This window comes from Amycolatopsis samaneae (genome assembly GCF_039541975.1).
GTDB classification, from domain to species: domain Bacteria; phylum Actinomycetota; class Actinomycetes; order Mycobacteriales; family Pseudonocardiaceae; genus Amycolatopsis; species Amycolatopsis samaneae.
On the sequence record NZ_BAABHG010000005.1, the window covers coordinates 397,905 to 452,083 of the forward strand.

54 protein-coding genes and 1 pseudogene (2 of these 55 cut by a window edge) are annotated in these 54,179 nt (G+C 71.1%); 30 read left to right on the top strand and 25 right to left on the bottom strand.

Features of this window, described 5'->3' with window-relative positions; translation table 11 throughout:
* The 4 genes from ABD987_RS15255 to ABD987_RS15270 all read right to left on the bottom strand — a co-directional run.
* A protein-coding gene (locus ABD987_RS15255; RefSeq protein WP_345392609.1) for an acyl-CoA dehydrogenase family protein crosses the window boundary here: on the bottom strand, positions 1–334 show its 5' end (the start). The gene continues 1,412 nt to the left of window position 1, outside the view; only the first 334 of its 1,746 coding nucleotides appear in the window; it begins with the start codon at positions 332–334; its stop codon lies off the left edge, out of view.
* Complete coding sequence (locus ABD987_RS15260; RefSeq protein WP_345392612.1) at positions 331–2,106, bottom strand: fatty acyl-AMP ligase; 1,776 nt, start codon at positions 2,104–2,106, stop codon at positions 331–333. The genes ABD987_RS15255 and ABD987_RS15260 overlap by 4 nt, the downstream gene beginning before the upstream one ends.
* A complete protein-coding gene (locus tag ABD987_RS15265) occupies positions 2,103–2,327 on the bottom strand; it encodes an MbtH family protein (RefSeq protein ID WP_345392615.1) in 225 nt (74 codons plus the stop codon). The genes ABD987_RS15260 and ABD987_RS15265 overlap by 4 nt, the downstream gene beginning before the upstream one ends.
* A 234-nt stretch (positions 2,328–2,561) precedes the next feature.
* On the bottom strand, positions 2,562–3,950 hold the full coding sequence (locus ABD987_RS15270; protein ID WP_345392618.1) for a KamA family radical SAM protein: 1,389 nt from the start codon (positions 3,948–3,950) through the stop codon (positions 2,562–2,564).
* Positions 3,951–4,090: 140 nt separating this feature from the next.
* On the opposite strand from ABD987_RS15270, the gene ABD987_RS15275 reads away from it, so the two are divergent.
* The 5 genes from ABD987_RS15275 (at position 4,091) to ABD987_RS15295 (ending at position 9,399) form a co-directional block, all read left to right on the top strand.
* Positions 4,091–5,695 carry an amidohydrolase gene (locus tag ABD987_RS15275; RefSeq protein WP_345392621.1) on the top strand — a complete coding sequence of 535 codons (1,605 nt, stop codon included), beginning with the start codon at positions 4,091–4,093 and terminating at the stop codon, positions 5,693–5,695.
* Positions 5,696–5,706: 11 nt separating this feature from the next.
* The gene (gene lnt, locus ABD987_RS15280) at positions 5,707–7,371 is read left to right on the top strand and encodes an apolipoprotein N-acyltransferase (RefSeq protein WP_345392624.1); all 1,665 of its coding nucleotides are present in this window, start codon (positions 5,707–5,709) and stop codon (positions 7,369–7,371) included.
* A 24-nt stretch (positions 7,372–7,395) separates the two neighbouring features.
* On the top strand, positions 7,396–8,163 hold the full coding sequence (locus ABD987_RS15285; RefSeq protein WP_345392627.1) for a polyprenol monophosphomannose synthase: 768 nt from the start codon (positions 7,396–7,398) through the stop codon (positions 8,161–8,163).
* Positions 8,164–8,172: 9 nt separating this feature from the next.
* Complete coding sequence (locus tag ABD987_RS15290) at positions 8,173–8,907, top strand: class I SAM-dependent methyltransferase (protein WP_345392630.1); 735 nt, start codon at positions 8,173–8,175, stop codon at positions 8,905–8,907.
* Positions 8,908–9,129: 222 nt separating this feature from the next.
* Positions 9,130–9,399: a hypothetical protein gene (locus tag ABD987_RS15295; protein ID WP_345392633.1), complete on the top strand. Its 270-nt coding sequence runs from the start codon at positions 9,130–9,132 to the stop codon at positions 9,397–9,399.
* A gap of 13 nt (positions 9,400–9,412) precedes the next feature.
* On the opposite strand, the gene ABD987_RS15300 is transcribed toward ABD987_RS15295, so the two are convergent.
* From ABD987_RS15300 to ABD987_RS15320, 5 genes and pseudogenes are all read right to left on the bottom strand, one after another.
* Entirely contained in the window at positions 9,413–10,435 is a 1,023-nt protein-coding gene (locus ABD987_RS15300) for an XRE family transcriptional regulator (RefSeq protein ID WP_345393418.1), read from the bottom strand.
* Between the two features lie 117 nt (positions 10,436–10,552).
* Positions 10,553–10,765 (bottom strand): annotated as a pseudogene (locus ABD987_RS15305) (helix-turn-helix domain-containing protein); the annotation flags it as partial.
* Positions 10,766–11,109: 344 nt separating this feature from the next.
* The gene (locus ABD987_RS15310) at positions 11,110–11,454 is read right to left on the bottom strand and encodes an RNA polymerase-binding protein RbpA (RefSeq protein WP_345392636.1); all 345 of its coding nucleotides are present in this window, start codon (positions 11,452–11,454) and stop codon (positions 11,110–11,112) included.
* A gap of 226 nt (positions 11,455–11,680) precedes the next feature.
* Positions 11,681–12,352 (bottom strand): thymidine kinase, encoded by a 672-nt coding sequence (locus ABD987_RS15315; protein ID WP_378214037.1) that lies wholly within the window; start codon positions 12,350–12,352, stop codon positions 11,681–11,683.
* 133 nt (positions 12,353–12,485) lie between these two features.
* Positions 12,486–13,886 (bottom strand): MFS transporter, encoded by a 1,401-nt coding sequence (locus ABD987_RS15320; protein ID WP_345392642.1) that lies wholly within the window; start codon positions 13,884–13,886, stop codon positions 12,486–12,488.
* A 234-nt stretch (positions 13,887–14,120) separates the two neighbouring features.
* On the opposite strand from ABD987_RS15320, the gene ABD987_RS15325 reads away from it, so the two are divergent.
* Complete coding sequence (locus tag ABD987_RS15325) at positions 14,121–14,837, top strand: transglycosylase family protein (RefSeq protein WP_345392645.1); 717 nt, start codon at positions 14,121–14,123, stop codon at positions 14,835–14,837.
* A gap of 10 nt (positions 14,838–14,847) precedes the next feature.
* On the opposite strand, the gene ABD987_RS15330 is transcribed toward ABD987_RS15325, so the two are convergent.
* The gene (locus tag ABD987_RS15330) at positions 14,848–15,633 is read right to left on the bottom strand and encodes a glycerophosphodiester phosphodiesterase family protein (RefSeq protein ID WP_345392648.1); all 786 of its coding nucleotides are present in this window, start codon (positions 15,631–15,633) and stop codon (positions 14,848–14,850) included.
* A gap of 66 nt (positions 15,634–15,699) precedes the next feature.
* Between ABD987_RS15330 and ABD987_RS15335 the strand changes: the two genes are divergently transcribed.
* Positions 15,700–16,080 (top strand): hypothetical protein, encoded by a 381-nt coding sequence (locus ABD987_RS15335; protein ID WP_345392651.1) that lies wholly within the window; start codon positions 15,700–15,702, stop codon positions 16,078–16,080.
* On the opposite strand, the gene ABD987_RS15340 is transcribed toward ABD987_RS15335, so the two are convergent.
* Entirely contained in the window at positions 16,077–17,054 is a 978-nt protein-coding gene (locus ABD987_RS15340; protein ID WP_345392654.1) for a tyrosine-type recombinase/integrase, read from the bottom strand. The two genes, ABD987_RS15335 and ABD987_RS15340, sit on opposite strands and share 4 nt — an antisense overlap.
* Before the next feature lie 62 nt (positions 17,055–17,116).
* On the opposite strand from ABD987_RS15340, the gene ABD987_RS15345 reads away from it, so the two are divergent.
* Positions 17,117–17,473, top strand: coding sequence for an EF-Tu/IF-2/RF-3 family GTPase (locus ABD987_RS15345; RefSeq protein WP_345392657.1), 357 nt, complete (start codon positions 17,117–17,119; stop codon positions 17,471–17,473).
* Positions 17,474–18,053: 580 nt separating this feature from the next.
* Here the strand turns inward: ABD987_RS15345 and ABD987_RS15350 are convergent.
* A complete protein-coding gene (locus tag ABD987_RS15350) occupies positions 18,054–19,217 on the bottom strand; it encodes an epoxide hydrolase family protein (RefSeq protein ID WP_345392660.1) in 1,164 nt (387 codons plus the stop codon).
* A gap of 82 nt (positions 19,218–19,299) precedes the next feature.
* Here ABD987_RS15350 and ABD987_RS15355 point away from each other — a divergent pair, with 82 nt between their 5' ends.
* The 6 genes from ABD987_RS15355 to ABD987_RS15380 all read left to right on the top strand — a co-directional run bounded on the left by ABD987_RS15355 (position 19,300) and on the right by ABD987_RS15380 (position 24,094).
* A complete protein-coding gene (locus ABD987_RS15355) occupies positions 19,300–19,875 on the top strand; it encodes a CGNR zinc finger domain-containing protein (RefSeq protein ID WP_345392663.1) in 576 nt (191 codons plus the stop codon).
* 72 nt (positions 19,876–19,947) lie between these two features.
* Positions 19,948–20,301, top strand: coding sequence for a MarR family winged helix-turn-helix transcriptional regulator (locus ABD987_RS15360; RefSeq protein WP_345392666.1), 354 nt, complete (start codon positions 19,948–19,950; stop codon positions 20,299–20,301).
* 156 nt (positions 20,302–20,457) lie between these two features.
* Positions 20,458–21,192: a VOC family protein gene (locus ABD987_RS15365; RefSeq protein WP_345392669.1), complete on the top strand. Its 735-nt coding sequence runs from the start codon at positions 20,458–20,460 to the stop codon at positions 21,190–21,192.
* A gap of 36 nt (positions 21,193–21,228) precedes the next feature.
* Positions 21,229–22,191 carry an Lrp/AsnC family transcriptional regulator gene (locus tag ABD987_RS15370; RefSeq protein WP_345392672.1) on the top strand — a complete coding sequence of 321 codons (963 nt, stop codon included), beginning with the start codon at positions 21,229–21,231 and terminating at the stop codon, positions 22,189–22,191.
* A 119-nt stretch (positions 22,192–22,310) separates the two neighbouring features.
* On the top strand, positions 22,311–23,408 hold the full coding sequence (locus ABD987_RS15375; protein ID WP_345392675.1) for an alkene reductase: 1,098 nt from the start codon (positions 22,311–22,313) through the stop codon (positions 23,406–23,408).
* The gene (locus ABD987_RS15380; protein ID WP_345392678.1) at positions 23,405–24,094 is read left to right on the top strand and encodes an SDR family NAD(P)-dependent oxidoreductase; all 690 of its coding nucleotides are present in this window, start codon (positions 23,405–23,407) and stop codon (positions 24,092–24,094) included. Before ABD987_RS15375 ends, ABD987_RS15380 begins: the two co-directional genes overlap by 4 nt.
* Before the next feature lie 4 nt (positions 24,095–24,098).
* Here ABD987_RS15380 and ABD987_RS15385 read toward each other — a convergent pair whose 3' ends face one another.
* Together ABD987_RS15385 and ABD987_RS15390 are read right to left on the bottom strand one after the other, a co-directional pair.
* Positions 24,099–24,758 carry a class I SAM-dependent DNA methyltransferase gene (locus ABD987_RS15385; RefSeq protein ID WP_345392681.1) on the bottom strand — a complete coding sequence of 220 codons (660 nt, stop codon included), beginning with the start codon at positions 24,756–24,758 and terminating at the stop codon, positions 24,099–24,101.
* 11 nt (positions 24,759–24,769) lie between these two features.
* Entirely contained in the window at positions 24,770–25,588 is an 819-nt protein-coding gene (locus ABD987_RS15390; protein ID WP_345392684.1) for a putative protein N(5)-glutamine methyltransferase, read from the bottom strand.
* A 204-nt stretch (positions 25,589–25,792) separates the two neighbouring features.
* Between ABD987_RS15390 and ABD987_RS15395 the strand changes: the two genes are divergently transcribed.
* Together ABD987_RS15395 and ABD987_RS15400 are read left to right on the top strand one after the other, a co-directional pair.
* The gene (locus tag ABD987_RS15395) at positions 25,793–26,395 is read left to right on the top strand and encodes a TetR/AcrR family transcriptional regulator (RefSeq protein ID WP_345392687.1); all 603 of its coding nucleotides are present in this window, start codon (positions 25,793–25,795) and stop codon (positions 26,393–26,395) included.
* The gene (locus ABD987_RS15400; protein ID WP_345392690.1) at positions 26,379–28,016 is read left to right on the top strand and encodes an acyl-CoA dehydrogenase family protein; all 1,638 of its coding nucleotides are present in this window, start codon (positions 26,379–26,381) and stop codon (positions 28,014–28,016) included. Before ABD987_RS15395 ends, ABD987_RS15400 begins: the two co-directional genes overlap by 17 nt.
* Before the next feature lie 2 nt (positions 28,017–28,018).
* Here ABD987_RS15400 and ABD987_RS15405 read toward each other — a convergent pair whose 3' ends face one another.
* Both ABD987_RS15405 and ABD987_RS15410 read right to left on the bottom strand, forming a co-directional pair.
* Complete coding sequence (locus tag ABD987_RS15405) at positions 28,019–28,426, bottom strand: hypothetical protein (RefSeq protein ID WP_345392693.1); 408 nt, start codon at positions 28,424–28,426, stop codon at positions 28,019–28,021.
* 138 nt (positions 28,427–28,564) lie between these two features.
* Positions 28,565–29,410: an NAD(P)H-binding protein gene (locus ABD987_RS15410; protein WP_345392696.1), complete on the bottom strand. Its 846-nt coding sequence runs from the start codon at positions 29,408–29,410 to the stop codon at positions 28,565–28,567.
* 80 nt (positions 29,411–29,490) lie between these two features.
* On the opposite strand from ABD987_RS15410, the gene ABD987_RS15415 reads away from it, so the two are divergent.
* Positions 29,491–30,477, top strand: coding sequence for an AraC family transcriptional regulator (locus ABD987_RS15415; protein ID WP_345392699.1), 987 nt, complete (start codon positions 29,491–29,493; stop codon positions 30,475–30,477).
* Here the strand turns inward: ABD987_RS15415 and ABD987_RS15420 are convergent.
* Complete coding sequence (locus ABD987_RS15420) at positions 30,444–30,839, bottom strand: hypothetical protein (RefSeq protein WP_345392702.1); 396 nt, start codon at positions 30,837–30,839, stop codon at positions 30,444–30,446. The genes ABD987_RS15415 and ABD987_RS15420 overlap by 34 nt on opposite strands.
* A gap of 128 nt (positions 30,840–30,967) precedes the next feature.
* Positions 30,968–31,567: a TetR/AcrR family transcriptional regulator gene (locus ABD987_RS15425; RefSeq protein WP_345392705.1), complete on the bottom strand. Its 600-nt coding sequence runs from the start codon at positions 31,565–31,567 to the stop codon at positions 30,968–30,970.
* A 96-nt stretch (positions 31,568–31,663) separates the two neighbouring features.
* Here ABD987_RS15425 and ABD987_RS15430 point away from each other — a divergent pair, with 96 nt between their 5' ends.
* From ABD987_RS15430 to ABD987_RS15440, 3 genes are all read left to right on the top strand, one after another.
* A complete protein-coding gene (locus ABD987_RS15430) occupies positions 31,664–33,154 on the top strand; it encodes a carboxylesterase/lipase family protein (RefSeq protein WP_345392708.1) in 1,491 nt (496 codons plus the stop codon).
* 251 nt (positions 33,155–33,405) lie between these two features.
* The gene (locus tag ABD987_RS15435) at positions 33,406–34,356 is read left to right on the top strand and encodes an alpha/beta fold hydrolase (RefSeq protein WP_345392711.1); all 951 of its coding nucleotides are present in this window, start codon (positions 33,406–33,408) and stop codon (positions 34,354–34,356) included.
* Between the two features lie 449 nt (positions 34,357–34,805).
* Positions 34,806–35,390, top strand: a complete 585-nt coding sequence (locus tag ABD987_RS15440; protein ID WP_345392714.1) for a DUF4865 family protein — start codon at positions 34,806–34,808, stop codon at positions 35,388–35,390.
* A 4-nt stretch (positions 35,391–35,394) separates the two neighbouring features.
* On the opposite strand, the gene ABD987_RS15445 is transcribed toward ABD987_RS15440, so the two are convergent.
* The 3 genes from ABD987_RS15445 to ABD987_RS15455 form a co-directional block, all read right to left on the bottom strand.
* Complete coding sequence (locus ABD987_RS15445; protein WP_345392717.1) at positions 35,395–38,514, bottom strand: amidohydrolase family protein; 3,120 nt, start codon at positions 38,512–38,514, stop codon at positions 35,395–35,397.
* A 93-nt stretch (positions 38,515–38,607) separates the two neighbouring features.
* Positions 38,608–39,783 carry an SWIM zinc finger family protein gene (locus ABD987_RS15450; RefSeq protein ID WP_345392720.1) on the bottom strand — a complete coding sequence of 392 codons (1,176 nt, stop codon included), beginning with the start codon at positions 39,781–39,783 and terminating at the stop codon, positions 38,608–38,610.
* Entirely contained in the window at positions 39,780–42,509 is a 2,730-nt protein-coding gene (locus ABD987_RS15455; protein ID WP_345392723.1) for a DEAD/DEAH box helicase, read from the bottom strand. Before ABD987_RS15455 ends, ABD987_RS15450 begins: the two co-directional genes overlap by 4 nt.
* Before the next feature lie 69 nt (positions 42,510–42,578).
* Here ABD987_RS15455 and ABD987_RS15460 point away from each other — a divergent pair, with 69 nt between their 5' ends.
* The 5 genes from ABD987_RS15460 (at position 42,579) to ABD987_RS15480 (ending at position 46,838) form a co-directional block, all read left to right on the top strand.
* Positions 42,579–43,379 (top strand): TetR/AcrR family transcriptional regulator, encoded by an 801-nt coding sequence (locus tag ABD987_RS15460; protein ID WP_345392726.1) that lies wholly within the window; start codon positions 42,579–42,581, stop codon positions 43,377–43,379.
* Between the two features lie 9 nt (positions 43,380–43,388).
* A complete protein-coding gene (locus ABD987_RS15465; protein WP_345392729.1) occupies positions 43,389–44,528 on the top strand; it encodes a glycosyltransferase in 1,140 nt (379 codons plus the stop codon).
* 77 nt (positions 44,529–44,605) lie between these two features.
* Positions 44,606–45,940 (top strand): RNA polymerase sigma factor, encoded by a 1,335-nt coding sequence (locus tag ABD987_RS15470; protein ID WP_345392732.1) that lies wholly within the window; start codon positions 44,606–44,608, stop codon positions 45,938–45,940.
* Between the two features lie 62 nt (positions 45,941–46,002).
* Positions 46,003–46,335, top strand: a complete 333-nt coding sequence (locus ABD987_RS15475; protein WP_345392735.1) for a YciI family protein — start codon at positions 46,003–46,005, stop codon at positions 46,333–46,335.
* A gap of 17 nt (positions 46,336–46,352) precedes the next feature.
* Positions 46,353–46,838 carry a GyrI-like domain-containing protein gene (locus tag ABD987_RS15480; RefSeq protein ID WP_345392738.1) on the top strand — a complete coding sequence of 162 codons (486 nt, stop codon included), beginning with the start codon at positions 46,353–46,355 and terminating at the stop codon, positions 46,836–46,838.
* 63 nt (positions 46,839–46,901) lie between these two features.
* On the opposite strand, the gene ABD987_RS15485 is transcribed toward ABD987_RS15480, so the two are convergent.
* Positions 46,902–47,387, bottom strand: a complete 486-nt coding sequence (locus ABD987_RS15485; RefSeq protein ID WP_345392741.1) for an anthrone oxygenase family protein — start codon at positions 47,385–47,387, stop codon at positions 46,902–46,904.
* A 104-nt stretch (positions 47,388–47,491) separates the two neighbouring features.
* Here ABD987_RS15485 and ABD987_RS15490 point away from each other — a divergent pair, with 104 nt between their 5' ends.
* Positions 47,492–48,430, top strand: coding sequence for an AraC family transcriptional regulator (locus ABD987_RS15490; protein ID WP_345392744.1), 939 nt, complete (start codon positions 47,492–47,494; stop codon positions 48,428–48,430).
* Here the strand turns inward: ABD987_RS15490 and ABD987_RS15495 are convergent.
* On the bottom strand, positions 48,424–49,539 hold the full coding sequence (locus ABD987_RS15495) for an FAD-dependent oxidoreductase (protein ID WP_345392747.1): 1,116 nt from the start codon (positions 49,537–49,539) through the stop codon (positions 48,424–48,426). The genes ABD987_RS15490 and ABD987_RS15495 overlap by 7 nt on opposite strands.
* Before the next feature lie 114 nt (positions 49,540–49,653).
* Here ABD987_RS15495 and ABD987_RS15500 point away from each other — a divergent pair, with 114 nt between their 5' ends.
* Positions 49,654–50,262 (top strand): TetR/AcrR family transcriptional regulator, encoded by a 609-nt coding sequence (locus ABD987_RS15500; RefSeq protein WP_345392750.1) that lies wholly within the window; start codon positions 49,654–49,656, stop codon positions 50,260–50,262.
* Positions 50,263–50,271: 9 nt separating this feature from the next.
* Complete coding sequence (locus tag ABD987_RS15505; RefSeq protein WP_345392752.1) at positions 50,272–50,754, top strand: GNAT family N-acetyltransferase; 483 nt, start codon at positions 50,272–50,274, stop codon at positions 50,752–50,754.
* Between the two features lie 36 nt (positions 50,755–50,790).
* On the opposite strand, the gene ABD987_RS15510 is transcribed toward ABD987_RS15505, so the two are convergent.
* Positions 50,791–51,954 (bottom strand): FAD-dependent oxidoreductase, encoded by a 1,164-nt coding sequence (locus ABD987_RS15510; protein ID WP_345392755.1) that lies wholly within the window; start codon positions 51,952–51,954, stop codon positions 50,791–50,793.
* 113 nt (positions 51,955–52,067) lie between these two features.
* Here ABD987_RS15510 and ABD987_RS15515 point away from each other — a divergent pair, with 113 nt between their 5' ends.
* Positions 52,068–52,646 carry a TetR/AcrR family transcriptional regulator gene (locus ABD987_RS15515; RefSeq protein ID WP_345392758.1) on the top strand — a complete coding sequence of 193 codons (579 nt, stop codon included), beginning with the start codon at positions 52,068–52,070 and terminating at the stop codon, positions 52,644–52,646.
* A 4-nt stretch (positions 52,647–52,650) separates the two neighbouring features.
* Here ABD987_RS15515 and ABD987_RS15520 read toward each other — a convergent pair whose 3' ends face one another.
* Complete coding sequence (locus tag ABD987_RS15520) at positions 52,651–53,673, bottom strand: helix-turn-helix domain-containing protein (protein ID WP_345392761.1); 1,023 nt, start codon at positions 53,671–53,673, stop codon at positions 52,651–52,653.
* A 192-nt stretch (positions 53,674–53,865) separates the two neighbouring features.
* Between ABD987_RS15520 and ABD987_RS15525 the strand changes: the two genes are divergently transcribed.
* Positions 53,866–54,179, top strand: partial view of a hypothetical protein gene (locus ABD987_RS15525; protein WP_345392764.1) — the 5' portion only. The gene runs 121 nt beyond the window's last position; only the first 314 of its 435 coding nucleotides appear in the window; it begins with the start codon at positions 53,866–53,868; its stop codon lies off the right edge, out of view.

The window sequence follows — 54,179 nt, forward strand, 5'->3', positions numbered from 1 at the left end:
CCGCGAGGGTGGCGGCCTGCCGGGCGTCGCCCGCGATCCAGACGGAGGCGGCGCCGAGGTAGGTCTTGGCGTGCGCGACGATGGTGCTCAGGTCGCGCCTGGCCACCGTGCGCCACAGCCGCAGCAGCAGCTCGTGGTCCTCGACGGCGCCGCCCCATCCGGTGGGGACGTAGTACGCGGGCAGGCCGAAGGTGTCCAGCCGATCGGTGAAGGGCGCCGGGAACTCCTCGGCGGCGTCCAGCTCGGCGATCCGCCGGCCGATCCCGCCGGGGACGTCGGCCAGCGCGGCGTCGAGCGCGGTCTCGATTTCGACGCCGGAGCGGGTGGCCGTCACGGCTCCGCTCCGGACGGCGCCGGGCGCAGGCCCGGCTCCAGTTCGGCGTGCAGCACCGCCATTTCGCCGGCGAGGAACCGGTCCCGCATGGCGGTGCGCCTGATCTTTCCGCTGGTGGTCCGGCGCACGGTGCCGTGCCGCACGAGCACGACGTTGCGCACCGGGAAGCCGAACGACCGGTTGAGCCTGCGGATGACGGCGGTGATCACCGCCGGCAGCTCGGTTTTCGGGGTGTCGGGACGGACCTCGTGGATCAGCACGACGCGTTCGTCCGGCGCGCCGACCCCGAACGCGGCCCCGAGCTGGCCGCCGAGGGCCTGATGCGCGGCACGGGCCTCGTGTTCCACGTCCTGGGGGAACAGGTTGCGGCCGTGGACGATCAGCATTTCCTTGAGGCGGCCGGTGATGAACAGCTCGCCCTCGGCGAAGGCGCCCAGATCGCCGGTGCGCAGCCAGCCGCCGCCGTCCCCGTTTTCGGCACCGGTCAGCGCGGCGTCGAAAACGCGTGCGCTCAGCTCCGGCTTTCCCCAGTAGCCGCGGCCGATGCTGTCGCCGCGCAGCCAGATCTCGCCGACCCGGCCTTCGGGCAACGGTTCGTGGGTGCGCGGGTCGACGATCCGCGCGTCGAAGGCGTTCGGCAAGCCCACCCCGGTCACCTGCCTGCCGCCGCCGTGCACCGGGGACAGCGCGGGCCGTTCCGCCGTTTCCAGGCGTCGCGTGTCCACCGTGAGCACGGTGGGCCGGACGTCGTCGCGCACGCACGCCACGTACGCCGTGCTCTCGGCCAGACCGTAGCCGGGGGAATGGGCGCGGGGATCGAGCCCGACCCGGGCGAACCGGTCGGTGAACGCCTGGATCGTGGGGACGTGGACCGGCTCGGCGCCGTTCAGGCAGTAGCGCACCGCCGAGAGGTCGAGACCTGCGAGCATCTCGTCGGTGATGACGCGCGTGCACAGGTCGTAGGCGAAGTTGGGGCCGCCGGTGTAGGTGACCTTGAACCGGTCCAGCATGCGGAGCCACTCGACCGGCCGCCGGACGAACGTCATCGGCTGCATCAGGACGAGGGGCGCGCCGCACAGCATCGCCGCGGTGAGCTGGGTGAACAGGCCCATGTCGTGGTGCAGCGGCAGCCAGCCGCCGAAGGTGTCCCGCGGGCCGAGGCCGAGGTTCGCGCACAGTGCCTCGACGTTGGACAGGACGGCGCCGTGGGTGAGGATCACGCCGTTCGGTGATCCGGTGGAGCCGGAGCTGTACTGGAGTACCGCGTCCGTGTCGCGGCCGATCTGCCGCTCGTCCGTCGCCGGGGAGTCCGGCTCCGCGGTCACCGGGCGCACGGCTTCGACGGGCAGCTTCGCCAGGCCGTGTTCGCGCAGGTGCGCGGTGACCTCCGCCAGGGCGGCCTCGGTGGTGAGGGTCAGCCCCGGCGAGCAGTCGGCCGCGATCGCGGCGACCCGTTCGTCGGCGCTCGACGACCGGCCCGGCAGCGGCGAGGGCACCGCGATCAGCCCGGCGAACAGGCAGGCGAAGTAGATCTCCACGAACTCCGGGCTCGTCGGCAGGGCGATGAGCACCCGCTCGCCGGGGGCCAGCCGTCCGGCCAGTTCCGCCGCGCGCGCACGGGCCCGCCGCGCCAGCTCCCGGTAGCCGACGCTCTCGTGGTGGGCCGCGGCGGAGCCTTCGTAACAGGTCAACGCGGTGCGGTCGGGGAACTCGGCGGCGCGCGCGGCGAAGGCCTCACCCAGGTTCCGGTATCCGGAGAGGTCGATGGTCATGACGTCGGCGCGGCTTTTTCCATCGCCTCGATGAGGCTTTTCGGCCGCATGTCGGTCCAGTTCTTCTCGATGTAGTCAAGGCATTCCTGCCGCCCGGCTTCCCCGAAAACGGTTTTCCACCCGGCGGGAACGTCGGCGAAAACGGGCCAGAGGGAATGCTGACCCTCGTCATTGACCAGGACGAGATAATTGGCGTCGGGGTCCTCGAAAGGATTTGGCACGGCATTGCCCCTTTCTCGACGAAGTAAACGGAGGCCGGAGGCGGTTCACTATGCCCGCACGGTCGGCTGACCGGCAATACCGCCCGGTGCCGGGATGTCCAACCGCTTCCTGGCCCGCACTTGGACGAAGTTCGCCGCACGAGGCCGTTGATGTCTTGAAGGCTCCCTCAAGAACGTTGAACGTCCTTGAGGGAGCCTTCAAGACAAGGGATATGCCAGCTGTTCGAGAAAACCTCAGCGGGGCTGGTCGGCCCACCACCGTCGCCCGGCCTCCGGCAGCGTGGTGATCGGGTCGTAGTACGGGTAACGACGCTGCAGGGCTTCGGGATCGTCGTGTTCGATCCCGGTGCGGTAGTTCTTGGTCCAGTAGGAGATCCCCAGCTCACGGTCGTACTCCGCGAGCTGGTGGACCCACCGTTTCCCGACGTACGGTACGTCGCAGACGATGCGGGGAGTGGCGTAACCGGGCAGGTACCCCATGATCGCGTGCTGGAGTTCCTGCGCTTCCCAGACCGAGACGCGCCAGTGCTCCGCGTTCGGGATCATGTCGCACATGTAGAAGTAGTACGGCAGGATGTTCGCCTCACCCTGCAGCGCGAAACACAGGTCGAGCAGGTCGGCGGGCGTGGCGTTGACCCCGCGCATCAGCACGCCCTGGTTGCGCACGTCCCGCACCCCGGCGTCGAGCGCCGTGCGGGCGGCCTCGGCCACCAGCGGCGTCACCGACTGGGCGTGGTTGACGTGCGTGTGGATGGCGAGGTTGACCCCGCGCCGCCGCGCGGTGACCGCGACCCGCTGCAGGCCCTCGACGACCCTCGGCTGGAGCCAGTGCTGCGGCAGCGCCGCCAGCGCCTTGGTCGCGAGCCGGATGTCGCGCACGGTGTCGATGTCCATCAGCCGCATCAGGAACGACTCCAGCTGCGGCCACGGCACGTTGGCGACGTCGCCGCCGGAGACGACCACGTCCCGCACGCCGGGCGTCTTCTTGAGGTAGTCGATCATCGCGTCCTGCCGGTCGACCGGCTTGAGCGCGAGCTTGTGCTTCTCGATCTGCTCGGTGGAGTTGCCGACCAGGTCCATCCGGGTGCAGTGCCCGCAGTACTGGGGACAGGTCGAGATCATCTCGGCGAGCACCTTGGTCGGGTAGCGGTGGGTCAGCCCCTCCACGACCCACATCTCCGCCTCGTGCAACGAGTCCCGCTCGGAATGCGGATGGCTCGGCCACACCGGGTCGCGGTCGCTGCGGACCGGCATCATGTACCGCCGGATCGGGTCGGCGTAGAACGCTTCGGTCACCTTCACCGGGTCGGTGCCCGCGTCCGGCGCCATCGTGTTGATCATCTGCGGCGGCAGCAGCATCGACATCGTGGCCATCTCGCGCTGGTCGGCGATGAGGTCCTCGTAGAAGCGCTCGTGGAGCAGGTCGCCCATCAGCGCGCGCAGCTGCTTGACGTTGCGGACGCAGTGCACGCGCTGCCACTGCGCGTCCCGCCATTGGGCCTCGGTGACGTCCCGCCAGCCGGGGAAGCGTCGCCAGTCGGGTTCCACCAGCTCGGCGCGGGCGTACTCGTAGGGCTGGTCAAAGGCGGCGGCTGGCGTCACAGGCTCCTGGATCGCAGTCACTTGTACTCCTAGTCGTCGGGAACGCGTTAAAATATCCTGTCATAACGTTCTCGAACCGTAAATATTCTCGCAGATCGCGGAGTGTCACAGCTGGTCATCCCCGCTGCGGACGAGCACACCGGGGCGGGCACACTCGGTACGTGACGAACGACAGGACGACGCTTCTGCTCGGCGGGCGCATCTACGCCCCGGCCTCCCCGGACGCGACCGCGATGGCGGTCACCGGTGGCACCATCGTGTGGATCGGCCAGGACGCCCCGGCCCGCGCCCTGCATCCGGACGCCGAGGTGATCGACCTCGGCGGCGCGTTCGTCGCCCCCGCCTTCGTCGACGCCCACGTGCACGCCACCGCCACCGGCCTGCACCTGACCGGCCTCGACCTCACCGCCGTCCGCGACGCGGGCGAACTGCTCGCCGCGGTCCGCGAAGCCGCGACCCCCGGCCAGGTGCTGCTGGCACACGGCTGGGACGAGTCCGCCTGGACCAGCCCCCGGCTGCCCAGCCGCGCCGAACTCGACGAAGCCGCCGGGGACGTCGCGGTCTACCTGAGCCGGGTCGACGTCCACTCCGCCCTCGTGTCCAGCGCCCTGATCGCGCTGGCCCCCGAGGCCCGCGAGGCCGACGGCTGGTCGGCCGACGGACCGCTCACCCGCGCCGCCCACCACCACGCCCGCCGCGCCGCGCGCACCGCGATCGGCCCGGACCAGCGGGACCACGCCCAGCGCGCGTTCCTCGCCGAGGCCGCCGCGCGGGGCGTCGTCAGCGTCCACGAATGCGGCGGACCGGACATCTCCGGCCGCGAGGACTTCACCGCCCTGCTCGCGGCCGCCGCCGGACCGGGACTGCCCGAGGTCGTCGGCTACTGGGGCGAGACCGACGTCGAAACGGCCCGTGCGCTCGGAGCCCGCGGAGCGGCCGGTGACCTGTTCGCCGACGGCGCGCTCGGCTCCCGCACCGCCGCGCTGCGCGCGCCGTACCACGACCACCCCGCCGGATCCGGCGCGCTCTACCTGGACGCCCGCGCCATCGGCGAGCACGTGGCCGCCTGCACCGAGGCCGGGACGCAGGCCGGGTTCCACGTCATCGGCGACGCCGCGGTGGCCGAGGTGATCGAGGGATTCCGGCTGGCGGAGAAGGAGGTCGGCCACCGCGCCCTCGCCGCGCGCCACCACCGCCTCGAACACCTGGAGATGGTCGACGCCGAGCAGGCACGCGCGCTGAGCGGCTGGGGTGTCGTCGCGTCGGTGCAGCCGTTGTTCGACGCCGCGTGGGGCGGCGAGCACGGCATGTACGCCGAACGTCTCGGGGAGCGCGCTGCCGGGCTGAACCCGTTCGCGGCGCTGGCCGCCGAAGGCGTCCTGCTCGCCTTCGGTTCCGACACTCCGGTGACCCCGCTCGATCCGTGGGCCGCGGTCCGCGCCGCCGTCTACCACCGCACCCCGGGCTCCGGCCTCTCGCCGCGCGCCGCGTTCACCGCGCACACCCGTGCCGGGCACCGCGCCGCCGGGGTCAACGACGGCGTCACCGGCAGCCTCGTCGCGGGTGCTCCCGCGCACTACGCCGTCTGGGACGCCACCGACCTCGTCGTGGCCACCCCGGACAGCCGGGTGCAGCGCTGGTCGACCGATCCGCGTGCCGGCGTCCCGCCGCTGCCACGGCTCGACGAGGACGCCCCGTCGCCCCGCTGCCTGCGCACCGTGCGCGGGGGAGAGGTCATCTACGACGACTTCACCACCACCACGTAGAGTTACCTCCCGTGGTAGTGACCGCTGCGGACACCGAGCCCGAGGTGCCGCGGGAACCCGCCCGGCGACGCCGGATCTCGCGCGCCTGGCTGCTGCGTTTCGTCGTGGCCGCGGCGTCGGGTTTCGTGTTCTACCTGAGCTTCGCGCCCCGCCCACTGTGGTGGCTGGCGCCGCTCGCGTTCACCGGGTTCGGGCTCGTCCTGCACGGACGGCGCTTTCGCGGCGGTTTCGGCTACGGCTTCGTGTTCGGGCTCGCCTTCTTCCTCCCGCTGCTGACCTGGCTGCTGGCCTTCCTCGGCCCCGACTTCGGCCCGTGGCCGTGGCTCGGCCTGTGCCTGGCGCTGTCCGTCTACTTCGGATTGGCGGGCTGGCTCATCACGGTGGTGTCCCGGCTGCCACTGGCCCCACTGTGGTCGGCGCTCGTGTTCGTCGCACTGGAAACACCGCGAACCTGGTTCCCGCTCGGCGGATTCCCGTGGGGCCGCGTCGGGTTCAGCCAGCCCGAGGGCGCCTTCCTGTCACTGGCCTCGGTCGGCGGCGCCCCCCTCGTCGGCTTCGCGGTCTGCCTCACCGGCTTCGCCCTCGCCGCCCTCCTGCTCCGGCTGAAGTCCCTGAAGGCCACCTTCAGGGACCGGAACGCCCTCAAGGTGGCCTTCAGGGACCGCCGGGCCCTCGGAACCGCCGCGTTCGTCGTAGTGCCCGTGGTGGCGGGGCTGGCACTGTGGCCCACGATCGGCACCGGCGCGCAGGACGGCGAACGCACGGTCGCCACCGTCCAGGGCAACGCCCCCGACATCGGACTCGCGCTTCAGGGACAGCGAAAGCTCTTGCGGGACAACCATCTCGCCGAGAGCGAGCGGCTGCTCGACGACATCAACCACCAGCGCGTACCCCGGCCGGACCTGGTGGTCTGGCCGGAGAGCGCGACCACCGTCACGGGCCCCGACCCGCAGCTCGACCAGCTCGTCGCGAGCTTCGGCGCGCCCGCCCTCATCGGCGGGCTGTACCGGCTGCCCGACGGCCACGCGCAGAACTCTGTGATCGCCTGGGACCCGCACACCGGACCGGGCGCGCGTTATTCGAAACAGCAGCTCGTCCCGTTCGGCGAGTACCTGCCCGCGAGGAAGATCGCGGAGCTGGTCACCCCGTTCCTCGACTCCGAAACCGTCGACATGGTCCCGGGCGACGGGGCGAACGCGGCCCTGAACGTGGCGCGGACGAAGGTGGGCGTGTTCGTCTGCTACGAGACCGCGTTCGACTACCCGGCCCGCGAATCCGTCGCGGACGGCGCCGAGCTGCTGGTCGTGCCGACCAACAACGCCTGGTACGGGCCGGGGGAGATGAGCTACCAGCAGCTGGCGATGTCGCGGCTGCGCGCGGTCGAGCACAGCCGCGCGGTGGTGGTCTCGGCGATCAGCGGTGTCAGCGCGATCATCGCTCCGGACGGGTCGGTAACGGCCTCGACCGGGCTTTTCACGGCAGAGTCCCTGGTCGGGCGCGTCCCGCTGCGGACGCAGACTACGCTGTCGGATCGACTCGGTGCGTGGACGGAGTACGGACTGCTGGCACTGGCGATCGCCGGTGTCGCCGGTGGGTCCGTGCTCCGCTTTCGTATCCGAGGTGCACAGCGCACTCGGCGTGCACAGGGCACAGGTACAGGGGAAGCGGCGGGCTGATCCCGCGGATTCGGAGGAAGACGGATGGCTCAGGCGCCGCGGGGGGCCCGGGGAATCGAACCGGTGCTGGTGGTGATCCCGACGTACAACGAACGGGAGAACCTCAGGCCGATCGTCGAACGCCTGAACAAGGCACTGCCGGACGTCCACGCGCTGATCGTGGACGACGGCAGCCCCGACGGCACCGGTGAGCTCGCCGACGAGCTGGCGGAGGCCGACGAGCGGGTGCACGTCATGCACCGGACCGAGAAGGCCGGCCTCGGCGCCGCCTACATCGCCGGGTTTCGCTGGGGACTCGCCCGCGACTACGTCACGATCGTGGAGATGGACGCCGACGGCTCGCACGCGCCGGAGGACCTGCCGCGGCTGCTCGACGCGCTCGGCGACACGGATCTGGCGATCGGCTCGCGGTACGTGCCCGGCGGCAGTGTCGTGAACTGGCCGAAGAACCGCGAGTTCCTGTCGCGGGGCGCGAACCTCTACTCACGGCTCGCACTCGGGGTGAAGGTGAACGACATCACCGCCGGGTTCCGCGCCTACCGCCGCCAGGTGCTGGAGAAGCTGGCGCTCGACGAGGTCGCCTCGCACGGCTACTGCTTCCAGATCGACCTGACGCTGCGCACCGCCGAGGCCGGGTTCGAGATCGTGGAGGTGCCGATCACGTTCACCGAGCGCGAGATCGGCGAGTCGAAGATGAGTGGCTCGATCATCCAGGAGGCGTTCCTCCGCGTCGGTTCGTGGGGTGTGAAGCGGCGCTGGAAGCAGCTGCGCCGCCTGCTCAAACTGAGCTGACGGCCCGCCGTGCCGGAACCCGACGCGATCTTCGCCGATCCCCGGCTCGCGGCCGTCTACGACGCCTTCGACGGTCCTCGTGACGACCTGACGGCCTACGTCGGGATCGCCGACGAGTTGGCCGCCGAACGGGTGCTCGACGTCGGCTGCGGGACCGGGTGCCTGGCGATCCTGCTCGCCGGCGGCGGCCGGACCGTCGTCGGCGTCGACCCGGCCGAGGCGTCGCTCGCGGTCGCGAAGGCCAAGGACGGCGCCGACCGAGTCACCTGGGTGCACGGTGACGCCACGACCGCGGGCGTGTCCGGGGCCGACCTCGCGGTGATGACGGCGAACGTGGCGCAGGTGTTCCTCACCGACGACGACTGGGCACGCACGCTGCGGGGCGTCCACCGGTCGCTGCGCGGGGGTGGTCATCTCGTGTTCGAGACCCGGCGGCCGGAACGGCGGGCCTGGGAGGACTGGGCCGCCGACCCGGCCGAGGTCACGCTCGAGGTCCCGGGCATCGGCCCGGTGGCGCAGCACCGCGAGGTCACCGACGTGCGCCTGCCGCTGGTGTCCTTCCGCCACACCTACCGGTTCCTGGCGGACGGCGCGGTCCTCACCTCGGATTCGACACTGCGGTTCCGCGACGAGGACGAGGTGGCGGCGAGCCTGGCCGCGACGGGTTACCGCGTGGTGGACGTGCGCGACGCGCCCGACCGGCCGGGCCGCGAGTTCGTCTTCCTCGCCCGGCGCACCACCTGACCAGCCCGGCCCCGGGGTCCCCGGGCGCGGGGAGTAATCCGTTCGCGCGTGAGGGAACGACGCGTGCTTTCCGTCCTACGATCCGTGAGCGAACTGTCACCTTGAGGTGATGTGCCTGCGCTGTTGACTGATCGCGCCGAACCGCTCTGGCGTGTCCCCGCCCACACCCCGTCCACTGGAGCCGCGCGAGCGAACGGCGCCGCGCGGACCAGGAGGTGGCGGATGTTCGGCAGGGTTGTGGCGGCGACGGTGCTTGCGGCGGGCGCGCTGGTGGCGACGGCGTCGGGAGCTTCGGCGGCACCGGCGAGCCCCGTGAGCACGCAGGGTTTCGGCGCGTGCATGGACTACGCGGTGGGCGAGCACGACATCGAACCATGGCTCGCTCACGACGCCTGCGACGCCGACTCCTTCGAGGAGTGCTACTGGATCCTCCGACACGAATACGTCCCCGCGGTGGTCGCGGCGACGGCCTGCCGGATCGCGGACCGCTAGATGGGCACCCGGGTCACCCGATCACGTGACTGCGGACGGCGAGATGCCGCAGCCCTGGCAGCGCCTGCTGGTCCCGGTGGTGCAGCAGGTCGCTGATCAGGCCCCGCACGGCCGAGCGCGTGTGCACCTCGCCGGGTGCGCGGCGCTCGGCCGCCAGCAGGGTGCGATACGCCTGCTCGGGTTTGTCCCACTGGGCGAACGCGAGCGCGACGTCGACGAGGAACCGGCCGTGCCGTTCGGCACTCGGGAAGTCCGCGGGCCGGGCGGCACGGGCGTACTGGAGGGCGGTCCCGGCGTCACCGAGCAAATAGGCCGCGGACACCCGGTGGCTGAGGATGTTCGCGTTCAGCACCTGCTGACGCTCCGGGTACCCGTGTAACCGCGCGGCGGTCGTGCCGGCCTGGTCGAGCAGGTGCATGGCGCGGTCGCGGTCGCCGGCGCGCGCGGCCGCGTACCCGGCCGAGCACATCAGGACCCCGTGCAGCGAAAGGTGCTCCGGCGTGGTCGTGTCGAGCTGCTCGGCCGCCGACAGCACGAGCGCCTCCGCCCGCTGATGGTGTCCCGCCCGCCGGAACACCGAACCCATCAGGCGCTGGGCCTCGGCGAGCGTGAGCGGATCCCCGGCCTGCATCGCGACCCGCAGCGCCCGGTCGGCGCTGATCCACTCCAGGCCGCTGGCCCGCAGTTTGAGCAGGGCCCGCGTGACGAGGTTGTACACCCTGGCCAGCGCGGCCCGGCTCGCCGCCGCGGCGGCGTCGGCCGCGGCCGCTTCGGCGTTGCTGACCAGCTGGGGGAGCCGCGTACCCAGGGACAGGTAACGGCTGGCGTGGAAGTCGTCCTTGGCGGTGGCGAGCGCCGCGGGCAACGGGAGCGGCAGGGGAGTGAGGGCCGACTGGGCCGGGCCGACCAGCACGTTCTCCAGACGCGCGTAAAGCATCGCGGCCGGATCGGGCTCCGGTTCCGCGGTGGCGGCGGATGGTGTGGCAAGGGAGGTACTGGCCAGTCCGGCGGCGACCAGAAACGCACGACGTCGCACTTGAAGGTCCTCCTCTCCCGGCTGGGCGTGGCGCCCGACAGCTCCGGTGGTGGGTGGGTGTCGAGCGGTTACCCGGTCGGATGAGGCGGAGTTGAGCCCGAAAGCCTCCGGGGGCAGATCGAGGACTTCGGCGAACCGCCGCAGGACAGCGACGTCGCGCAGTGGGCGACGTCCGCTTTCGAATCGTGAGATGGTGCTGGCCGCGCAGCCGTACCGCTGCCCCAGCTCGTTCTGGCTCCACCCGGCTTGATGGCGGGCGCAGCGCACCACGGCCGCGTGATCCCCACAGCGGATCGCCGACATCAAGGCAGGCGAAAGCTGATCCGGCATCACGAACCCCGCTTCGTGCGCTCTTCAAAAGACCCAGGGTATCCGAGTGACGACCAAAAGTGAGAATGTTTGCCGAACTGGAACACGAGTCTGCGGATCTGGCACAAGCGCTGGCCGGGAAGGTACCCGAGTTCCTACCGTCGTAAACACCCGGTTCGGCTCGAAGGAGGCCTCGCCTTCACCCGGATCGGCCGGCCGACAGGGGCACCCCGCAAACAATGTCCTCGAAGTCCCTGCCGGCCGGGTCCAACACCTCTCGGCCCCCGTAGACAGCGAAAGGCCCCCGTGGGGGGAGGTCACGGGGGCCTTTCGATCTGTGGTGGGAGCAGCTACAAGCCGAAACCTCAGGCGGAGCGGGTCCGACGTCCCTTGAGTTCGGCGAGACGTTCGTTCAGCAGCTCCTCGAGCTCAGGGATCGAGCGCCGCTCAAGGAGCATGTCCCAGTGGGTACGCGGTGGCTTGACCTTCTTTTGCTCAGGCTGCCCGCCGTCGACGATCTCGGACTCGCTGCCGTGCAGCCTGCACTCCCACACCGTCGGGATCTCGGCGTCGTCGGAAAACGGCACCTCGAACTCGTGGTTCTTCGGGCAGGCGTAGCGCACGGTGCGCCGTGGGGCGAGATCGTGATTGCGGTCGGTCTCGTAGCTGACCGCTCCCAGCCGGCTTCCACGGAGAACACGGTCGGCCATGATGGGGGTCCTTTCCAGTCAGCTCCGGGTGGAGCCAGGGTGGTGCTCACCCTATGCAACGACTGAGGTGGCCCGAGGATTCCCGGTACACCATGTCGTTGCTCACGATGAGCGTCTCACCCGACGGCAACAGCTTCCTCTAGTAGGAGCGATTTCGCGCTCTGGCGTGACGTGAATACGGCCTTCTTAGTGCGGATATCCCCCAGATGGGCTACTCACCCTCTGCTCACGTCAACCGTAACTGGCCGTGTTGAGCCGCTGTGGGCCCCAGGTCACCCTGTCGGTAGTGGCGGCGGCAGAGTACCTGATAACGGACGGTAGCCGGATCGCCCTCGAAACGTACTGAAGCTGAAGATTCAACTACGGATTGTTCGGTGTCAGCCACGACAACAGTGTCACCTTCACGGGCGACCTCGCCGTCCAGCACCCTCGCGTTGAACCGCCCCGGCAGCCCACACCAGCACAGCACCTCGACCTGCACCGGCTGCAACTCGTCCGCCAGCTCGAACAGACGAGCGGCACCGGGGAACAGCTTGCTCCGGAAGTCGGTCGCGATCCCGAAGCAGTACACGTCGAGCTGGACATCGTCGGCCAGCTCGGCCAGCTGGTCGACCTGCGCGGGGGAGAGGAACTGCGCCTCGTCCACGATCACGTAGTCGACGTGCTGCCCCCGCGCCCACTCCCGCCGCACCAGCTCCCGCACGTCAGTCGCCGTCCCGACCTCCACCGCCCGCCGCGTGATCCCGATCCGGCTGGTGATCTGCGGCTCACCGGACCGGTCGTGCCGGACCAGGACAAGCCCCCGCCGTCCCTGCCGGGCGTGGTTGTGGTCGATCTGCAGCGCCAGCGTCGACTTCCCGCAGTCCATCGGGCCGTAGCAGAACTTGAGCCTGCCCACCGGCGGCGTTCCCCGCCGCGAACCGGCCGCCGGAACCGCGGACAACGCGTCCGTCGGGTCGCCGTCCACCGGGCTCGGGCCCTCGCGCCCGCTGTCGTTCACCAAAGTCACGACGGCCGACCCTATCGGTGCCTCACAGCACCTCCGGCGGACGGTTGCCCGCGGCCACGATCGCCCGCCGCGCCGGCACCCGCCAGACCAGCACCAGACCCAGCACGAAGAACACCACCAGCGCCACGATCGCCAGCCGGAACGACCCGGTCGCCTGCCCGACACCGGCGAACACCAGCGGCCCCAGCCACGACGTCCCCCGCTCACCCACGACGTAGAGCGAGTAGTACTGCGCGTCCTTCCCCGCCGGAATCATCTGCGCGAACAACGACCTGGACAACGCGTTCGTCCCACCCAGCACCAGGCCGATCCCGATCGCCACCGCGAAGAACTGCGCCGGCCGCCCCGGCTGCACGAAGAACGCCCCGCCGAGCACCACGACCCAGAACGCCAGGCTGATCAGGATCGTCCGCTTCGCACCCAGCCGCCGCGCCACCAGCCCGTGCAGCACTCCACCGCCGTACGCGACGAACTGGATCACCAGCACCGTCATGATCAGCACCTCGTCGCCGAACCTCAGCTCGTCCTTCCCGTACTGCGCCGACACCGTGACCACCGTGTTGATCCCGTCGGTGAACACCAGATAGCTGCCGAGAAACGCGAGCGTCAGCGGATACGCCTTCGCCTCGGCCAGCGTCCGCCGCAGCTCCGCGAACCCCGCGCCCAGCACCGACCGCCCCGGCTCGGACACCACCGGGACATGCACCCGGGGGAGCGCCCGCACCGCCGGGAAGGTGAACAACGCCCACCACAACCCCGAGGTCAGGAAACACACCCGCACCGCGGTCGGCTGGTCCACCCCGAACGCGTCCCGGCCGAGGTAGAACCCCAGCTGCAACGCCAGCGCCAGGCCACCGCCGAGATACCCGAACGCCCACCCCTTCGCCGACACCGCGTCCCGCTCGTCCGGCCCGGCGATGTCGACCAGGAAGGAGTAGTACACCACCAGCGAACCGCCGTACCCGATGTTCCCCAGCACGAACAGCGCCGCGCCGAGCTGCCAGTTCGACCCGGCCATGAAGAACATCAACGCCGCCGCCGTCGCCCCGAAGAACGCGAACCCGCCGAGGATGCGCCGCTTGTTCCGGCTCCGGTCCGCCACCGCGCCCGCGATCGGCAGCACCAGCACCTGCACCACCGTCGCCACCGACAGCAGATAGCCCCACAGCGAACCGGCCGGGAAGTGCAGCCCGAACAACGTCACGTCGCAGTGCTGGAGCTTGTTCTCGACCCCCGCCGCGTCCGTACACGGCCTGTCCCCGTTAAGGGTGAAATTCGACTTCGCGTCGGCCGCCGCGACCGAGCTCATATACAGCGCGCCGAACACCGTCGTCACCGACGAATAGAACGGCGAATTCGCCCAGTCGTAGAAATACCAGCCCCACCGTTCCCGGCTGCTCGCACGGGTCTCGGTCAGCGCCATCCAGGGCTCCTCAGCTCAGGAACATCGAGGTCAGCGCGGACAGTACTGGCACACCCCGCACCGAGATCACGTCGTGAAGAAAACGTGTCCGGTTTGTCGTCATCACCCGATCGGCGCACCACCGTTTCCCACCGAACGGCGTGTCGCAGACCGAAATTCACCCTGTTCCATGTGATGCTGGTGTGCGTGGTGTGACTCTTGTGGTCCAAGAGTCACAGTCCTACTGTGCAGCGCATGATCAAGGACCGCCTGCGCACCGCCTACCGAGCCGTGGTGAGGATCGCGCTCCCCACCGTCGCCGTACTCGGACTGCAGATCAGCGTCGCCACCACCGCGTCCGCCGACCCCGCCGCCGCCGCGTGGGCCAAGCTCCGCATGTGCGAGTCCAGCGGCCGCTACGCCGTCAACACCGGAAACGGCTACTTCGGCGCCTACCAGTTCGACCTACCCACCTGGCGAAGCGTCGGCGGACAGGGCAGACCCGACCAGGCCAGCAGCCGCGAACAGGACTACCGCGCCCTCTACCTCTACCGGATGCGCGGCTGGCAACCCTGGGAATGCGCCGGCAAACTCGGCCTGCGCGAAGACGGCGACGCCCGCAGCAAACGCGTCCCCACCTACGAGGAATCCGCCTACATCGGCGGTGGCGCCCCCGCGCCGGTCAAGTCCACCCCGCCCGCACCCGCGCCGGCACCGCCCGCACCACCCAACGGCGGCCCCAAACCCGCCTGGCCCGGCCTCGTCTACGCCTACGGCGACTGCGCACCCGCCCTGCGCACCTTCCAGCTCCGCATGAACGCCCACGGCTACAAGTTCCAGGGCACCGGCTGCTACTACGACAAGACCAAACAGGCCGTCCTCGACCTCCAGCGCGCCAACGGCATCAAGGACTCCGGCCGCCTCGGCCCGAAAACCTGGAAAGCCGCGTGGGAAGGCAAAGCACCCCGCTGACCACGCCCGATCAGCCGGCCTGCTGCCACGCACCCCGCTCGACCAGCACCTCACGCAGCAGATCCGGCCGATCTGTCACGATCCCGTGCACCCCCAGATCCAGCAACGCCCGCATCTGCACCGGATCATCGATCGTCCACGTGTGCACCTCGGCACCAGCTCGCACCGCCGACTTCACGAACGCCCGGTCCACCACCGTCAACGGCCCCTGACGCACCGGCACCTGCGCCATCGCACCCCGCGCCAGCCGCGCGATCGGGAACATCGGCGCCCACCCGTTCGCCCACAACGCCAGCACCGACCGCGGCCCCATCGACGTCACCAGCTTCGGCCCCGCCAACCGCCGAAGCCGCGCCAACCGCCCGTCCGAAAACGCGGCCGCCGCCACCCGGTCATAGGCACCGGTCCGCTCCAGCACCCGCAAAAACGGCTCCACCGCCTGATTCGCCTTCACATCGATGTTGAACCGCGCCTCCGGCACCTCCTCCAGCACATCCTCCAACCGCGACAACGGCACCTTCCCACCGACCTTCACCGCACGCAGCTGCGCCCACGTCTGCCGCGCGATAAGACCCGAACCGTCCGTCGTCCGGTCCAGCGACGCGTCGTGGTGCACGACCACCACACCGTCCGCCGTCGCGTGCACATCGGTCTCCAGATACCGGTACCCCTCGGCCACCGCCCGCCGGAACGCGGGCAACGAGTTCTCCAGCCCGGCCAGCTCGTCGAGATGCCAGCCACGATGAGCGAAGGCGCGGGGGAACGGATCGGCGAGATACGGAAAGGCAGACGACACCCCACCAGTGTGCACTTACCCGATGACCCGAGCGTGAGCGGACGATGTCCGGCTAGGGTCTGCCGGGTGAGGGAAGCGGCCCAAAACGCCGAACAGGCGGACGACCTGGCACTACCGCGCCGCACCGGCGCCCCCAAACACTGCGGCTGGTGCGGACGACGGCTACCCGCGGGCGGCAACGTCGGCAGACGGCGCCGCTACTGCGGCCAGTCCTGCCGCCAGCGCGCCTACGAACGCCGCACCGCGCTGCAGCGCAGCGGACTCCCCGAAGACGCCGTCGTCCTGTCCGACACCGAGATCGCCACCCTCCAGGACCGGCTCTTCCAGCTCCGCTGCGCCGCCGAGGACATCGTCACCGCCACCGACGACGGAGCCGAGCCCACCGAACTCCGCAAGCTCGCCGACGAACTCGCCCGCGCCGCCCGCGACCTCGAACAACTCCGCTAACCCTCCACCTCCGGCGCCAGCCGATCGAGCGCCAGGTACGTCCGATTGCTCGCGGCCGCCGCACGCTGCTCCCGCCCGGTCGCCTCGATGTAGTTCTGACTCGTGGCCAGGCTCGCGTGCCCCAGCAACCGCATGATCTCCGACGCCGTCGCCCCGTCCTCCGCCAGCCGCGTCGCGAACGTGTGCCGCAACGCGTGCAGGTTCGCCCCCACCGGCACCCGATCATGCAAACCCGCCCAGCGATAACACGACTTCACCAGGTACTCCAGCGCCCCGCGCCCGATCGGCTCCCCGGCCCGATCCCGCAGCAACGCCGACGAAGGTCCGAACCGCGTGTGCGGGAACCGGCGACGGCACGACTCCAGGTAGTTCTCCACCAGCCGGCCCATGATCGGCTGCACCGGGATCGACCGGTCGCGACTGCCCTTGCCCCGCACGTGCAACCGCAGCTCACCGGCCCGGCCCACCAGCGAACGCACCGTCAGCGTCCGCATCTCCGCCGCCCGCAACCCCGCCACCAGGCCCAGCGCGATCACCAACACGTCCCGCTCCGGCCACGGATCCCGCGCCTTCCGCGAACCATCGGCCACCGAAGCCAGCAGCCGCTCCGGCGTCTCCTCGCCCCGCAACGGTTTGGGGGACAGGGGAGGGGTCTTCGGCCGCGCCACGGCGCCCATCGGATTCCCGCCCAGCAGACCGTCGGACACACAGAAGGTGAGGAACTGGTTCCAGGTCGACCAGGCGCGCAGCACCGAGCTCTTCGCGTGATCGTCCGCGAACGCGCCGAACGCCGCCCGCAACGCCTGCGCGGTCAGGTCGGTCACCGCCAGCTCCTCGGCGGAGCAACCCAGCTCAGCCACCAGCAGCGCGGTGATCCCGGCGAGATCACGCCGATAGGCCGCGGTGGTGTGAGGGGAGTCCTTGCGGGGCCGACGTGCCGCGAAAAAGGCTTGCTGTGCCTCGGAAACCCTCATGTGGATCTTGTACCGTACGGCACCGACAATTCGACGCCGAGGCCCTGTGCGAGGATGACGCCATGGGCCTGTTCTCACGACGTCGCGACCCCGAGTCCCCGGCGGAGCCGTTCCAGTTCACCGTGGACAAGGTGTTCGTCGTGCCCGTCCGTGGCGTGGTCTGCACCGGGACCGTCACCAGCGGCACCGTGCGCGTGGGTCAGGCCGCCAAGATCACCCTGGAAGACCAGTCACGTTCTGTCACCGTCTCGCGCATCGAAGCGCAGGGCAAGAAGCGGTCGTCCGCGGCAGCGGGGGAGCAGGCCGGACTGTTCCTCGGCGGCCTGACCATGGCCGACATTCCCACGATCCCGGGAAACGACGGCTCGATCAAGGACGGCGACGCACTCAGCGGCGCTTCGGTGGTGTCGGTGTTCTGATCACTGAGCGTGAGATTTGCCGCTGAATCTTATGCGATTTCATGCATAATTGCTATTATGCATGAAATGTCGGTATTGACTGGTTCGTCCCAATCCAGGGGGAATCGCCGGACAAGTTGGCACAGTGCGGTGTCAGCGGACTCAAAGGACGGAGTCGCGGCTCGGCGGCTGACGTCTTGGCTGCTGAGGTCGCGATGGCCAAGCTTTGCCGTCATCGGGTGATCATCAGCGCCCGCCGGGAATCCGTTCCGTCGCCGGTTCGCCGGGTCCGGTCACCTTGACTCACTACGTCACTGTGACGTTTTGAGGCGTTGTCCTGGGCTGTCTCAGACGTCATCCAGTCGACCTCGTCGTGGGCGATCCTGGCCGTTCTCCAGGCGCACGACGCAGAACGGGCGTGGCGTGCGTCCGCGTCGTGACGGCGCGAGCTGACGGCAGACCATGGGGTAACGCGACGCCGTTCGTGTCGCGCACTGTGGCTCAATGACCCCTCTCGACGCCCTGATCAGCACGATCCCAAAGCGCCGATAATGTACATTATGTCAAGTAGTCGGTGGGACCCCTCTGCGGGACGTCGCGCTCACCGACCGGCAGCCAGCACCGCCGCGAGACCTTCCCGCAGGTCCTTGACGAAGTACTCGGGAACCTCCAGCGACGGGAAATGTCCCCCGGTTTCGGGCGACCTCCATCGCACGATCTGCCGGTACCGCTCCTGTGCCCAGGTGCGCGGACACTTCTCGATGTCATGGGGATAGACAGTGAGCGCCGACGGGACGTCGACCCGAAGTTCGGGGTCCAGTGAGAGATGGCTTTCGTGGTAGATGCGGGCTGACGACGCGCCGGTGCGCGTCAGCCAGTACAGGGTGACGTTGTCGAGAACGCGGTCTCGGGAAATCGTCTCGAACGGGCTGTCCTCGGTGTCTGTCCACTCGGCGAACTTGTCGAGGATCCAGGCGAGAAGCCCGACCGGCGAGTCGACGAGCGAGTAGCCGATGGTCTGCGGCCGGGTCGCCTGCTGCTTCGCGAACGCCGCGTGGTGATTCCAGAAGTCCCGGGTTTCTTCGGTCCATTCGCGCTCGGCCTCCGTCAGTCCGTCCGTGGTCAGTCCGGGCGGCGCCTGCGGCGTCGTGGTGTGGATGCCGAGTACGTGCGCCCGGAACCTGCCGCCGAGGATCGTGGTGATCGGTCCTCCCCAGTCGCCGCCGTGGGCCACGAACTGGCGGTAGCCGAGCCTTCCCATCAGTTCCACCCACGTGGCCGCGATCTTTTCGATCCCCCACCCGGTGGTGGCCGGTTTGTCGCTGTAGCCAAAGCCCGGCAGCGACGGGACTACGACATGGAACGCCGGCGCGTCCGCGTCTTTCGGATCCGCCAGCTCGTCGATCACATCGATGAACTCGGCGATGCTGCCCGGCCAGCCGTGCGTCAGGATCAGCGGTGTGGCGTCCGCGCGCGTGGATCGGCGGTGCAGGAAGTGGATCCCGAGGCCGTCGATGGTCGTGCGGAACTGGCCGATCCGGTCGAGGCGTGCTTCGAACGACCGCCAGTCGTACCCGGTGCGCCAGTAGTTCACGACATCGACGAGGTCGGCGAGCGGAACGCCCTGTCCCCATCGGCGAGGATCGGGTGCCGCGCGACGAACCGTCTCTGCCTCCGGTAGTCGCGCCGCGGCCAGTCGTGCGCGCAGATCGTCGAGGTCGGCGTCTGTCGCGTGAGCTTCGAATGCTCGTACGTCGCTGGTCATGGGACCTCCTGGCCATAGCGGAACCGGCTTAGACGGTTCTAGCAGGCCGTCCCGTTCAGCCGCAACCTGCTAAGGTGGTTCCATGCGTGTCGAGTTCCCCGACTTTCGTCTCGGCAGCGTGTTGGCGACCAGTTTCACGGCGACTCTTACGGAGCGCTGCGGCAACGCCGTGGAGCGCATTCCCACGCCGCGCCGATTCGTTGACTGGCTGGCGGTGAATGGTCTCGCGGTGGACTCCTGTACCGATGCCCAGTTCGAACTCGCCCGGGAACTGAGGGAATCGATTCACGCCGCCGTGACGGCGGCCGCGATCCATGACCCTCTCCCCCGGTCTGCTGTCGAAATCATCAATGACCGCAGTGCTCAGGGGCGCGCGGCGGCGATTCTGACGCTCGAACGAGAGCGGCGATGGCGGCTCAATTCGGCTTCCGGTGTGGAAGATGCCCTGGGTGTGATCGCCGCCGACGCGATCAGCATCATCGCCGGTGAGCGAGACGGGAAATTGGCCTTGTGCGCGTCGTCGACTTGTCGGGCCGCCTTTTTCGACACCAGTCAAAGTCGTACTCGCAAATGGTGTGACATGAACACGTGCGGGAATCGGCAGAAGAAGGCGCGCTTCCAGGCCAATCAGCGCAAAAAACTCGGATCTGCAGGCTGAGGGCGGGTCCTTTGGGCCTCAAGAAGCGTGGTCGGGGCCCGAAGAAGGCGGGCGTCGCGGAACAATAACCTCGTGACAACCGAGGAGACGCCGGGCGTGCACGCCCTGGCAGAGCGGATCAACCAGCTCATCCGCGACCCGGACCTCACCCCGAAGGAACTGGCCGAGCGGATCGGCGTGTCCAAGAGCGCGGTCAGCCAGCATCTGACCCGTCTGGAGCAGGACGACTACCTCGCCCGGGAAAAGAGTCCGCACGACGGCCGGGTGCACGTCTTCCGGCTGCGGGCGCGGGGCGAGTCCTATCGGCAGGCCATGCGCCAGTACGAGGAGTACCTCGCCGACACCTACACCTCGCGTCTCTCCCCGGCGGAGATGGAGGAGATCGTGGCGTCGTTGGAGAAGCTGAAGCGGGCTTTCGAGGACTAGACCGGCCTGTCTGGACTCAGTCTCCGCCGAACTCGCGTCCGAGCCGGTGACGGGTGGTACTCCCCTGCTCTAATCGCGTTGCCTGGCGGTCTGCTGTGCGCTTAGCGTTGCCTTCCTGATCGCCGAGGTCCGGCGGTGTTTCGCTTGGAGGACGGGATGACGGCGAATCTGGTCGCGGTCTGTTTTGCCGCGGGCGAGCCGCTTCGGCTGGCCCGCTTCTGGGCCGGTGTGCTGGGTGGGGAGCTGACCGGTGGCGGGCGGGACGTTGTCGTGCTGGTGCCCCGTGGCGAGACCGGGTTCGGGGTGCGGTTCGTCTCCGGTTCGGGACCGAAGCTTGGGCAGAACCAGATGCACTTCGATCTGACGAGCGTTTCGCCGGCTGATCAGCGGGCGACGGTGGCGAAGTCGCTCGGGCTCGGTGCCCGGCACATCGACATCGGGCAGCGTCCGGAGGAAGGGCATGTGGTGCTCGCCGATCCCGAGGGCAACGAGTTCTGTGTCATCGAGCCGGGCAACGCCTTCCTCGAGGGCTGCGGGTTTCTCGGTGCGGTGGCGTGTGACGGTTCGCGGGAGGTCGGCCTTTTCTGGAGAGCGGCGCTGGGCTGGCCGTTGGTCTGGGATCAGGACGAGGAGACCGCGATCCAGGCGCCGGGTGGCGGGCCGAAGATCACCTGGGGTGGTTCGCCGGTGAACGCGAGGGCCGGGAAGAACCGGCTTCGTTTCGAGCTGTCCCCCGGTGCCGGCCGTGATCAGGAGGGTGAGGTCGAGCGTCTCGTCGCGCTGGGGGCTGGCCGGGTCGAGGGCGATCGGGGCGTGGCCGGGCCGGTGGTGCTGGCCGATCCCGACGGCAACGAGTTCTGTGTGCTGGCGGAGGGAGTGGCCGGGTCCTGAGGCACCGGGCCGGGTGTGGGCTGGGACAATCGGGGGATGCTGGACGCGGTCGAACGAGGGCTGTTGCAGGCGTTGCAGATCGACGGCCGGATCGCGTTTTCGCGGCTCGGCGCGTTGCTGGGTGTCTCGGACCAGACGGTGGCGCGGCGGTACGCGCGCCTGCGTGCCGAGGAGGGGGTGCGGGTTTTCGGCGCGGTGTGGCCGGAGGCGGTCGGGAACCAGCTGTGGATGGTGCGGGTCCGGTGTACCCCGGACGCGGTGGCCGGGCTGGCTCGGGCGCTGGCGAGGCAGCCGGAGACCTCGTGGGTGCAGATCGCGTCGGGCGGGGCGGAGATCCTGTGTATGGCGCAGGTGCCGGCGGACGCGATGTCGGCCGAGTCGGCGGTGTTGTCGCGGCTCCCCCGCACGCCTCGGGTGGTCGGGGTGAGCGCGCATTGTGTGCTGCACACGTTCTTCGGTGGTACCGAGAGCCCGTTGACGAAGAATGGTCCGCTCACCGCGGCGCAGTGTGCGGAGCTCGCGCCGCCGCGGGGTGAGCTGCCGGGTGAGCCGGTGGAGCTGTCCGATGTGGATGGTGCGCTGCTGGCGGTGCTCGCGCGGGACGGGCGGGCCGGGTTCCGGTCGCTGGCGGAGGCGACGGGCTGGTCGCAGACGTCGGTGCGGCGGCGGTTGGCGGAGCTGCGGGCGGGTGGTGTGTTGTATTTCGACGTCGATGTGCGTCCGGCCCTGCTGGGTTTGCGGGCGACGGCGGGGTTGTGGCTGACGGTGGCGCCGGGTGAGCTGACCGCGGCGGGTGAGGCGCTGGCGCGGCATTCGGAGGTGAGTTTCGCGGCGGCGACCACGGGTGTGTCCAATTTGTACGCGAGTGTGCAGTGCCGGGACAGTGCGGCGTTGTACCGGTATCTGACCGGGTCGGTGGCGGGCTTGCCGGGGCTGGTGTCGGTGGAGACGGCGCCGAGTATGGAATTGGTCAAGCTGGCTACTCCGGTCGTGGGATAGCGCCGGGAGAGCGCGGCACACGTCGGATAGCGCCGCTACGGGCCGCGTTTCTGGTCGATGGGTGCCGGGTGGGCGGAGGCTGACGGGGTTCGAGAAACCCGTTGAAAGAAGGACATCCGATGCCTTCCGTGTTCGATCCGGTCACGATCGGTTCGCTGACCCTGCCCAACCGCATCGCGATGGCGCCGCTGACGCGGCGTCGCGCGTATGGCGAGGGTCTGTCCGCCACTCCCCTGATGGCCGAGTACTACCGGCAGCGCGCGACGGCCGGGCTGATCGTCTCCGAGGCGGCGCAGCCGAGCCGGGTGGGCCAGGGCTACACCGACACGCCCGGTTTGCACGACGCGGCGCAGGTCGAATCGTGGCGCCCGGTGACGGCCGCGGTGCACGAGGCGGGCGGCCGGATCTACGCCCAGCTGATGCACGCCGGGCGCAACAGTCATCCCGAACTGCTGGGCGACGGGCTGCGTCCGCTGGCGCCCTCGGCGGTGGCCGCCGAGGGCGAGGTGCGGGTCCACAGTGGTGAGCCCGCGGTCCGCGAGCCGTACCCGGTTCCGGACGTGCTGTCCGAGCGGGACATCGTGGAGACGATCGCCGACTTCGCCGACGCGGCGGAGAACGCGATCGAGGCGGGGTTCGACGGCGTCGAGCTCCATGGCGCGTACGGGTATCTGATCCAGCAGTTCCTGTCCGGCAACGCGAACCTGCGGACCGACCGGTACGGCGGCGGTGTCGCCGGGCGGGTCCGGTTCCCGCTGGAGCTCGTGGACGCCGTGGCGGAGCGGATCGGGGCGGAGCGGCTGGCGTTGCGGATCTCCCCCGGGTGCACGGCGTTCGGTCTCGACGAGCCCGGGCTGCACGAGCTCTACCTGACGCTGGTGCGGGGTCTCCCCCGTGAGCTGGCGTACCTGCACGTGTTCGAGTTCCCCGGGCATCGGGACCTGACGGTGCGGATGCGCGAGGAGTGGCCGGGGGTGTTCATGCTGAACCCGCATGAGCACCCGCACGACTGGCCTGCCGGGCCGGGGCAGCTGCACCTGGTGGCGGACGGGCTGGCGGATGTTCTGTCGTTCGGCTCGTTGTTCATCTCGAACCCGGATCTCGTGCACCGGTTCCGGGTCGGTGCCCCGCTGGCGCAGGCGGACGAGGCGACGTTCTACCGGGGCGATCACCACGGGTACACCGACTACCCGGCGCTGGCGGAGGTGACGGTATGACCGCGGAGCTGGCCGGTGCCGTCGTGGTGGTGACGGGCTCGAGCAGCGGGATCGGCGCGGCGACGGCGCGCGCGGTGTCGGCGGCGGGTGCGCATCCGGTGCTGGTGGCGCGGCGGGTGGAGTTGCTGCGGGAGCTGGCCGGTGCATTGCCCGCGGCGACGGTGGTCGCGGAGGATCTGCGTGATCCGGGGGCCGCGGGCCGGGTGATCGACGCCGCGCTGGCGGTGTCGGGGCGGCTGGACGCGCTGGTGAACAACGCGGGCATGCTGGTCATGGGCCCGGTGGTGGAATGCCGGGACGTGTCGGAGTTGTTCGCGGTCAACGTGTTCACGCCGGTGGAGCTGATGCGCCGTGCCCTGGAGGTGATGGTCCCCCAGGGCACGGGCGCGATCGTGACGGTCAGTACCGGTGAGCTGGCGCTGGAGCGCCCGCATCCGGAGCACGGTGCCTACGTGGCGAGCAAGGCGGCGCTGACCGCGTTCACCGACGCCGCGCGGGAGGAGCTTCGGGGAGTCGGCGGGGTTTCGGTGTCCACTGTGTACCCGGGCGCGACGGATACGCCGATGTGGGCGCTGGCGCGGGGCAATCCGAACACGCCGGACATCCCGGCCGGCCCGGTCGAGCGGGTGGCGGACGCGATCGTCGGCCTGATCACCGGCGGGGACGCCGAGTTCCGGTGCTGGTGAGCGGTCAGGCGGCCGTCGGCTTGCGGAGGACGAGGTAGGCCTGCGGGCTGTTTTCGTACTCGCCCTCGGGCTCGCGGACCAGGTGGGAGAGCGACTGGAGCCCGGCGTCGGCGGCCAGTGCGGTGATCCGGTCCGGCCGCAGGCGGTAGGCGTGGTAGTCGAGGCCGTCGTGGCCGTAGGCGCTGGTGATGTGGCGGGGTACGTCGCCGACCTGGAAGGCGAGCATGAGGTACCCGCCCGGCGCCAGCACGCGGGCGAACTCGGCGAAGACCGGCGGGAGCAGCTCGGGCGGGGTGTGGATGATCGAGTACCAGGCCACGACGCCGCCGAGTGCGCCGTTCTCGCGGTCCAGCGCGGTCATCGAGCCGACTTCGAAGCGCAGGGTGGGGTGTTCGCGGCGGGCGACGGCGATCATCTCCGGGGAGAGGTCGATGCCCGAGACCGGGATTCCGAGCGTGTCGAGGTAGCCCGTGACGCGCCCGGGGCCGCAGCCGACGTCGACGACCGGTCCGAGGCCGCTCGCGCGGACGTGCTCGGCGAACACCCCGAGCATCGCGCGCTCGTAGGGCGCGTCGGCGAGGGCGGTGCGGAGCAGGTCGTGGTAGTCGGCGGCGACCTTGTCGTAGGCGGCGCGGGTGGCGCTCAGGTAGGCGGGTTCGGTCATGGCCGGTGACTTTAGCGGCCTTCCCCGGCGCTGTCCGGGACTTCGACGGGGTGCCTGGTGCCGAGCACGACGGTCGCGCCGAGGTCGTCGGAGGTGCTGACCTGCGGGCGGAAACCGTTGCGGGTCAAGGCTTTCACGAGTTCGGGTGCTTGCCGCTCGCTGCTTTCGACGAGGACGGTGCCGGTGCCGGTCAGCCAGGTCGCGGCGCCTTCGATGACGCGTCGCAGGATGTCGAGGCCGTCGGCGCCGCCGTCGAGTGCGAGGTGGGGTTCGTGGACGCGGGCTTCCGGGGGCATCAGGTCGATCGCGTCGGTGGGTACGTAGGGCGCGTTGGCGGTGAGGACGTCGACGCGACCGCGGAGGGTGCCGGGCAGCGGCGTGTAGAGGTCGCCGTGGAACACCTGGCCGCCCAGGGGAACGAGGTTGCGGCGGGCGCACTCCACGGCGGCCGGGTCGAGGTCGGCGGCGTAGAGCTCGACGTCGCCGAGGGCGGTGGCCACCGCGGTGCCGACGGCGCCGGAGCCGCAGCACAGGTCGAGGACGACCGCGCCCGGCCTGCCGTGCCGGATCGCCTGGCGGGCCAGGAACTCGGTGCGGCGGCGGGGAACGAACACCCGGGGGTCGACGGCGACGCGGCGGCCGGCGAACTCGGCCCAGCCGAGGATGTGTTCGAGCGGGAGGCCCTCGACACGGCGGCGGACCATGGTGTCGAGTTCGGCGGGTGTGCCCGCCGCGTCGATGAGCAGGCGGGCTTCGTCCTCGGCGAAGACGCAGCCGACGGCGCGGAGCCGGGCGATGACGGCCTCGGGGCCGGCGGGGGAAACGGTCATGAGCGTGCCTTTCGGGGATGCCGTCGGGCGGCTCTCCCCGCTAGGCGGGACGGCCGTGCGGGAGGAGCGCCCGGTGCGAACGTGTGCTGATGGGGCTCACCTCCTCGGCCGGTCCACTGACGTCTCGGGCGAGCCTACCGGGTGCCGGTCCGGTGGCTGGTCCGGGCGTTGACTGAAGTAATGAATCGGTGGTTCACTTCTTCCGTGCCGTACCGCCGCACCCCGAAGGTGCAGGAGAGACTGGACGCGCAGCACGAGAAGATCGTGGCCGCCGCGGTCGAGCAGCTCGCCGCGCACGGGTACGCCGGGTGCTCGATGGCCGCGGTCGCCGCGCGGGCCGGGGTGGCGACCGGCACGGTCTACCGCCACTTCCCCACCAAGGCCGAACTCGATCTGCGGGTGTTCCGCCAGGTCGTGACCCGCGAGGTCGAAGCGGTGCGGGCGGCCTCGGCCGAGGGCGACCCGGTCGAGCGGGTGCTGGCGGTGTTCGAGACGTTCGCGGCACGCGCGTTGAAGGCGCCGCGCCAGGCCTACGCACTGCTGGCCGAGCCGGTCGGGCCGGAGATCGACGCCGAGCGGCTGGAGTTCCGCCGCGCGTTCCGCGACGTCGTGGCCGGGCACGTGGCGGACGGGGTGCGTCGCGGGACGCTGCCGCCGCAGGACGCCCGGCTGACCGCGGCCGCGCTGGTCGGCGCGGCCGCGGAGGTGCTGATCGGGCCGCTCAGCGGCGGCAGTGCCGGTGAAGTCGTCGAGTTGCGCACCTTCGTGCTGCGCGGTTTGGGAGGTCGAGATGCCCGCTACCCATGAGGTCACCAACCAGGTTCCGCCGCTGGCCGGCCACGACGTGGCCGCCGATCCGGCGCTGCTGGACGGGCTCGCGCGCGCCGGCGCGGACTGGGCGACCGGGGAACTGCACGAGGTGGGCACGCTCGCCGGCTCCGAGCGGGTGCAGGAATGGGGACGGCTGGTCAACGAGAACGAGCCGGTCCTGCGCACGCACGACCGCTACGGACACCGGATCGACGAGGTGGAGTTCCACCCGCACTGGCACGAGCTGATGGACGTCGCGGTGTCGCACGGGCTGCACGCCGCGCCATGGCGTGATCCCCGCCCCGGCGCGCACGCGGCGCGGGCGGCGAAGTTCTACGTGTGGAGCCAGGCCGAGGCCGGGCACGGCTGCCCGATCTCCATGACCTACGCGGCGGTTCCGGCGCTGCGGTACAATCCGGAGCTGGCGGCCACGTACGAACCGCTGCTCGCGGCGAAGGAGTACGACTTCGGGCTCCGGGAGCCGGGCACCAAGCGCGGCCTGATCGCGGGCATGTCGATGACCGAGAAGCAGGGCGGCTCGGACGTGCGCGCCAACACCACCACCGCGACGCCCGCCGGTGACGGCAGCTACACGCTGGTCGGGCACAAGTGGTTCACCTCGGCGCCGATGTCGGACCTGTTCCTGACCCTGGCGCAGGCCCCTGGCGGGCTGTCGTGCTTCCTGCTCCCCCGTGTTCTGCCGGACGGCTCGCGCAACCGGATCCTGTTGCAGCGCTTGAAGGACAAGCTGGGCAACCGCTCGAACGCCTCCTCGGAGATCGAGTACGACAACGCCGTCGGGTGGCTGATCGGCGAGGAGGGCCGCGGGGTGCGCACCATCATCGAGATGGTGAACAACACGCGGCTGGACTGTGTGCTCGGCAGCGCGTCGGGGATGCGGCTGGGCACGGTACGCGCGGTGCACCACGCGCGGCACCGGCGCGCGTTCGGGAAGACCCTGGCCGAACAGCCGTTGATGACCAACGTGCTGGCGGACCTGCTGGTCGAGTCGGACGCGGCCACCACGGTCGCGATGCGGCTGGCCGCGGCGACCGACCGGCCTGACGACGCGCAGGAGCAGGCTTTCCGGCGGCTCGGGCTCGCGGTGACCAAGTACTGGGTGTGCAAACGGGCGCCCTCGCACGCGGCGGAGGCGCTGGAGTGCCTCGGCGGCAACGGATACGTCGAGGAGTCCGGGATGCCGCGGCTGTACCGGGAGGCACCGCTGATGTCCATCTGGGAGGGCTCCGGGAACGTCGCGGCCCTGGACGCGCTGCGGGCGATGGCCAGGCAGCCGGAGTCGGTGGCCGCCTACTTCACCGAGGTCGAACTGGCCGCCGGCGGGGACGCGCGGCTGGACGACGCGGTGGCCCGGCTGAAGAAGGAGCTGGCCGATCTGTCCGATGTGGAGTATCGGGCGCGGCGGCTGGTGGAGTCGATGGCGCTGGCGTTGCAGGGTTCGCTGCTGGTGCGGCACGGAGACCCGGCGGTGGCGGACGCGTTCTGCGCCTCGCGGTTCGGCGGGGACTGGGGCGTCGCGTTCGGGACCCTGCCCGCGGGCGCGGACACCTCGGCGATCATCGCGCGGGCCGAGGCCGTGCCCGCCGAGCGCGGGTGAGCCTATTCCCCGCGCAGCGCGACGGTGATCAGCTGGACGTACCTGTTGCTGGCGGGGCTGTACAGCAGCGTCACCGCGATCACCGCAACCAGGTTCGCCGCGATGTCCAGCAGGGCGAGTTCGGCGGCGGTCGGATGCGGGTCCCGGAATCCCTGCCAGCAGTAGGGCAGCTGCGACAGACAGAGCACCAGCAGCGCGATCGTCGTCATGATCCTCCCGGCCTGTCGCCCTTTGGCGGCACCGAAGGACCCGAACACACAGAAGACCATCACCAGCCCGAGGAAACCGGCGTTGTCGCCGTAGAGATGTCCCGAGACCGGCACCCACAGCAGCACGGCGAGGATGACCAGGGCACGGGCCGCGATGACGTCCCCCGGGCGATGCGCGCGGATCTGCTCGACGCTGGGCACGAAGAACCTCCTCGTGTTCGTGTGCGCGACACGACCGCCTGCCCGAGTGTCCGCCGCCGAGCCAGGACCCCTCCCACCCCGACGGGACGGGTGGCCGGACGCTGACCGGCGTCCGGCCACCCGTCGGGTTTCCGGTGGTCAGCCCTGCCACGCCCCGGCGGCGGCCGCGGCCTCGGCGAACCGGCCGAACGCGCGTGGCGGCCGTCCGAGTGCCTGCCGCACACCGTCGGAAAGGTGCGCGTCCCGGCCTTCCCGGAGTGGCTCGACGACGTCCGCGAACACCTCCGCGTCCTCGCGTGGCAGCCCCTGCGCCACGAGTTCCTCGATGTACTCGGCCACCGACAGGGGCACGTACCGGATTTCGCGTCCGGTGGCCGCGGAGATCGTGGCCACCGCCTCGGTCAGCGTCACCGCCCGCGGCCCGGACAGCTCGTAGACGCGGCCCGCATGGCCCTCCCCGGTCAGCGCGGCGGCCACCACCTCGGCGATGTCCTCGGCGTCGACGAAGCTGGCGGCACCCTCACCCGCGGGCAGGCGCAGCTCACCGGCGTGGACGGCGTCGGCGAAGAACCCTTCGCTGAAGTTCTGCGCGAACCAGCCCGGCCGGGTGATCGTCCATTCCAGACCGCTTTCCCGTACGGCGGCCTCACTGTCGAGGATCCCCGGCCGGGCACCGGTGCGGTCGGGCGCGTAGTGCGGATCGTCGATCCCCCGGCCCGAGGCCAGCACGATCCGCCGTACTCCGCGCCGGGCCGCCAGTTCGACGAACGGGCGGACGAGGCGCGTGCCGTCGAGCTGCACGACGTAGACCGCCCGCACCCCGGTCAGCGCGGCGTCCCAGGTGCCGCGGTCGGTCCAGTCGAAGTGGTGCTCGCCCCCGCGCGACGCGGCGCGGACCTGTGCTCCCCGGTCGCGCAGTCGAGCGACGACACGGCGGCCGGACTTGCCGGTCGCCCCGGTTACCAGAATCGGATGTTCGGACATGACCTCAGTCAACCGGTGATCATCGAGACGCTCCATGGCCAGGGATCTCTCTTCGATGTCTGAGCGTCTACATTACGAGGATGGACGTCGTATCCGAACTGCTGGCCGGAGTACGGGGGCACGGTGCGGTGTTCCGGCGGGCGATCATGTCCTCGCCCTGGGCTCTGCGAATGGCGGGCGAGGCTCCGCTGACACTGGCCACGATGCTCCGCGGCCACGCGTGGATCGTCCCCGACCGGCACGAACCGGTGCGTATCGAGACCGGTGAGATCGCCGTCGTGCGTGGCGACGTGCCCTACACCGTGGCCGACGATCCGGCGGCCACGCCCGCGCTGGTGGTGACCAGCGTCGACTACTGCCCGGGAGGCGCCGGCCTCGAACCCGCGTCCCGTACCTGCGGCACACCGGACGACGGCGAGGCCGACGTCCTGCTCAGCGGCGCCTTCGAGCGCCAGGGCCGGTTGAGCGAACGACTGCTGCGGGCCCTGCCCCTGGTGCTGGTCACCCCGGCGACGGACGGCCCGGTGCCGCCGGTGGAAGCGGTCGCCGAGGAGGTCGTCCGGGACCGCGCAGGCGGGCAGCTGGTACTGGACCGGCTGCTCGACCTGATGCTGGTTTCCGCGCTGCGCGGCTGGTTCGCCGACCCGCGGTCCCACGCCCCGGCCTGGTGCCGCGCGCTGGAGGACCCGGAGGTGGGCGTGGCCCTGCGGCTGCTGCACGAGACACCGGCCCGCGCGTGGACGGTGACGGACCTGGCGGCCGGGGCCGGGATGTCCAGGGCGGCGTTCGCGCGGCGGTTCACCGCGGTGGTCGGCGAACCGCCGATCGCCTACCTCACCGGCTGGCGGATCGAACTGGCCGCGGACCTGCTGCGGGAGACCGGGCTGACGGTCGGCGCGATCGCGCGGAAAGTGGGCTATGTCAACGCCTTCGCGCTGAGCGTGGCGTTCAAGCGGCTGCGGGGCCTCTCCCCCAGCGAGTACCGCGCCGAACAGCGCGACCACCCGCGCCGAGCCGAGCCCGGGAGTCCTGTTCAGGCAGGGAGGACCCGGCGGACGCTGATGTAGGTCCCGTTGTGGATCTGGTGCCAGCCGGCGTTGACCACGTCGGAGATCTGGTTGGGCGGGTGGCCGTTCCAGATCACGAAGCGATGGCCGGGCGGAACGTAGTAGCCGTCGATGTCGACGCCGTTGCCACCGGCGGTCCGACCGGGAGCGAGGTAGCTGGCCTGCCCGGTCTTGCAGGTGGAGCTGCCCCAGTTCAGGCAGATCTCCACCGGCTGGTTCACCGCGTTGTTGACAACGCCGCAACCGAGCCAGTTGCAGCCCCCGAGTGGGGTGGTGGTGCCGGCCGTCGCGACTCCGCTGCCGAGCAATGCCAGGGTGACGGCTCCGGCCGCGATCGCGCCGGTACGAGTGCCTGAACGCATGAGGTGACTCCTTCCGAGTGGGTGTCCGCTCGATCGCAGCACGGGGTGGGTGCTCGCGCCACAGGCCGGGATGTCCCGGGATGTCCCCGGACAAAAACGACACGGCTTGCCCGCCGGACGAGGGCAGCTCAGGTACTCCTGAACAACCGGTCCAGGTGCACGTCGATCGCGGCGAGCGCGTCCTGGGGCTCGATCACGTCGAGTTCGATCAGGGAGGTGAAGCCGGTGAGGGCGACGAGCAGGTTGGTCTCGGTCGCCGGGTCGCGGCCGGAGTCGATGTGCCCGTCGGCGATCGCCTGGCGGACCAGCCGCTCGACGAGGGCCCGCCCTTGGACGAGGCCGCGGCGTGCCTGTTCGTGCACGGCCTCGTCGTGCAGCGCCTCCAGGACGTAGGCGGTGCTCATCCGGCTGGTCGCGCGGGCGTCGGCATGCAGGGGGAGCATTTCCGCCAGCGTCAATCGCAGTACGTCACGGGGGTGCGGACGGTCACCGAGCTTTTCGAGCCCCTGGTGCACGCGCGCCGAGGTCTGCTCGGACGCGAAATCCATGGCGAAGGAGAGCATGGCGGTCCGGGAGGCGAAGTAGTGCTGCAACTGCCCGAGTGACATGCCCGCTTCCTGCGCCACCACGCGCATCGTCAGCTGTGTGACGCCGCGCTGCTCCACCACCCGCCACAGTGCGCGGGCGATCGCTTCGCGGCGTCCGCGGTGATCCACCTGTTTCGGCATCGCCGGCCCCTCCCTCGTGCCCAGGGACTGTTCCAATACGGTTGACATAATACACCTGACCCATAATTCTGGGTCCACTCGAGGGAGGGAACCGTCATGTCCGAACAGCCCAAGGTACGGACCACGGAAGGCGTGGTGCAGGGGCGCCGGCGGCAGGGGCACGCGGTGTTCCGCGGCATCCCCTACGCCCAGCCCCCGGTCGGAGCGCTCCGCTTCGCCGCGCCCGCGCCGCCGCACCGCTGGGAGGGGACGAGGCAGGCGGTCGAGTTCGGCCCCGTGGTACCGCTGTCCCTGCCGATCGACGTGCCCCCACAGGGCACCGACTGGCTGACGCTCAACGTCAGCACTCCGGATCCCGGCGCGGCGGGGCTGCCGGTGCTGGTGTGGATCCCCGTGGGCGGCTACCTCTCGGCGGCGTCGAGCGACCCGATGTTCGACCCGGCGGCGCTGGCCGAGGCGGGAGTCGTCGTGGTGACCATCAACTGCCGCGTGGGCGCGGAGGGATTCGCGTTCCTCGACGACGTGCCGCCCAACCGCGGATTCCTCGACCAGATCGCGGCGCTGGAGTGGGTGCAGCGCAACATCGCCGCCTTCGGAGGCGACCCCGGCCGGGTCACCGTGGGCGGGGTGTCCGCCGGGGCGGGCTCGGTCGCCGCCCTGCTGACGATGAAGTCCGCGCGCGGCCTGTTCCGGCGGGCCATCGCCCATTCGGTGCCGGGGCTGTACAGCACCCCCGCGCTGGCACGGCAGGTCACCGCCGCGTTCGCGGATCGGCTCGGCTCGGCGGCCCCCACCGCCGAGGCCCTGCGCGACATCGAACCATGGCACCTGGCCGCCGAGCTCACCTCGTTCAACGCCCGCCTCCACGCGCACCGGGAGAGCTGGGGACGCCTCACGCAGACCGGCACCGCGCTGTGCCCCGTCGTCGACGGCGAGGTCCTCCCGGAAACGCCCTGGTCCGCGCTGACCGGCGCGCGCGCGAGCGGCACCGAACTGCTCGTCGGCCACGCCCGGGACGAATTCCGGTACTTCAGCGTCATGAGCGGACGGTACGGCACCTTCACCGAGGAGGACGCCCACGCAGCCCTGGAACTGCTCGCCCCGCAGCCGGACGGCGCGCGGGCCTACCGTGCCGCGTTCCCGCAGGCAGGCCCGGAAGAGCTGGTGGAGACGGTGTACTCCGATGCCCTCTTCCGCATGCCGTCACAGCAGCTGGCCGAGGCGAACGCCGCAGCCGGCGGCACCTCGTACCTGTTCGAACTGTGCTGGGTCGCCCCGGCCCTCGGCGGCGTCCTGGGCGCCTGCCACAGCCTCGACATGCCGCTGGCGTTCGGCACGCTGGACAGCCCCAGCGGCACCCAGCTCATCGGCGAGGAGCCCACTCCCGAGGCCCTCGCGCTCTCCCGCGAACTCCAGGAGACATGGGTCCGCTTCGTCACCACCGGCGACGCGGGCTGGTCCGCCCACCGGCCCGGCGGGCACCTCACCCGCGTCCTGGACACCGAGTCGAAGACTCTGCCCTACCCCGAACAGGCATCCCGCCGGATCTGGGAAGGCCGCTTCCCCGCCCCGTTCGATCTCGCGTAATCGTCCGGGTCGGCTCAGCCCCTGCCCGTTTCTGGCGTATTCGGTGACCAGTCGGCGACCCCGATTTGCTGCGATGGTGGTGGTTCCGGGCCCGCCAGTGGGAGACTTGGAGTCGGGTGCGGACCGTCGCTACGCTCCGGACGGCCGCCACATCCACCCGACTCGGCACGTGATTCACCGATGCGCCAGTGGTTCGGCTCCTCGGCACGTCCGGCACGTCGGCGGGAACCGGTCACCCGAGATGAGGTCACATGGGCAACGCCGAGGCCAACCCGGACCGGTCGCTTCCGATATCCCGCCGGACCCTGTTGCAGGGAACCGGGCTCGCCCTCGGCGGCACGGCCCTGGTCAATGGGACCGCCGACGCGCACCCACCGGGCGTTCCGGTCCCGGGCGTCGGCAGCCCGGTGCCCGAGCAGGTTCCGGCTACCCAGGGCTGGCTCCAGGTGCCCGGGGCGCGGCTGTGGTACTGGGACACCGGCGGGCCCGGTGAGCCGGTGGTTCTGCTGCACGCTCTGAGCGGCAGTGGCGAAAGCTGGCCGTACCAGCAGCCGTACCTCGCCCGTGCGGGGTACCGGGTCATCGGCTACTCGCGTCGGGGGTACGCCAACTCGCCGGTGCAGGACCCGAACGACCCAAGGAGCGGCATCGAGGATCTGCACGACCTCGTGGAGTTCCTGGGGGTCGGGAAGTTTCACGTCGTCGGCGTTGCCGGTGGCGGCTGGTACGCGATGGACTACGCGCTCAACCACCCGGACCGGTTGCACAGCCTGGTGATCGGCGCGTGCGTGCTTCAGGTCCGGGAGCGGGACTACCAGGACATGGTGGAGCGGTTGCGGTCGCCCGAGGTCGACGCGCTGCCCATCCACTTCCGGGAGTTGGGCCCGTCCTACCGCGCGATCGACCCGGACGGTGTCGCCAGGTGGCTGGACATCCATCACCGGGCCGGGCCCAACGGGATCGTCCAGCCCAGGGCGACCTCGCTGAGCTGGGCCGTGATCGAACGGCTCACCGTCCCCACCCTGCTGCTATGGGGGGACGCCGACCCGCACACGTCACCGCCGGTGCAGCGTCTGCTGGCCGGGCACTTCCGCAGGGTGAGCACGATGGTGGCCAACGAGTGCGGGCACAACGTGCACTGGGAACGGTCGGACGTGGTCAACCCCGTGCTGCTGAACTTCTTCCGGGCCAACCGGCACTGACCATCCGGGCCACGGGGTGATCCAATTGGGCCCGCCGAACGTGTCGTGGGATCGCTCGCACACCTCTCAAGCCCATTGGATGGGGTGTGAGGCCAGGGGCAGCGGAACAGGAACAAGGGACGGGCGGCGGAGGGGTTCGGCGGGTGGCCGAACTACTTTGACGGCGCGCACCGCCCACCAATAGGGCGAGCCGGCCGCCCGGCGTTCAGGGGGCGGTCCAGCGGGACAACATGAACACCGCCACCAACCCGAACTCCCGCTGGCTGTTCCCCGGCCGACGCGCAGGACAACCGATGCACCCCAGATCACTCGGCACGACCACACACCGTCACCTCCGCGACGAACTCGCGACACTTGAATACGCGACCTCACCAGCCTGCCACCCCGGCGAGGCCGACCACGTCTCTGTACCTATTAGTATGTACGGACACGCGAGGAACGGAGACCCGATGCACGCCATGCAGTACGAGATCACCCTGCCCGCCGACTACGACATGGCGATCATCCGCGAGCGCGTCGCCACCCGGGGACACCTGCTCGACGCGTTCCCCGGGCTCGGCCTCAAGGCCTACGGCATCCGCGAGCGAGGTGTCGACGGCTCCACCCTGAACCAGTACGCGCCGTTCTACCTCTGGCAGGACACGGCCGGGATGAACGCCTTCCTCTGGGACGGTGGGTTCGGCGGGATCATCGACTCGTTCGGACGCCCGGTGGTACAGCACTGGACCGGGCTGGCGTTCGCCGAAGGCCCCGCGTTCGACGAGGTCCCCGTGGCGGCGGGCAAACGCGCCGAGCCGGTGCCCGCCGAGACCGCCCCGGCGGACGCCATCGCCCGCGCACTCGCCGAACTCGACGAGCACACCCGCCGCCACGACGTCCATTCGGCCGCGCTCGCGATCGACCCGCGCACCTGGGAGCTGGTGCGCTACACCCTCTGGCGGGACACCGCGCCGGACGAGGACGAGACGCGGTACCGGATCCTGCATCTCTCGGCACCGCACCTGCCCGCGCTCCCCCGCGGCCGCCACTGGTGACGACTCACCCGTCCGCGCAGCACGTATGGCGGCTCGCGGCCACGTAGTGCGGGTCGTGCCACCAGAACTCGCGGTTCGCCGGATGCTCCGGCGCCGGCGCGACCCGCGCCGGCGCGAGCGCGGCCCGCGCGGTGACGAACGGCGCGAGCAGTTCGTCCACTGTGTACACCAGCCCGTTGCTCACCACCGTGCGCACGTCCGCGGCGCGGGAGATGTCGCGCAGCGGATCACCGCCGACGACGATCAGGTCGGCGTACATGCCGGGCGCGATCCGCCCGAGCGGCTCGCCGAGGAACCGGCCCGGCGCGCTCGTCGCGGTCACCAGCGCCTCGTACGGTGTCAGGCCATGGGCGACCATCGCCCGCAGGTTCATGTGCGTGCTCACCGCGGTGAAGTCGATCGGCGAGTCCGTCCCGGTGACCACCAGCCCGCCGCCACGGATCAGGGCCGCGACCCGCTGCACCTCGTGCGCCAGCACGCGCCGCGCCTTCGTGGTGTCGGCGGTCCGCGCCTTGGCGGCCGTCTCGCGCAGCTTCGCGTACTCCCACTCCGGATACAGCGTCCGCACCCGGTGATCCTCGACCAGACTCGTGTCCTCGGCGTACATCACGACGTTCTGGAACAGGGTCGGCGTCCTGGCCGCGCCCGAGGCGGTGAACAGCTCGGCGTCGTCCCGATATCCCTTGCCCAGCTCCGTCCTCGTGCGCGAGTAGCCGAGCCTGCTCGTCGCGCCCATGTGCTCCATCCCGTCGCCGCCGAAACCGAGCGCGGGGTAGCTGTAGTGCGAGGTCGCCGGGATGCCCCGCTCGTGTGCCCAGTCGATCACCCGCCGCTGCCACTCCGGTGGCAGCCGGACGTAGGCCTTCATCAGGTCGTAGTCCAGCGCCTCGGCCCGTTCGAGTTCGCGTTCCAGCTGCCGCCCGTCGAAGGTCGGGCGCATGAAGTTGTAGAAGATCCGCGAGCCGTCGATCGCCTCACCGGTGGCGAAGTACCGGGGCGCCACCCGGGCGCCGGACTGGACGGACTCGCGGGCCTCGACCATGTGATAGGCGGGGCTGCCCGGCGAGCGGGTGGTGGTGAAACCCAGCGAGAGCCACAACCTGCCCTGCCGGTCGCCGTAGGCATAGCCCTGCATCTCGCGGTGATGGTGCATGTCGATCAGGCCCGGCAGGACGACGGAGTCACGCGCGTCGACCACCTTCGCGTCCCACGTGTCACGCCGTGACTCGACCGCGGCGATCCGGTGCCCCTCCACCAGGATGTCGACCTCACGGCGCAGCCGGTGGCTTTCGCCGTCCCACAACGCTCCCGCGCGGATCACCGTCCGGCCGCGGGTGCGCACGTTCGTCCAGCTCAACGGAACCGCCACGGTGCGCGGGGCACCGCCGTCGGCGGACACCATCCGCAGCCGCCCACCGGAAAGGTAGAGCAGCTCCCGGGAATCGCCGCTCCAGCTCGGCGCGTCGGTCAGCTCGTCGGTGACCCGGCGTGGCGCGCCCGCCGGGGTCCCGTCCGGATGGACGTCGAGCACCCACAGCACACTGGCCATCGCGAACGCCATCCGGCGGCCGTCCGGGGAGAACACCGGGCCGTCGTCGCCCCGGGTCTGGATCGACCGGTCCGGGATCGGGTCGGCGTAGCGGCCCGCCCCGGTCGCGACGTCCACGAGCAGGATCTTGCTGAGCCCTTCCCGGAACCGCGCCGAGTACGGCTTGACCGCCGCCATCGCGATCACCCGGCCGTCGGCCGACCAGCTCGGCCTGCCCGGCTCGAACGTCGCGGCATAGACCTTCCGCACCGCCCCGGTGGCGACCTCGACGGTGTACAGCGCGCCGGTCTGGTCCAGGAACGCCAGCCGCGCGCCGTCCGGGGACCACGAGCCCGAGACCGCGGCCGCGCCCGGCAGGTTCGTCAGCTGCCGGTCCCGCCCGGTCGCGAGCTCACGCAGCCAGAGGTCGAGCTTCCCGCCGCGGTCGGTGGAATAGGACAGGTACCTCCCGTCCGGGGACCACGCGGGATCGCACTTCCACCAGTGATCCCCGGTCAGCGGCTTCGGCGCCGAGCCGATGCGCATGGTGTAGATGTCGTTGAGCGCGCGGAAGGCGACCTGGGAACTGTCCGGTGACAGGACAGGGCTGCCGATCCCGGCCACCGGCCGCGGCCGGGTGGAGTCGAAGTCCCGGCGCCGTTTGCGGTACCGGGGCCGGGTTACCGTCACGGCCGCGGTGAAAGCGATTTCTCGCGCGCCGGGGTGATCAAGCGAACGGCGCCGGATCACGCCGTCGGCGGTGTAGACGTACTCGCGGGGCCCGGCCCAGGACACCGGGAACGGGAAGACCTCCTCGCCGGTGAACAGCGGCTTCCCGGCACGCGCCAGATGCGAGTCGCCGTTCGGGACCTGTCGCTGGAAGACCAGGTCCGCGCCGTCCGGCGTCCACGAGGGCGCGCGCACGGTGTGCTCGGCGGGGACGGTCACCACGGTGGTACGCGCCCCGTCCGCGAGCGTGACCACGTCGATGCGGCGGTACCCGACGACGACCGCGAGCTTCGATCCGTCCGGGGACCAGGCCGGTTCGGACTCCTGGTCGTCGCTACGGGTCACCGCCGAGGACGTGCCGGTGGCCACGTCGAACAGGTGGATGCCGTAGCTGCCGCCCTCGGCGTCGGAGGAGTAGGCGATCTTCGTCCCGTCCGGGGAGAACCGCGGCTCCCGGTGGTCGTAGGGGCCGTGGGTGAGCTGCCGGAGCCCGGAGCCGTCGGCCCGGATCGTCCACAGGTTGAACACACCGTCCCGATAGGACTGGAACACCAGCGTCGCACCGTCCGGCGCCCAGTCCGGCAGCGCGATATCGGCCAGATCCCCGGTCAGCCGGCGCGCGCGGCCGCCCTCGGCGGGGATCACCCACAGCACCCCGGCCGCGTCGAAGGCGATCGCGCGGCCGTCGGGAGAGATCCGCGCGGCCATGCCCGTGCCCTCGGACAACGTCACCGGAATACCGTCCGGTGGACGGCGCTCGTCCGGCGCGGCCAGCGCATCCGGTGCGGTGGCCGCCACCTCGATCCCGGACACCGCGGCCGCACCGGCCACACCCGCCAGGAAACCTCGCCGATTCAGCGCAGCCATTCCGGACCCCCAGTCCTCGCCGCTCCGTCACTTGCCTTTCTTCTCTACACGCTGAGCGACGAGGCGACTACCCCTTCGAGCGAAGGCGGCGGCTCAGCCGAGCAACGCGGCCAGGACCGCCCCGGGGTCGTTCTCGGGCGAACCGGACGGCCACCACACGCCGTCCTCGGCCCGATAGGGGTACCAGCGGCCGTCCCGGCCCGCCCGGATCTGGACGCCGGCGCCGGCCACGGTGCCGCGGTTGCGCTCGAACTCCAGCTCGACGTCACGGTCTTCGGCCACCTCCGCCAGCGCCGCCCGCGCCCTGGCGAGCACCGGCTTCGGCGGGGACCACACCGACTCCAGGACGTCCAGGCCACCGCGTCCGCCGTGGGTCCAGGCCGCGACCGCGCGGGGGAAGTCCTCCCCGGCGTCCTCCCGCAGCCGCGCCGCGGCGGCGGTGTCCGGGAACGTCGCGGCCAGCCGCACCGCGTCGTGACGCCGGTTCGGCTTCGGCGCGCCGGACAGCACCGCCTCGGCCGCCGCTGCGGCGTTGGCCGCCAGGAGGGCGAACGTCGCGGCCGGGATACCCGGCGCGTCGGGCACGTCGGGGCCCCCGCGCGGGGTGAAGGCCGCCAGGTCCGGCAGCGGCGGGACGGGCCTGGCGAAGGCGTCCGCGGCCGGGACGTCCTCGTCGGTGCCGGTGGCGCGGACGAACCGGGGCGCGTTGCGGCGCTGCAGCTCGTCGAGCACCTCCCGCTCCCCCTTGCCCCGGACGAGCAGCAGGACGAACGGATCGGCGTCGAGCAGCCACGACACCTGGAACGACAACGCCGCCGCGTGCCGGCACGGCAGTTCCCAGCCGGGGCAGTCGCACTCCGGGTCGAGGTCGCCGATCCCCGGCAGCAGGTGCACCCCGGCGTCGTCGGCGGCCTCCACCAGATCGTGCGGCATGTCGCGGTCCAGCAGCGCGGCCAGGTGCCCGGCCCGGGAGGCGACCCGGTCCAGGAACCGTTCCCAGTCCACATCGGACAGCTCGGCCAGCCGCAGCCGGGTCCGGTAGGGGCCGCCGTCCACGTCGTCGACCGGCGCGGCGATCAGGCCGGGACTGACCGTGATCGGCCCGACCAGCCCCGCCGCGGCGTACTTGCGGCCACGCTTGAGCTGCCGGAGATCGAGCGCGGTGTCCTCCATCGCCGACAGCCACGTCCGGCCCCACCACGACCGGGCGAACTGACCGCGGGCGGACTGGGCGCCGAACGCCGGGAACCCCCGTACGTCGTCGGTCATCGGGACCTCCTCAGTTCCACCAGCTCGGTCAGCTCCGCGTCGGACAGTTCGGTCAGCGCGGCCTCCCCGCCGGAGAGCACCGCGTCGGCGAGCGCCCGTTTCTCCCGCAGCATCCCGGCGATCCGGTCCTCCACCGTTCCCTCGGCGACCAGCCGATGGACCTGCACCGGCCGGGTCTGCCCGATCCGGTACGCGCGGTCGGTCGCCTGGTCCTCCACCGCCGGGTTCCACCACCGGTCGTAGTGCACGACGTGGTCGGCGCGGGTCAGGTTCAGCCCGGTGCCCGCCGCCTTGAGCGAGAGCAGGAACACCGGGACCGCCCCGTCCTGGAACCGGCGGACCAGTTCCTCCCGGCGCGCGACCGGGGTGCCGCCGTGCAGCAGCTGGGCACCGATCCCGCGGTCGGCGAGATGCCGTTCCAGCAGCCGCGCCATCGCCACGTACTGGGTGAACACCAGTACCGCGCCGTCCTCGGCGAGGATCGTGCCCAGCAGCTCGTCGAGCAGTTCGAGCTTGCCCGACCGTCCATCCACAGTGGACTCGCCGGGTTTCTCCCCGAGGAACTGCGCCGGGTGGTTGCAGATCTGCTTGAGCCCGGTGAGCAGCTTGACGATCCGCCCGCGCCGGGCCATGCCGTCGCTGGCCGAGATCTCCGCCAGCGACTCGCGCACCACCGCCTCGTACAACCCGGCCTGCTCGGCGGTGAGCGTGACCGGCCGGTCGGTCTCGGTCTTCGCGGGCAGCTCCGGCGCGATGCCGGGGTCGGACTTGCGCCGCCGCAACAGGAACGGGCGCAGCAGCCGGGCGAAACGCTCCGCCACGACGGGATCACCGGACTCGATCGGCCTGGCCCACTGCCGCCGGAACTCGGGCAGCGCGCCGAGCAGGCCCGGCGTCGTCCAGTCCAGGATCGCCCATAGCTCCGACAGGGTGTTCTCCACCGGGGTGCCGGTCAGCGCGACCCGCGCCGAGGCCGGCACCGACCGCAGCGCCTTCGCCGTGCCCGACCGGTGGTTCTTGACGTGCTGGGCCTCGTCGGCGACCAGCAGCCCCCAGCGCACCGCGGCCAGCGGCGCCGGGTCGACCCGCAGGGTGCCGTAGGTGGTGAGCACGAACCCGCCGTCGAGCCCGGCCAGCGACCGCGCGCCACCGTGGAACCGGCGCACCGGCGTGCCGGGCGCGAACCGCTCGATCTCCCGCTCCCAGTTACCCAGCAGCGAAGCCGGGCAGACCACCAGGGTGGGCCCCGCCTCCGGTGACTCCGCCGCGCGGTGCAGGTGCAGCGCGATCAGCGTGATCGTCTTGCCCAGCCCCATGTCGTCGGCCAGGCACCCGCCGAGCCCGAGCGCGGTCTGCGTCGCCAGCCAGCGCAGCCCGCGCAGCTGGTAGTCCCGCAGCGACGCGGCCAGGCCTTCGGGCTGCGGGAGCGGCTCGGGCGCGGCCGAGAGCCGCTCCCGCAGTTCGTCCAGCCAGCCCTCGGTGACCACCTCGACGTGCTCGCCGTCGATCTCCGCGGTCCCGCTCAGTGCCACCCCGAGCGCGTCGACCGGCGTCAGCGGTTTGAGCATCCGGTCGCGCGCCTTCGCCGCGAGCGCCGGATCGACCAGTACCCACCGGTCCCGCAACCGGACCATCGGCCGCCGCGACTCGGCGAGCGCGTCCAGCTCCGCCGCCGTCAGCACCTCGCCACCGAGCGCCAGCTGCCAGTCGAACGCCAGCGCCCGCCCACCGCCGAAGAACGAGGGCAGGTCTTCCGGTGGCGCGCCCCGCGCGCTGATCACCGCGCGGGCGGTGAGACCCCCGGCCACCTCGGCGGGCCAGTGGACCTCGATCCCGGCCGCGCCCAGCCGCGGCGCCGCCGCCGCGATCAGCTCCCCGATCTCCTCCTCGCGCAGATCGAGCTCGTCCGGGACCGCCGCGGCGAGCAGCGGCTCCAGCACGGGCCACACCCGCACACCCCGGCGCAACGCCAGCATCACGTCGATCCGGGCCCTCGGCCCGAAATCGCCCTCGCCCGCCCACAACCGCGCGGCGTCGGCGACCTGCGACGGATCGGCGAGGCTGTGCACCTGGACGACCGCGCGATACCGCCCGGCCGCCGGATCCCCGCCGGGAATCTCGACCCGCAGCGAGACCCGGATGCCCGAATCCAGCCCGGCGGAGACCTCGTCGGCCAAGTCCCGCAGGCCGGTGGCGTCCTGGGCGGGGCCCGCGGCGTAGCGCCGCTCGCCGGTCGCCGCCGCGGCCGCCGGGGTCCTGGGCAGGGCGTCGACGACGGCGTCGAGGAACGCCCGCAGCAGCGGATACCGGGCGGGCAGCCGGGCCTCGTCTCCGGTCACCGGCGCGGCGTGTGCCTCCGGTGGCATCGCGTCGGCCAGCTCGCGCAGCCAGGCCACCTCCGCCGCTTCCAGCGGCCCGGCTCGCCACGCGTCGTGCCCCGCCGCGGACACCCCGGGCAGCAGCCGCCCGGCCGAGGCGAGCCGCAGCGCCGCGCGCGCCGCCGTCGCCCAGAACCGGACGGCGGGAGACGGATCCTCGGCCGCCAGCAGCACGGGTAGTGCTTCCAGGACCGGAACGCGCCGCGCCGCGACCGCGCGGGCCTCGGGTGTCGCCACTCGCAGCGTCTCGGTGTTTTCGGCCGGGCTCGTGCCGAGATCCCAGAACACGATCTTCCCCAGGCGGGGCGGATCGGCTGGCTCGAACAGTGCGGATTCCCGCGAAGTCATCCCACCCCATTCTCTGTACGTCGTACGGCGAACAGGCTAACATATCTCCGTACGGTGTACAAAAATGTGATGGGCGGGATAACGCACGTGAGCACGGAGTACAGCGGCAGTGGCGATCCGCGACGCACCATCGAACTGCTCTGGGGCGTCGACGGCCCGCCGCGCCGCGGCCCGAAACCCAAGCTCTCGGTGACCGATGTCGTCCGCGCGGCGATCAAGCTCGCCGACGCGGACGGCATCGGGGGCGTGTCCATGCGCCGGGTCGCCGACGAACTCGGCGTCTCCCCCATGTCGCTCTACACCTACGTCCCCAGCCGCGCCGAACTGATCGACCTCATGCTCGACCACGCCCACGCCGAGCTCGCCCCGGTCGAACCCGGCACCCACTGGCGCGTGGCACTCACCGAGATCGCCGAGGACACCTGGCGGATGTATCACCGCCACCCCTGGATGCTCCAGGTCGTCACCGGCCGCCCGACACTCGGACCGCACACCTTCGCCAAGTACGAACGCGAACTCGCCGCCATCGACGGCATCGGCCTCGACGACCTGGAGATGGACGCGCTGACCACCCTCGTCAACGGCGTCGTCCAGGGCTTCGCGCGCGGCTCGGTGGAAGCCGCCCGGCTCGTCAGCCACAGCGGGATGACCGACGACCAGTGGTGGGCGGCCAGCGCGCCCGTGCTCGCCGAGATCCCCGCCGCCGACCCCGCCAACTACCCCCTCGCCGCCCGCGTCGGCACCGTCGCCGGGCAGACACACGGCGCCGCGGCCAGCCCCGCGCACGCCCTCCGCTTCAGCCTCGCCCGCATCCTCGACGGCATCGAAACCCTCATCACCGACCGCGAGGAGCACACCGCGTCCGGCTAAAGTGGACGGATGCGGTTGCTGTGCGCGTTCGTCGGGGGATACGGCCACTTCCAGCCACTGGTGCCGATCGCGCGTGCCGCGGCCGCCGCCGGGCACACCGTCGCCTTCTCCGGCCCGCCACTGATGCTCCCGGCGATCGAGGCCGCCGGGTTCCCCGGCTTCCCCGCCGGCCCCGACTTCGACAGCACCGGCGCCCGCAAACCGCTGCTCCCGGTCGACCGCGAACGCGAAGCGGATGACCTCCGTGAGGGCTTCGCCCGTCGCGCCGCCCCCCAGCGCGCCGACGACCTGCTGCCGCTGTGCGCCGCATGGAGGCCGGACCTGATCCTGTGCGACGAGCTCGACTTCGGCGCCATGATCGCCGCGGAGCGCCTCGGCCTGCCCTGCGCGACCGTGCTCGTCGGGGCGGCCGGTACGTTCGTCCGTCCCGAAAACGTCGGTCCCGCGCTCGACGAGTCCCGCGCCGCGTATGGCCTGCCCGCCGACACTCCGCCCGGGATGGGCGCGCGGCAGCTGGTGCTCAACCCCTTCCCGCCGTCCTTCCGCGATCCGCGCTGCCCGCTGCCGCCGACGGCACGGAGTTTCCACACCGCGCCCGTCCCCGCCGGACCGCGTCCGCACTGGCACACCGAGGGCCGCCCCACCGTGTACTTCACCCTCGGCACGATCTTCAACACCGAATCCGGTGACCTGTTCACCCGCGTCCTCGACGGCCTCGCCGAACTCCCGGTCACCGCCGTCGTCACCGTCGGACCGCTCATCGACCCCGCCGAGTTCGGCCCCCGGCCCGCGCACCTCCACCTCGCCCGCTACCTGCCGCAGCACGAGGTCCTCCCGCACTGCGACGCCGTCGTCACCCACGCCGGATCGGGCAGCGTGCTGGGCGCGCTGACCCACGGCCTGCCCCAGGTGGTCATCCCGATGGGAGCCGACCAGCCGGACAACGGCGACCGGGTGACCGCGCTCGGCCTCGGCCACGTCTTCGACCCGGTCACCGTCACGCCCGCCGACATCCACGACGCCGTCACCTCGGTCCTCGAGGACGACCGCTACCGCCGCAACACCGCCCGGCTCGCCGCCGAACTCGCCACGCAGCCCCCGGTGTCCGACACCGTGTCCTGGCTGGAAGGACTCCTCGCCGCGAGATAGTTTCACTCCGCTGTCGGTCCGCCGGTGTCCCGTTCGTCGAACCATCGACCGGACACACCGGCGACGGAGGGGAGCAGATGGCGACGGACGTCGAAACCGCGGTCGCGGGCGCCTTTCGCGAGGAGTGGGGCCAGGTCGTGGCCACGCTGATCCGCATGACCGGCGACTGGGACCTCGCCGAGGAATGCGCGCAGGACGCCTTCGCGCTCGCCCTGCGCACCTGGCACCGCGACGGGATCCCGGCCCGGCCCGGCGCCTGGCTTACCACCGCCGCCCGCAACCGCGCCATCGACCGGATCCGACGCGAAACGGTCGGCGCCGGAAAGCTCCGAGAGGCGGCCCAGATGCTCCTCCCCGACCCAGATCCCGACGACAGCGGCGACTCGGGCGTTCGCGACGACCGGCTCCGGCTGATCTTCACCTGCTGCCACCCCGCGCTCGCGGTCGAGGCGCAGGTCGCGCTCGCCCTGCGTACCCTGACCGGGCTCAGCACCGCCGAGATCGCCCGCGCCTTCCTCGTCCCCGAACCCACCATGTCCCAGCGCCTGGTCCGGGTGAAACGCAAGATCCGCAACGCGGGCATCCCCTATCGGGTACCGCCCACGCACCTGCTGCCCGAACGCACCACCGCCGTCCTCGGCGTCCTCTACCTGCTGTTCAACGAGGGCTACTCGGCCAGCGCCGGACCGGACCTGCTCCGCCCCGACCTCGCGGCCGAGGCCATCCGCCTCGCCCGCGTGCTCGCCCGGCTCATGCCCGACGAACCCGAAGCGCTCGGCCTGCTCGCCCTGATGCTGCTGCAGCACGCGCGCCGCGACACCCGCGTCGGCCCGGACGGCACCCTCGTCCCGCTCGACGAACAGGACCGCGGCCGGTGGGACGCCGGGGAAATCACCGAAGGCACCACCACGCTGGAGACCGCCCTGCGCAGGCGACGGCCGGGGCCCTACCAGATCCAGGCGGCCATCGCGGCCTGCCACGCCACCGCGGCGCGCCCCGCCGACACCGACTGGCCGCAGATCGCCGGCCTCTACGACGAACTACACAAGCACACCCCGACCCCGGTCGTCGAACTCAACCGCGCCGTCGCCGTCGGCATGGCCGCCGGACCGGCCGCCGGTCTCGCGCTGACCGACCGGCTCGCCGCCGACGGCGTCCTCACCGGATACCACCTGCTCCCGGCCACCCGCGCGGACTTCCTCCGCAGGCTCGGCCGCCACGCCGAAGCCGCCGACGCCTACCGGGACGCGCTCGCACTGGCCGGGACAGCTGCCGAACGCAGCTACCTCACCCGCCGACTCGCCGGCCTCGGCACCACAGACCCCGGCGAAAACTCCTCCGCCGAGGTGTCGGTCCCGGCCGATCCCGTACGTCGGATCGACGACCGAACCAAAACGGAGGGACGGACGTGACCGCCGAGCACCCGGCCGCGCGCCTCCACCAAGGCCCCGGCCTGCATTGAAAGGATCACGCGATGCGCTACCTGCTCATGATCTGCGGCGACGAGACGGCCGCCGAGCACCAGCACGACGGCTGCGGCGGCTGGAGCGAGGAAATGCAGCGCCGCGGCGTCATCCTCGACGGCGCCGGGCTGCGCCCACCGGGCGACGCCACCACCATCCGGGTCCGCGGCGGCGAGGTCCTGCTCAGCGACGGCCCGTTCGCCGAGACCAAGGAACAGATCGGCGGCTACTGCCTGATCGAGTGCGCCGACCTCGACGAGGCCATCGACATCGCCGCCCGCCACCCCGCCGCCGGGTACGGGACCATCGAGGTCCGCCCGGTCCTGACCCCCGACCACCCCTGACCGAGGAGCGACCAGCCATGCCGTCCTTTGTGGACCGTCCGGCTCAGCACTACGTCGGCGCCCGCGCCACGATCGCCGTCACCGAGTTCGCCACCATCGCCGACCAGATCCCGCGGATCATCGGCCTGCTCGCCCAGCACGGGCTGGCCCCCGCGGGCGCGCCCTTCTTCCGGTACCTCGTCATCCACCCCGGCATGCGCTTCACCGCCGAAGCCTGCGTCCCGGTCGAGGGTGAGTTCACCCCGGAAGCCCCGCTGATCACCGGCGTCGTGCCCGCGGGCAAGTACGTCCTCAGCACCTACGTCGGCCATCCCGACGGGCTGTTCGGCGCCACCAAGGCCGTGCTCGACTGGGGTGCCGCCGAGGGCGTCCGCTGGGACAGCACCGAGGCCGAGGACGGCGAGCACTGGGCCGGACGTCTCGAAGTCCTCAACACCAACCCGCTCGAACAGCCCGACCCCACCCAGTGGTCGACCGACCTGCTCTTCCACGTCGCCGAGTGACCGACCGTCCGTGGGGGCCTCCTTGAGGGAGCCAGAGTCCCTCAAGGAGGCCCCCACGGACCTTCACCGACGGGCGAGCAGGGCGCCGACCAGGCAGCCGAAGCCCGCCGTCGACGTCACCGCGCGCACCACGTTCCAGCGCACCCACACCGTCTCGAACCGCGACCGCAGTTCCTCGAACGACGCCGAACCGTCCGCCGCACCCGCCTCGAGCGCGTTGTTGAGCGGCACGTTGACCACCCCGGTCACGATCAGCGTCACCAGCAACAACGCGAACCCCGCCAGCACCCACGGCAGCGCCGAACGCAGGTCCGCGCGCAAGTGCAGCGCCCCGGCCACCGCCGCCAGCAGCGGCGCGCCCAGGAACGTCGCCATGAACCAGCCGTTGAGGATCGCGACGTTGATCCCGCGCATCCCCTCGACGAACGTCTTCGCGTCGCCCCGTGCCAAACCGGGCATGACCGAACACGCGTAGGCGTAGAACAGCCCCGCCGACAGACCGGCCGTGATCGTCGCCGCGACCAGCACGATGACCCCCACCGTAGGCATGGCACCTCTCCTTTCCGCTGACATGTCCCCAGTCAATCGCCTCCGAATGAGACGATCCATAGTTCAGCAGCTCATATCCATGCGCCAGCGTCTACCATGGACTCATGGATCCCCTCGCCGCCCTCCTGGACGGCCCGCGCGCCCGCGGCGCGTTCCTCCTCCGATCGGTGCTCACCCCGCCCTGGTGCCTGCGGATCGAGGACCGCGCACCGCTCACCCTGGTCGCCGTCGTCCGCGGCGTGGCCTGGATCGTGCCCGACGACGCCGACGGCGTCCGCCTCGGCCCCGGCGACCTCGCGGTCGTCCGCGGGCCCGATCCCTATCTCGTCGCCGACGACCCGGCCACGCCCCCGCAGGCGGTCATCCTCCCCGGCCAGGAATGCCGCACCCCCGACGGCGAGCACCTCACCGACCTCGGCGACGTCGGCGTGCGCACCTGGGGCTCGGGCAGCGACGGCCCGCTGGTCATGCTCACCGGCACCTACCCGGTCGCCGGCGAGGTCAGTCGCCGCCTGCTCGCCGCGCTCCCGCCCCGGCTCGTGCTGCGCGCGAGCGACTGGCAGAGCCCACTGGTCCCGCTGCTCGCCGAGGAGATCGGCAGGGACGTCCCCGGCCAGGAAGCGGTGCTGGACCGCCTGCTCGACCTGTTGCTGATCGCCGCGCTCCGCACCTGGTTCGCGCAGTCCGGCGACCGCGCGCCGGCCTGGTACCAGGCGCACGACGACCCCGTCGTAGGCCAGTCACTGCGGCTGATGCAGGACCAGCCGGACCGGCCGTGGACGATCGCGGAGCTGGCCGCGCACAGCGGCGTGTCCCGCGCGGCGCTCGCCCGCCGCTTCACCGCCGCCGTCGGCGAGCCCCCGATGTCCTACCTCGCGGGCTGGCGGCTCGCCCTCGCCGCCGATCTCCTTCGCCAGCAACCCGGGTCGACACTCGGGGCGGTGGCGCGGAAAGTCGGCTACGGCAGTTCGTTCGCGCTCAGCTCCGCGTTCAAGCGCGAGTACGGGCAGAGTCCGCAGCACTACCGGGCGTCGGCTCAGTAGTCCTTGACCGTGATCGCGTTCGCGGCCGCGGTCCGGACCGCGAGGTTCGCCTGCGCGCCCCGCTCCTGGGTGGCCAGCGCCTGGTTCGCCGCGACATAACCGGCCATTTCCCGCTGGTAGCTCCCGAATCCGGCGCGCGGGTCGGCCGCGGCCGCCAGCTCCCCGGCCAGCACGTAACCGCCGACCAGCGCGAGGCTGGTGCCCTGACCCGCCATCGGCGAGGCACAGTGCGCGGCGTCGCCGACCAGCGCGATCCGGCCGGTCCACCAGTCGTCCATCCTGATCTGGCACATCTGGTCGAAGTAGAAGTCCGGCGCCCGCCACATCGCTTTGAGCATGCGGGGCACCTCCCAGCCGGCCCCGGCGAAGTGCGCGGCGAGAAACTCCTTCTGTCGCTGGACATCTCGATGGTCCGGGGTGTCCGGCGTCGAACGGAAGTTGAGCAGCACCCGCGCCTCGGTGTTGTGCCGGGCGCTCATCAGCACGATCAGGCGATCCTCGGTCCGCAGGCACGTCTGCCAGTAGTCGAGACGCAGGAAGTTCTCCGCGGTGAAGATCGCGATGTGCCTGCCCAGCGGGTGGCTGAACCGCGCCTCCGGGCCGAAGGCGAGCGCGCGCACCCGCGAATGCGCTCCGTCCGCGCCGATCACCAGGTCGAACCGGCGCGGCCCGGCGTGCTCGAAGGTGACCATGACCCCGTCGGCATCCTGCGTCAGCGTGGCGACGGAATCCCCGAACACGAACTCCGCGGACGACCCGATGGCCTCGATCAGGATCGTCCCCAGGTCGTCGCGCATCAGCTCGACGTCGTCGTTGTCGATGACACCGCCGGTCAGGGTGGCCTCGGTGTCACGGCTCAGCTCGACGCCGTCCGCGTCCACCACGCTCATCCCCCGCAGCGCCGTCCTCGCCCGCCGCACCCGATCGAGCAGCCCCATGCGGTCGACGACCTCCAGCGCCGACCCTCGGATGTCGATCGCCTGCCCACCGGCCCTCGGTGCCGGGGCGCGCTCCACCACCGTCACCCGCCAGCCGCGCCGCGCCAGCCAGTACGCCGCCGACAGACCGGCAACACCGGCCCCCGACACCAGGACGTTTCCCGCCTTCATGTGCTCTCCCATCGCTCGGCCCCCAGGCCCAGATCGACTGTACGGCTGTCTCAGAATTCTGTCTAGAACAGATGTGCAAGACGCTCGTCTCAGCCATCCGCTACCATGCCGACCATGGGAAACCGGGAAGACCTGCTGGCCGGCGCGCGCCGTTGCCTGGAGTCGAAGGGGTACGCGCGCACGACGGCACGCGACATCGCGACGGAGGCGGGCACCAGCCTCGCCGCGATCGGCTATCACTTCGGCTCGGTGCAGACACTGCTCAACGCCGCGATGATCCAGACTCTCAGCGAGTTCGCGGACTCGCTGCAGGACACCCGGCGACGGACCACCGGCGGCACCGCCGCCCCCGCCGAGCTCCTCACCGCCGTGCTGGCCGACACGAGCGAACACTTCGCCGAGCACCGGCAGCTGTGGCGCGCGTTCTGCGAAGCGGCGATCACCGCCGGGGAATCCGCCGAAATCCGGGAAGAACTGGGCAAGGGCCTGGGACTCGGCCGCCGGGGCATCGCGGCCGAGGTGCTGGACGTCGACGAGGACACCGTGGACGACGAACTGGCACGCACCGTCGGCGCGTTCGGTCTCTGCCTGGTCAGCGGCCTGCGGCTCCAACTGCTGATCGACCCGGACCAAGCGCCCGGCGCCGAGGACCTGCTGGCGGGCATGCGCCGGGTCCTGGCCCAGCGAAGCGAACCGGGCACCGGCGAGACGGAAGCCGGATAGGTTGCCGGAATGGACGATGTCGCCATCCGCCCCGCCGAGGACGACGAACTGGCTGCCGTAGCGGAACTCCGCTGGCGGCGGGTCCTGGAGAACGGGGAAACCCCGGTCACCACATCCGGCGAGTTCAAACGCCAGTTCCTGGCCTGGGCGCGGCACAACGCCTCCACCCACCACTGCCTGGTCGTCGTGCGCGACGGGGTCGTGCTCGGCATGGCCTGGCTGGCGGTCACCCCACGCGTGCCGATTCCCGGCGCGCTCGAACGGGCCTCCGGTGACGTGCAGTCCGTGTACGTGCTCCCGGAGGAACGCGACCGCGGGCTCGGCGGGCGGTTGATCGCGAAAACGCTGGAGCTGGCCCGGAAACTGGGAGTGGAGCGCGTGACGGTGCACTCCACCGCCCGAGCGGTCAGCGCCTACTCCCGGGCCGGTTTCGCAGTGTCACCCGAGCTGCTCCAGATCCGTCTCACGCGGCCCGGTGCGCCGTCGACGTGACGTGCTCGCCGCCGACGCACCGGAGCAGGTGAGGGCTCAGGCCGGCTCCGCGCCGAGCATGCGGTCGTTCATGAACTGCCGAGCGGCGCCGATGTCGCGGGTCTTCTCGTCGTCCATCATCGCCATCATCTCGGCGTCGGCCTCGCCCGCCGCCTTCGCCCGCGTCAGCATGACCTTCTCGAAGGCACGAACCGCGTCGTCGAGCACGTCGTGCGTGGCGACGGCCGTGGCCAGGTCGGCCCCGTCGATGAGGGCGAGGTTCGCCCCGATTCCGTGCGGTGGCAGGAGATGCGCGGCGTCGCCGAGCAGCGTGACACCCGGCACGTGACCCCAGCTGTGCCCGGTCGGCAGCACGTGGATGGACCGGTTCGCGAATCCGCCGTCGCTGCGGCGGAGCAGATCCAGCAGGCCCTCGTGCCAGCCCTCGAACCGCGTCAGCAGGTGCGCGCGCACCGCTTCGGTGTCGGCGAGGTCCAGACCGGCGGCCTCGTGCCAGTCGAGCGGGACGCCCTCGAGCTCGGCGTACACGCGGACGTGCCCGCCACTGTTCCGCTGAGCGCCCAGCATCCGCGCGCCCACCCCGGCGACCAGGCTGCCGCGGCCGATCAGGTCCGCGAGCGCGGGATGCCGGGTGTCGACGTCGTCGAGGAACGTCTCCACCAGCGTGGTGCCGGTGTAGGAGGGCGTGGCGGCCGACAGCACCGGGCGGGTGCGTGACCAGGCACCGTCGGCCCCGACCACGAGATCGAAGACTTCCGTTGTGCCGTCACCGAAACGCACGCGGGCGGTGCCGTCCTCCTGCGCGGTGACCCCGTCCACCGGGTGTCCCCAGTGGACGGTGCCATCGGCGAGGGAGCCCAGCAGCAGCTCACGCAGCTGACCGCGGTCGATCTCCGGCGCGAAGTACTCGTCCTCGCCGGGTTGTTCGTGATGGACGAGCGCGAGGGTGACCGGGTCCACCGCGCGCAGCTCCTGGGCTTCGGGGCGGGCCACCGCGCGGAACTCGTCGAACAGGCCGACACTGCGCAGTGCGGCCTGCCCGGTGGGTGCGTGCAGGTCGAGCATGCCGCCCTGCCAGCGCGCGAAGGCCGAGCCCTCGCGCTCGAACACGGTCACCGAACGGCCGTGGACCTGCAGGCCGCGCGCGCAGGCCAGGCCGCCGACACCGGCTCCGATGACCGCGATGCGGGGAGAGTTCATGGTTTCTGGGTCCTTCCGGGTCGAAGTGCCGAACCAGGAAAACACGTACTACTTCAAACATGCAACGGATTAACTCTTTGAGTACTACACCATTGCTGGGGTACGGTGCCGACATGGAAAACCAGCCCGGACGTCGCGAACGCAAGAAGGCCCAGACCCGCAAGGCGCTGGCCGACGCCGCGCTGGAGCTGTTCCTCGCCCGCGGCTACGACCAGGTGGCGGTCAAGGAGGTGGCCAACGCCGCGGACGTCTCGGTCACCACCTTGTTCAAGTACTTCCCCACCAAGGAAGCCCTGGTCTTCGACCTCGACGCGGAGATCGAGACCGGGCTGATGGCTGCCGTCCGCGAACGCGCTCCCGGCCGGTCCATCCCCCGGGCCCTGCGGGAGCACATCCTGAACTGGGTGGACGAGGTCACCACCTCCCCGCACACCGAGGCGTTCACGCGCCTGATCGAACAGACCCCGGCACTACGCGCCTACGGCGCCCGCATGTGGCTGCGCCACGAAACCACGCTGGCCCGCACGATCGCCGCGGACATCGGGGCGCCGGAGGAGGACGTCACCTGCGCCGCCCTCGCCCGGTTCGCCCTCGAATCGGTCGACCTCGCCCGCCGCTACCCGGACGCGCCCCAGGCGCTCGGCCCGATCTTCGACCTGCTCGAACGCGGCTGGTCGGCGGCCCGGCCGTGAGTGCCTACCGGCCGCCGATGAGGGCGTTGCCGAGCGGGGTGCGAGTGTAGAAGGTCTGCCCGGCATGGCGGGCTTCGGTGATGAGGTCGTTGTCGCGCAGGACGGCGGCGTGGCGGGACAGTTGTGAGGCCGAGATCCCGGTCCGCCGGTGGATGACGCGGGTCGGGGTGGCGATGGTGATGGCGAGCAGGACCGCCGCACGGGTGGGCCCGACGAGTTTCGCCAGCGCGTGGTGGTCTGTCGCCGGTGGCGGGTCGTGATTCAGCGGATAGACCAGGACAGGCGGCAGGGCGGGATCGACCAGCGCGACCGGCATGCCGGAGCAGAACCACGACGGGATCAGGGTCAGGCCCCTGCCCTGGAGTTCGATGGTGAAGTTCATCGGGTAGGGGGTTTCGAGCACGCGGTCGCCGGGATGCCAGATGGTGGTCGGGAGGAGGTTGGCCAGCATGGCGCCGACACCGTGGGTGGCGAGGATGCCGGTGAGGCGGGTGTGTTCGGTGGTGGTCCGGGCCTGGATGGCGGGCCAGGAGGGGGCGAGCGCGGTGGCGAAGTAGTCGCGCAGGGTGCCACCGAGCAGGTGGAGGGCATGGGGGTCGCCGGTGGCGAGGTCGCTGCCCCAGGTGGGCGCTCCGCTGCGGGTGGTCAGCTCGTCCAGTTCCCGCCCGATCTGTGCTCGCGGGGTGGACAGCACCGTCTCCAGGCCGGGTTCCAGCCCGTGCAGGCCGGTGTGCGGGGTGAGGAAATCGGGGAAGTAGGAGGAGATCGGCGCCAGCGGCAGCAGATGATCACGCACCCGGCGGCCAAGGGCCCGGCCGGACAGACAGGCCAGGGTGTTGGTTCGCCACCGCAGGACCTCGGCAGGGGCGAGCGGGCCGCGGGTACCGGAGGGCCTTCGTCGCTGTAACCGGTGCAGGCTCAGCACGAGATCCCAGAGAGCGTCCGGCCTTCCCGATATCCGGGTACGTGCCAGATCCTCCCGGGTGAAACGGATCAGCAACCTCGCCGCTCCCCCGAGCGTGGCCATACTCCTTACTGTGCGCGCGTCAAGTCTCTTGCGCCAGGGTGCAAAAGTGTGTACTTCCCGTACCGGCGCCGGGAAAAATAATGGCCGGAAATTCTTGGCAACTTCACCTTGAGAGGTAGTGGCGCAATGAATCCGTTCACGCGAGATCGGGGTCGAAGAAATCATATTTCAAGGTCGACATGGCGAAGGATCGTGCTGCTCGCGGTCGCCGTCGTCAGCCTGTTCGTCGTTCCGGCGACGGCGACAGCGACGGCCGCGCCGGGCCAACCGGCCGCGCCGTATTCCTGCCGGGTCGACCGCGGCGGTCAGGTCGGCTGGGCCATCGACTGTAATGCGATCTGGGACATTCCGTGGTACCACGGCCGCAACGAAACCATCGTCGTCGGCACCGACTTCAAGATCTACCACACGTTCCAGCTCACTCCTGGCGGCGCGTGGAGCACGTGGGGGGTACTTCAGGGCGGCGAGGCCAACCACTCGACAATCGACGTCACGGTCGAAATGTC

What these genes read in the sequence shown, in the direction of transcription:
- ABD987_RS15385 (WP_345392681.1), bottom strand. Translation starts at nt 24,758, where the DNA reads ATGACCGAACCCGCCTACCTGAGCGCCACCCGCGCCGCCTACGACAAG.
- ABD987_RS15430 (WP_345392708.1), top strand. Translation starts at nt 31,664, where the DNA reads ATGTCCGAACAGCCCAAGGTACGGACCACGGAAGGCGTGGTGCAGGGG.
- ABD987_RS15475 (WP_345392735.1), top strand. Translation starts at nt 46,003, where the DNA reads ATGCGCTACCTGCTCATGATCTGCGGCGACGAGACGGCCGCCGAGCAC.
- ABD987_RS15420 (WP_345392702.1), bottom strand. Translation starts at nt 30,839, where the DNA reads ATGCGTTCAGGCACTCGTACCGGCGCGATCGCGGCCGGAGCCGTCACC.
- ABD987_RS15450 (WP_345392720.1), bottom strand. Translation starts at nt 39,783, where the DNA reads ATGACCGACGACGTACGGGGGTTCCCGGCGTTCGGCGCCCAGTCCGCC.
- ABD987_RS15390 (WP_345392684.1), bottom strand. Translation starts at nt 25,588, where the DNA reads ATGACCGTTTCCCCCGCCGGCCCCGAGGCCGTCATCGCCCGGCTCCGC.
- ABD987_RS15490 (WP_345392744.1), top strand. Translation starts at nt 47,492, where the DNA reads ATGGATCCCCTCGCCGCCCTCCTGGACGGCCCGCGCGCCCGCGGCGCG.
- ABD987_RS15375 (WP_345392675.1), top strand. Translation starts at nt 22,311, where the DNA reads ATGCCTTCCGTGTTCGATCCGGTCACGATCGGTTCGCTGACCCTGCCC.
- ABD987_RS15520 (WP_345392761.1), bottom strand. Translation starts at nt 53,673, where the DNA reads ATGGCCACGCTCGGGGGAGCGGCGAGGTTGCTGATCCGTTTCACCCGG.
- ABD987_RS15500 (WP_345392750.1), top strand. Translation starts at nt 49,654, where the DNA reads ATGGGAAACCGGGAAGACCTGCTGGCCGGCGCGCGCCGTTGCCTGGAG.
- ABD987_RS15465 (WP_345392729.1), top strand. Translation starts at nt 43,389, where the DNA reads ATGCGGTTGCTGTGCGCGTTCGTCGGGGGATACGGCCACTTCCAGCCA.
- ABD987_RS15345 (WP_345392657.1), top strand. Translation starts at nt 17,117, where the DNA reads ATGGGCCTGTTCTCACGACGTCGCGACCCCGAGTCCCCGGCGGAGCCG.
- ABD987_RS15440 (WP_345392714.1), top strand. Translation starts at nt 34,806, where the DNA reads ATGCACGCCATGCAGTACGAGATCACCCTGCCCGCCGACTACGACATG.
- ABD987_RS15350 (WP_345392660.1), bottom strand. Translation starts at nt 19,217, where the DNA reads ATGACCAGCGACGTACGAGCATTCGAAGCTCACGCGACAGACGCCGAC.
- ABD987_RS15260 (WP_345392612.1), bottom strand. Translation starts at nt 2,106, where the DNA reads ATGACCATCGACCTCTCCGGATACCGGAACCTGGGTGAGGCCTTCGCC.
- ABD987_RS15380 (WP_345392678.1), top strand. Translation starts at nt 23,405, where the DNA reads ATGACCGCGGAGCTGGCCGGTGCCGTCGTGGTGGTGACGGGCTCGAGC.
- ABD987_RS15370 (WP_345392672.1), top strand. Translation starts at nt 21,229, where the DNA reads ATGCTGGACGCGGTCGAACGAGGGCTGTTGCAGGCGTTGCAGATCGAC.
- ABD987_RS15460 (WP_345392726.1), top strand. Translation starts at nt 42,579, where the DNA reads ATGGGCGGGATAACGCACGTGAGCACGGAGTACAGCGGCAGTGGCGAT.
- ABD987_RS15470 (WP_345392732.1), top strand. Translation starts at nt 44,606, where the DNA reads ATGGCGACGGACGTCGAAACCGCGGTCGCGGGCGCCTTTCGCGAGGAG.
- ABD987_RS15480 (WP_345392738.1), top strand. Translation starts at nt 46,353, where the DNA reads ATGCCGTCCTTTGTGGACCGTCCGGCTCAGCACTACGTCGGCGCCCGC.
- ABD987_RS15340 (WP_345392654.1), bottom strand. Translation starts at nt 17,054, where the DNA reads ATGAGGGTTTCCGAGGCACAGCAAGCCTTTTTCGCGGCACGTCGGCCC.
- ABD987_RS15510 (WP_345392755.1), bottom strand. Translation starts at nt 51,954, where the DNA reads ATGAACTCTCCCCGCATCGCGGTCATCGGAGCCGGTGTCGGCGGCCTG.
- ABD987_RS15355 (WP_345392663.1), top strand. Translation starts at nt 19,300, where the DNA reads ATGCGTGTCGAGTTCCCCGACTTTCGTCTCGGCAGCGTGTTGGCGACC.
- ABD987_RS15495 (WP_345392747.1), bottom strand. Translation starts at nt 49,539, where the DNA reads ATGAAGGCGGGAAACGTCCTGGTGTCGGGGGCCGGTGTTGCCGGTCTG.
- ABD987_RS15455 (WP_345392723.1), bottom strand. Translation starts at nt 42,509, where the DNA reads ATGACTTCGCGGGAATCCGCACTGTTCGAGCCAGCCGATCCGCCCCGC.
- ABD987_RS15505 (WP_345392752.1), top strand. Translation starts at nt 50,272, where the DNA reads ATGGACGATGTCGCCATCCGCCCCGCCGAGGACGACGAACTGGCTGCC.
- ABD987_RS15285 (WP_345392627.1), top strand. Translation starts at nt 7,396, where the DNA reads ATGGCTCAGGCGCCGCGGGGGGCCCGGGGAATCGAACCGGTGCTGGTG.
- ABD987_RS15485 (WP_345392741.1), bottom strand. Translation starts at nt 47,387, where the DNA reads ATGCCTACGGTGGGGGTCATCGTGCTGGTCGCGGCGACGATCACGGCC.
- ABD987_RS15400 (WP_345392690.1), top strand. Translation starts at nt 26,379, where the DNA reads ATGCCCGCTACCCATGAGGTCACCAACCAGGTTCCGCCGCTGGCCGGC.
- ABD987_RS15310 (WP_345392636.1), bottom strand. Translation starts at nt 11,454, where the DNA reads ATGGCCGACCGTGTTCTCCGTGGAAGCCGGCTGGGAGCGGTCAGCTAC.
- ABD987_RS15425 (WP_345392705.1), bottom strand. Translation starts at nt 31,567, where the DNA reads ATGCCGAAACAGGTGGATCACCGCGGACGCCGCGAAGCGATCGCCCGC.
- ABD987_RS15365 (WP_345392669.1), top strand. Translation starts at nt 20,458, where the DNA reads ATGACGGCGAATCTGGTCGCGGTCTGTTTTGCCGCGGGCGAGCCGCTT.
- ABD987_RS15435 (WP_345392711.1), top strand. Translation starts at nt 33,406, where the DNA reads ATGGGCAACGCCGAGGCCAACCCGGACCGGTCGCTTCCGATATCCCGC.
- ABD987_RS15320 (WP_345392642.1), bottom strand. Translation starts at nt 13,886, where the DNA reads ATGGCGCTGACCGAGACCCGTGCGAGCAGCCGGGAACGGTGGGGCTGG.
- ABD987_RS15415 (WP_345392699.1), top strand. Translation starts at nt 29,491, where the DNA reads ATGGACGTCGTATCCGAACTGCTGGCCGGAGTACGGGGGCACGGTGCG.
- ABD987_RS15410 (WP_345392696.1), bottom strand. Translation starts at nt 29,410, where the DNA reads ATGTCCGAACATCCGATTCTGGTAACCGGGGCGACCGGCAAGTCCGGC.
- ABD987_RS15295 (WP_345392633.1), top strand. Translation starts at nt 9,130, where the DNA reads ATGTTCGGCAGGGTTGTGGCGGCGACGGTGCTTGCGGCGGGCGCGCTG.
- ABD987_RS15325 (WP_345392645.1), top strand. Translation starts at nt 14,121, where the DNA reads ATGATCAAGGACCGCCTGCGCACCGCCTACCGAGCCGTGGTGAGGATC.
- ABD987_RS15515 (WP_345392758.1), top strand. Translation starts at nt 52,068, where the DNA reads ATGGAAAACCAGCCCGGACGTCGCGAACGCAAGAAGGCCCAGACCCGC.
- ABD987_RS15445 (WP_345392717.1), bottom strand. Translation starts at nt 38,514, where the DNA reads ATGGCTGCGCTGAATCGGCGAGGTTTCCTGGCGGGTGTGGCCGGTGCG.